This is a genomic window from Telluria mixta (genome assembly GCF_029223865.1).
Taxonomy (GTDB): Bacteria; Pseudomonadota; Gammaproteobacteria; order Burkholderiales; family Burkholderiaceae_D; genus Telluria; species Telluria mixta.
In genome coordinates this window covers 6,458,426-6,515,627 of sequence record NZ_CP119520.1, presented here as the reverse complement: position 1 = coordinate 6,515,627, position 57,202 = coordinate 6,458,426, and the positions used below count along the sequence as shown (strand labels likewise).

Sequence of the window (57,202 nt, the reverse complement as noted above, 5' to 3'; positions counted from 1 at the left end):
AGGCGCTGCGGTCCGAGGTCCGGATTGCCCCGGCTGAGGTTCTGCGCGTCGACATATGTGGTGAACGGATTCAGGTCGCGCGGGTCGGGCAGCTGCAGGCTGCGGCGGTAGCCGAGCGTCAGGTCGGTGTCGTCGCGCAGCGCGTATTTCACGTGCAGGCTGGGATTGAACGCGCGCCGGCCCGCCGTGTGCTCGGCCCGTCCGCCCAGCAGCGCTTCCCATTTGCCGGAGACGATCCGGTCGGTCACGTACGCCGCGGCCGACGTCGTCGTCACGACGTACGCATTGGTCGTGCCGCGGTCCGGAGTCTCGGCGCCTGTCGCGGGATCGACGGCCGCCTGGACGTTGCCGATATCGTCGGACTTGCGCTGGATGTCGAGGCCCAGGCCCCACTGGCCCGGCGTCCAGTCGACCGTGGCCTGGTCGAGGCGGCGCGCCGACCTGCTTGCGCCGCGGCTGTATGCGGTGGCGCGCGCAGGTGTGACGAACACGTCGCGGTAGGATTTGTCGACCAGCGCATCCGTCGTGCTGTGCTGGAGCGAGGCCTTCAGCGCGGCGCCGTCCTGCTGGCGGCCGTAGGTCAGGCTCGCGCTGGCGTCGGACTGCTCGTTGGGGCCGTAAGAGATGCGGTGATGGATGGTCTCCATGCCGCCTTCGCGCTCCTCGCCCAGCACATCGAACAGGGGATGCGAACGGCGCCGGCTGTGCCGCGCCGAGACGCTGATGCTGTCCGTGTCGGTCAGCGCATAGTCGGCGCCCAGCGCGGCGCTGTCGACCACGCGGCGGACGAACACCTCGGACGATTGCACCGTCTGTCCAGCCTGGCCGGTGAATGGATTGCGCCAGTCGACGGCCGACCGGCGAACCTTGCGCGTGCCGTCATGGCGAACCGCCAGGTTGCCGTGCACGCTCAACCGTCCGCGCGTCGCGTCGCCCGACGCACCGGCATTCCACAAGTCCTGGTCCGAGGCGCTGCCCTGGACCTGCGCGTGCGCGCCGGGCTTGCGGTTGCGCTTCAGGACAATATTCACGATCGCGCCGCCGTTGGCGTTCTGCGCGGCGGACGGATTCGTGATGACTTCCACGCTCGCGATGTCGGCACCGCTCATGGTCTGCAGCGCCACCGCGCGGTCTTCGCCGGCGCCGGACAGCAGTGCCGTCGGCTTGCCGTCGACGAGGACCGTGACCTGCGTATTGCCCTTGACCGCGATCCGGCCGTCGGCCGTCACCGTCAGCTCGGGCGTCGACTGCAGCACGTCCTGCGCGGAGCCGTTGGCGGCGCGCGGGTCGTTCGACACGTCGTAGACGGTCTTGTCGATCTTTTTTACCACCGCCTCCTTTTTTGCAGAGACGGTCACGGTCGGGGCGGGCGGATCCCCGGCGCGGGCCGACGGCGCGGCGAGCACGAGCAGGAGCGCGGCATAATGGGGCTTGGTCACGGTGTCCTTTCAATCTGGCGAACCGGATTGTCGGAGACGACCGGCGTCAGCGGGCGGCCTGTGTGACCAACGCCCCGATGGGCGTGACGGGACGGTCAGTGGCCCTCGTGCCCACCCCGCCTGGCGGTCCCGATGACCTCCCCGGACGCCGGCGCCCCCGGTGCGCTGACCGCGTCGGGCACAGGCCCCGTCCACTCGTGCGCCACCGTGCCGGCCGGGTGCTTGTACCAGCCCGGATCGCGGTAGTCGCCCCGCGCGAGTCCCTCGCGTATCTTGATGACGGTGAACATGCCGCCCATCTCGATGTCGCCGAACGGGCCGCGGCCCGCCATCATGGGCAGCGTGTTTTCCGGCAGCGCCATGTGCATGCCGCCCATCGAGCCGCCCTTGTCGCCCATGACCATATAGCCCGGCACGAGGTCGTTGATCTTCTTCGCCACGCCGGCCTGGTCGACGCCGATCAGGTTCGGCATGGCGTGGCTCATCGCGTTCATCGTGTGGTGCGATTTATGGCAGTGGAACGCCCAGTCGCCCGGGTTGTCGGCGACGAATTCGATGGCGCGCATCTGGCCCACGCCGATGTCGACCGTCACCTCGGGCCAGCGCGCGGACGGCGGGATCCAGCCGCCGTCCGTGCCCGTCACCTCGAAGCGGTGGCCGTGGATGTGGAACGGGTGGTTCGTCATCGTCAGGTTGCCCATGCGGATGCGCACCTTGTCGTCCTTGCGCACGACCATCGGGTCCGTGCCGGGGAAGGCGCGGCTGTTGATCGTCCACAGGTTGAAGTCCAACATCGTGTTCACGTTCGGCGTGTAGTTGCCGGGCTCGATGTCGTACGCGTTCAGCAGGAACACGAAGTCGCGGTCGACGGCGTGCCGGCGCGGGTCCTTCGGGTGCGTGACCCAGAAGCCCATCATGCCCATCGCCATCTGCGTCATCTCGTCGCTGTGCGGGTGGTACATGAAGGTGCCGGCGTAACGGGCGACGAATTCGTAGACGAACGTCTTGCCGGGCGCGATGGCGGGCTGCACGAGCCCCGCCACGCCGTCCATCCCGCTGGGCAGGATCTGGCCGTGCCAGTGGATCGTCGTCGCCTCCGGCAGTTTATTGGTCACGAAGATGCGCACCTTGTCGCCTTCGACGACCTCGATCGTCGGTCCCGGACTCTGGCCGTTGTAGCCCCACAGGTTCGCCTTCATGCCGGGCGCGATCTCACGCACGACGGGTTCGGCCACGAGGTGGAATTCCTTGACGCCGTCCTTCATGCGCCACGGCAGGCTCCAGCCGTTCAGGGTGACGACGGGGTTGTACGGCCGGCCGCTCGTCGGATGCAGCGGCGGCTGGGTGGCGGGCGACGACTGGACCGGGGCTTCCGGAATGGCGGCCGCGCCGGCCTTCGACACGAGCGAGGCGCCGACCATGGCGCCGGCCGCGCCGGTGATGAAATTTCGACGGGTGGTCATTCTGCTTTTTCCTTGTTCAGTCGGGTGCCGAGTGTCGCTTCCAGCTCGGCGTGCGCGGTCCAGAAGGCTTCCAGCGCCTCGATGTAGGCGCCGACCGCCTCGGCCTGTGCGCGCGCATCGGCCAGCAGGTCGTGCGGGCTGGCGAGCATGCCGTTGTAGCGCAGCAGGACTTCTTTCCCGATCTTCTTGCGCAGGGGGAGGATCGTGTCGCGGTAATGCTGCGCCACGTCGTACGCGTTGCGGTACGCGAGATAGCCTTCGCGTGCCTCGCTGCGCGCCGTGACGGCCACGAGCGCGACCTGGTTCACCGCCTGCATGTACGTGGCCTCGGCGCGCGCCACGCGGGCACCGCCCCAGTCGAACAGCGGCAGTTCCAGCGACAGCGAATAGCCTCGTTCCGTCGGCTCGCCGGTCTGCGTCTTGTTGGCGACCCCGAGATCGAGCACGTTGATGAAGCGCGTCGTGCGCGTGAGCCCGAGATCCGCCGCGGTGGCGGCCGCCTCGGCCTGTGCCGCGCGCACGTCCAGGCGCTGCGCCAGCGCGATGCGTTCGACGTCCGGCAGTTCCGCCGGCGCGGGCGGCAGGTCGGGCAGGTGGTCGGGCAGGGCATAGTTCGCGTCCTGGCCCCACAGCCCGAGCGCGCGCGTGAGGCGCTCGCGCGCGGCTGTCGCACGCTTGTCCGCGCGCGCGACGTCGCGCGCCGCTTCGGCCAGGAACACCTGTTCGCGCGCCAGTTCGAGCTGGTTCGTGTTGCCGGCCTTCGCCATGCGGCCCGTCAGTTCCGCACCGGCTTCGGCGGACGCCCGCACGCGGCGCGCGTACTCGAGCGCCTGCCGGCTCGCCACCGCCTCCACCCACGCCGTGCGCGTCTCGAGGGCGTGGCGTTCGATGGCGGCGCCCACGTCGCGTTTCACCTGCTCGAAGCGGCGCGTCTCCATGCGGGCCGCCAGCGGCGTCGTCAGGAGGCCGACGAGATCGAACGTGATGCCGCGCTCGATCTCGAGGACGCCGCCGGCGGCGAGCCGCGTGAAGTCGAACGACGGATTGCGGGGCCGGGATGCCTGCGCGAGGTCGGCCTGCGCGATGCCGACGTTCCAATACGTGGCCTGCAGGCCCGGATGGTTGACGAGGGCGATGCGCACGGCTGTGTCCATGTCCAGCGGACGGCCTTCCCTGAACACGGGCAGGTCGCGCAGCGATGCGGCCAGCGCCCCTTGCCCGGCGCCGTTGCGCACCAGTTCCGGCGTGGTGCCGATGCGGGACCGGGTCGTTGCGGCGACGTCGCCGAAGCCGCCATCCGGCGTGACCGTCGCGCAGCCGGCCAGCAGGACCAGTGCGGCGGCGGGTACGCAAAAGCGTGCCTGCGGCATCACTTTGCCTCCTTGTGGTCGCAACAGCAGCCGCCATCCTTCATCTTCATATCGGCGCAGCAGCCGCATTTGCTGTCGCCTTTCATGCACTGCATGCCTTTCTTGTCTCCGCCGCCCATGTCCATCCCGGCGTGATGGTCGTGGCCCGCCATGGGCGCAGACATGGACGCGGCGGGCGCGGGTTCGGTGCGGTAATCGATGATTGGCCGGGCCTGCGTCCGGGGCACTGGCGCCTGCGGATCGGCGACGCCGGCGGAAGCGGTTTGTGCGGCGGCGTGCGCGCCGGCGGCGCCCAGCAGGATGGCCAGGGCGTAGTGATGGATGGATCGTTTCATGTCGTCCTCGTTGCGAATGCGTGAATGGCACCGCCGCGCACGGCGCAGGCGGTGTGATACGGGCGTTCAGGCGACGAGGTGACGGGGAGGGCGCTCGGGCAAGGTCGGATCGGCGCTGGCCAGGTGGCCGGCGTCGAACGGGATGGCGATGGAGGGTGGCGCGAACGCCGGCGGGACCAGCGGCACGGGCACGAGCGCAACGACGACGCAGCAGTCGCCGCAGACGCTGCGGTGTTTGTGCTGATGATCGCCGTGGTCCGCCGCGGGTGCGGCCATCATCTCGTGGCAGCTCTTCGCCATCGGCGCGGCGTGCGTGACCGTCATCGCGGCCGGCGCACTCGTGGACGGCAGCATGCGTGCCGCGGCCAGCCCCTGGAAGGGCAGGGCCAGCAACAGCAGCCAGACGATCAGCGCGCGCATTACGGTGTTCATCGACCGCATTCTAGCACGATGGACTGTTGCATTTCGATGCATCCAGGGTGCAATAAGTGATGCAAGACTGGCTACACGTGCTAGCATATTGATATTACAAGTAGAACAAACGGGAACGGGATGTTGAGGCGGATGTTCGCGACACGGACTATGCGCAGCCAGCGCCAAGTGGGCGAGCGGGCCGCGCAAGTCATCGACCGGGTGATTTTCGACATGGGTGTGGATCGCCTCGTACAAGGCTCGTTCGGCCTCGATCGGCATTGTCGCCCGCACTTCTCCAGCGCGCGCGTCATGCCGGGCCGCGACGGCGTCGCGGTGGCGCTGGCGCAGCTGGCCGAATGCACCGCGCTGTTCGCCGTGGCAAAGCGCAATCCCGATCCGGCGGTGCTGCGGCTGCACACAGCGGCCGTCGTCGACGGCCTGCTGCGCGAGTTCCGCGCCCGTTCGCCGCGGTTCCGGGCACTGCCCGTCGTGAAGGCCGATTAACGCATCGCCGAGCGCAGCGCACCCGATTCGAAATAGATGTGGCGGATGGCCGGATACACGGCCGCCACGGCCTTTTCCAGGCGCTCGATCGCCGCCTCCACTTCGTCGATGCGCATGCCGCGGTTGAACCGCACGGCCGCCGTCAGCAGGACTTCGTCCGGCCCCAGTTGCATGCTGAGCAGCTTGCCGACGTCCTCGATGGACGGATCGTCGCGCAGGATCTCGCACACGTGCCGCGTGGCGTCGGTGCCGATGCCTTCGCCCACCAGCAGCGCACCCGTCTCGCGCGCAAGGGCGAACGCGGCGCCCACGAGCAGGAGGCCGATCAGGACCGACGCGGCCGGGTCGAAATAGGGGCTGTCGAACACCTGGCCCAGCGCGATGCCGACGGCCGCGATGGCGAGGCCCAGCAGGGCGGCCGTGTCTTCGATGAACACGGTGAACACGGAGGCGTCCTTGCTCGCGTGGACCGTCTGCCACAGCGACGCACCCGTCTTGCGCCGCTTGTTCAACGCCTTGCGCGACACGTTCCAGCTATAGCCTTCGAAGCAGGCCGATACGCCCAGCACGACGTAGTTCCACATCGGATCCTCGAGCGGTTCCGGATGGCGCAGCGCGGTGATGCCGTGGTAGATCGAGAGCCCGCCGCCCAGCGAGAAGACGGACAGCGCGACCAGCAGGGCCCAGAAATACAAGGCCTTGCCGTAGCCGAACGGGTGCCGCTTGTCGGGCGGCTTTGCGCTGTTGCGCTCCCCGACGAGCAGCAGGAATTCGTTGCCCGTGTCGACGGCGGAGTGGATGCCCTCGGCCAGCATCGCGGCGCTGCCCGTGATGGCGGCGACGATGAACTTGGCGACGGCGATGCCCAGGTTGGCGAGGATCGCCGCGTAGATCACCTTGCGCGAGCCGCTGACTTCTCCAGTTTCTTTCTCGTGTGTTTCCGTCATGGTGTGTGAGCGCTGATATCATCTTGTCTATGTCGAACCAAGTGTAGCCAATCCATGCGGAGCGGCTTGCACGGCTGGGAGCGGGTGGATGAGCGTACGTAATCTCAAGCAACTGTTTGCCCCGAAGTCGGTGGCGCTCGTCGGCGCGTCCGAGCGTCCGGGGAGTGTCGGCGCGACCATGCTGCGCAATTTGCGCGAAGGGGGCTTCCGGGGCCAGTTGTATCCGGTGAACCCGAAGTACGAGGCGCTGGACGGGCTGCAGGTCTGGCCGGACGTGACGCGCCTGCCGCAAGCGCCGGACCTGGCCATCATCTGCACGCCGCCGTCCACCATTCCCGGCATCGTGCGCAGCCTCGGCGAACTGGGGACGCGCGCGGCCATCGTGATGAGCGCCGGCGTGTCGACGGCGCGCGACCTGCGCGGCCGCAGCATCAAGCAGGCGATGCTCGATGCGGCCAACCCGTATTTGCTGCGCATCCTCGGTCCGAACAGCTCCGGCCTGCTGGCGCCCGGCATCGGCCTGAACGCGAGCATCGCCGTGGGCGGCGCGGCGGCGGGGCGGATCGCGTTCGTGTCCGAATCGGGCGCGCTGATGGCGGGCGTGCTCGATTGGGCGCGCACGCGCAACGTCGGCTTTTCCACGATCCTCGCGCTGGGCGAATCGTCCGACGTCGACTTCGGCGACGTGCTCGATTACCTGGCCAGCGATCCCGGCACGTCCGCCATCCTGGTGCACGCGGAAAGCGTGCGCTATGCCCGCAAGTTCATGTCTGCCGCGCGCGCGGCGGCCCGCAGCAAGCCGACGCTGATGCTCAAGGCCGGGCGTTCGCTGGAAGCGGCGACGGCCGGCGCCTGTTTGTCCGGCGTGCTCGCGCGGCCCGACGACGTCTACGACGCCGCGATCCGCCGCGCCGGCATGCTGCGCGTGTACACGACGGACCAGCTGTTCGCGGCCGTGGAGACGCTGGCGCGCGCGAAGCCGCTGTTCGGCGAGCGGCTGGCGCTCCTCGGCAACGGCGCCGGCCCCGTCGTGTTGGCGAGCGACGCGCTGCAATACGGCGGTGGTCAACAGGCCGAACTGGCGCCGGAGACGGTGGCGAAATTGCGCGACCTCGTGCCCGAATGGAGCGGCACCGGTGAGCTGAACCTGCGCGGCGACGCGCCGCCCGAGCGCTACCGCGACGTCGTCGATGTGCTGCTGCACGACCCGCAGGCGAACGCCGTCGTGCTGATCCACGCGCCGAACGCCGTCGTCGACCCGGCCGACGTGGCGCGCGCCGTGGCGCCGCTGGTAAAGGCGTCGTCGCGCAACGTGCTCGCATGCTGGCTCGGGCTGCAATCGGTGGGCGAGGCGCGCACGATCGCGTACGAGGCGGGCATGCCGGCCTACCGCACGCCCGAAGCGGCGGTGAACGGCTTCCTGCAGATCGTCCACTTCCGGCGCAACCAGCAATTGCTGATGGAAGTGCCTGACTCCGTCGGCGACGGCGAGCCGGACCGCGAGCGCGCGCGCAACCTCGTGCGGGCGGCGCTGGAACGGGGCCGCAGGACGGGCCGCTACCTGCTGGACGATCCGGACACGAAGGCGATCCTGGACGCCTACGGCATCCCCACCGTCCCTACGCGCGCGGCAGCGACGCCGGACGAGGCGGTGGCGATGGCCGGGGAGATCGGCTATCCGGTCGCGGTGAAAATCCTGTCGCCGGACGTGGTGCAGAAGTCGGACGTGGGCGGCGTCTCGCTCGACCTGGATACGCCCGAAGCCGTGCGCGCCGCGACGGAACGCATGGCGAAGCGCCTCGCGGAGCTGCGGCCGGACGCGCGCCTGGACGGCTTCATCGTGCAGGCGATGGCGCGCAATCCGGAAGCGCACGAACTGATCGCGGGTGCCGCCACCGACCCCGTGTTCGGGCCCGTGATCCTGTTCGGCCAGGGCGGCCTCGCGGTGGAAGCGGTGAACGACCACGCCGTCGCGCTGCCGCCGCTGAACACGGTACTGGCGCGCGACCTCATCTCGCGCACGCGCGTGGCGCGCCAGCTGGCCGGCTACCGCAACCACCCGGCCGCGGACCTGGACGCGATCGCCGCCGTGCTGGTGCAGGTGGCGCGGCTCATCGCCGAGGTGCCGGAGATCGTCGAGCTGGACATCAACCCGCTGCTGGCCGACGCCAACGGCGCCGTCGTGCTGGACGCGCGCATGCGCATCGCGATGGCCGACCGCGCCGGCAACGCCCTCGACCGGCTCGCGATCCGCCCGTATCCGGTCGAACTGGAAGAAGTCGTGCCGTGGCAGGGCGGGACGATCCTGCTGCGGCCGATCCGCCCGGAAGACGGCGCCGCGCACGTGGCGTTCTTCAACGCGCTCACGCCGGACGACGTCCGCTACCGCATGTTCGTGCGCGTGCGCGAGCTGCAGCCGGCGCAGCTGGCGCGCTTCACGCAGATCGACTACGACCGCGAGATGGCCTTCATCGCCACGCGCACCGGCCCGGACGGCCAGCCCGAGACGCTGGCCGTTGCCCGCGTCGTGGCCGACCCGGACAACATGAGCGCGGAATTCGCGGTGACGGTGCGGTCCGACCTGAAGGGCAAGGGGCTGGGCGTCATGCTGATGAACAAGCTGATCGCGTACTGCCGCGCGCGCGGCACGCGCGAGATCGTGGGCGAGGCGCTGCCGCAGAACGCGCCCGTCATCGGCCTGGTGCGCAAGCTCGGGTTCACCGTCGGGCCGGTCGATGAGGACGAGGGCGTGAGGAAGTTCTGGCTGGAGCTGCGGTGAGATCGAAAGACAATATGGAAATGCGACCGGCAACACGTGACGATGCAAGTGCCATGCTTGGACTCTTGCAATCGGTGTGCGAAGAGGGCAGCGCACTGCCGTTCATCGACGGCATCGATGAACACATGATCGATCACATATGGCTGGCGGCCAGGGGCTGCGTCCTCGCCTGCGGCAACGGGGAGGTGCTTGGCATGTACCGCTATGGGCCAGCCATGCCCGGGCGCGGCTCGCACATCGCCACGGCTACCTTCCTGGTCGGCGAACACGCACGTGGCCGGGGCGTTGGCCGGGCACTGGTCGAACACTGCATGGCGTCGGCGAAGGCTGCAGGCTTTCGGGCCATGCAGTTCAACCAGGTCCTCGGCAGCAATCAGCCCGCACTCGCACTCTACCGAAGCCTCGGCTTTGCCGTTATCGGGACCGTGCCCAAGGCGTTCGATCACATCGTGCATGGCTGCGTCGACGCTCACATCATGTACCGGGAGCTTTGACTGGAGGTATGAGGCCGGCCTCCGGCCTCGTGCCGAACCGCGATTATTTTCCCGCTTGCGTCACGTAAAATCCGGTCAGCGCCGGAAGCGCACGTCTTCCTGCACGACCGGCGCGTCGCGGTCGGCGCCTTTCGGTTTCTTCGGTTTCTTCGGCTTCTTGACGATCTGCCCGGCCGCATTCGTCTGCGGCACGCGATGCTCCGGCTCGAAGCCCGCTTCCTCCGTGCGTTGCAAGGCCTGCTTCGTCAGCGCCTCGATGGCGGCCAATTGCTGGACTTCGTCCGCGCACACGAGCGACACCGCTTCGCCGGACGCCCCCGCGCGGCCCGTGCGGCCCGTGCGGTGCACATAGTCTTCCGCCACGATGGGCAGGTCGACGTTGACGACGACGGGCAGTTCCTCGATGTCGAGGCCGCGCGCGGCGACGTCGGTCGCGACCAGTATGCGGACCTCGCCCGCCTTGAAGCGCTCGAGCGCGCGCAGGCGCGCGGGCTGGGGCTTGTCGCCGTGGATCGAATCTGCCGCGATGCCTTTCGCGTCGAGCAGGTCGACGAGCTGGTCGACGCCCTTGCGGGTCTTGACGAACGCCAGCACCTGCGGCCAGCCGTGGCGTTTCAGCAGGTGCAGGAACAGGTCGGGCTTGCGCTTCTTGTCGACGGGGACGATCCACTGGCGGATCGCCTTCACCGTCGTGTTGCGCGGCGAGGCCTCGATGCTGACCGGATCGACCAGCAGCTTGGTCGCCAGCGCCCGGATCGGGTCGGAGAACGTGGCCGAGAACAGCAGGGTCTGGCGGCGCTTGGGCAGCAGCGCGAGCAGGTTGTCGATGTCGCGCGAAAAGCCGAGATCGAGCATGCGGTCCGCCTCGTCCAGCACGAGCGTCTGCACCTGGTTGAAGCGCACGGCGTTCTGGCGCTGCAGGTCGAGCAGGCGGCCCGGCGTGGCGACGAGGACGTCGACGCCCTTACGCAGCCGCATCATCTGCGGGTTGATGCTGACGCCGCCATACGCGACCATCGTGCGCAGCGGCAGCCCGGCCCCGTAGGCGCGCACGCTTTCGTGCACCTGCTCGGCCAGTTCGCGCGTCGGCACGAGGATCAGCGCGCGCGTCGAATTGCTCGCGACCTGGACGCCGTCCATCACGAGCCGCTGCAGCAGGGGCAGGGCGAAGCCGGCCGTCTTGCCGGTGCCCGTCTGGGCGGCCGCCATGACGTCGCGGCCGGCCAGCACGGCGGGAATCGCCTGCGACTGGACGGCGGTGGGCGTGTTGTAGGACAGCGAGGCGAGGGTGCGCGTGATCTGGTCGATCAGGCCGAGCGATGCGAACGACATGGTGGCAGTGGCGGTTTCCTGAAAGGCGACAGTGTAACCGCTACGCCCGCAAACCGTCGGTAAATGCGAAGTCCACCTCCGGCCTCCTCCCCGACACGATGTCCGCAATGGCCCGCCCGGACCCGCACCCCATCGTCCAGCCGAGCGTACCGTGCCCCGTGTTCAGGTACAGGTTGGAAAAGCGCGTGCGGCCGATGTACGGGACGTTCGACGGCGTCAGCGGTCGCAGGCCGGCCCAGTACGTCGCATTGTCGTAGTCGCAGGCATCCGGGAACAGTGCGCGCACCCTGCGCGTGATTGCGTCGCAGCGCACGGGGTTCAGGTCGCGCGTATAGCCGTTCAGTTCGCACGTGCCGGCCACGCGCAGGCGGTCGCCGAGGCGGGAAAAGACGAGCTTGTGGCCGTCGTCCGTCAGCGAGACCGTCGGCGCCGCATCCCGGTCGAGGATGGGGTAGGTGGCCGAATAGCCCTTGCCAGGGTAGATCAGCAACCGGATGCCCAGCGGTGCGAGCAGCCCGACCGAGAAACTGCCCAGCGCGACGACGACGGCGTCCGCATGCAGCACGCGATGGCGGCCGTCCGCATCGATGATTTCGACGCCGCGGATGCGGTCGCCCTCGGCCAGCAGGCGCGTGACCGTCGTGTTGTAGATGAAGCGGATGCCGGCCGCCGCGCCGCGTGCCGCGAGCTGCGTCGTGAAGCGGTGGACGTCGCCGGATTCGTCGGTGGCCGTGAAGTCGCCGCCGACCAGCTTGCGGCGCACGGGCGCCAGCGCCGGCTCGATCCGCACGGCCTCATCGGCGTCGACCGTCATGCGCGGGCAGCCCAGGTCGCGCATCGCGGCGGCCGCGTGGCAGGCCCGCTCGAACTCGCGTTCGTCCGTGTAGAAGTGCAGGATGCCGCGCGTGAGGCCGTCGTACTCGATGCCAAGGCGCGCACGCAGCGCCTGCAGGCTGCGGCGGCTGTATTCGGCCAGCGCGACGATGCGGCGCAGGTTGGCGGCCACGCGGCCGGGCGCGCACTCGCGCACGAATTGCAGGCACCAGCGCCATTGCAGCGGGTCGGCCTGCAGGCGGAACAGCAGCGGCGCATCCGCGCGGCCGAGCGACTGCACGACCTTCAGCAGGCCTGCCGGCGTGGCCCACGGTTCGGCGTGCGAGACGGAGATCTGGCAACCGTTCGCGAAGCTCGTCTCCTGCGCGGGGCCGCTCCGGCGCTCGATCACGGTGACGTCGTGGCCGGCTTCGCGCAAGTACCAGGCGGATGCCGTGCCGACGACGCCGGCGCCCAGGACGATCACGTTCATGGGGGCGAGACTCGATTGAAAACGGGATGATGCATGCGGCTCCTCGTGGGTACGACGGGTGGAGCCGGCAAAGAGAACCGGAGCCGGTGCGCGACCGGATTCCGCATGCTTCCCTTCGCTGGCATTACCCAGATCAGGTTCGGAGGGTGTTTCTCACCCGCGGCCGCGGTGGCGGCTGCAGGACCCCTAGCGTTGCCTTATGGCAGCGAGGATTCTACCACGAGGTTGCAGAGGAGCGCCGGCCCGCGGACGGGGCCGGAAAGCGGGGCAGGCCGCGCGGCGGGCGCGCGGTCAGGCCGTGACGGCGAGGGTGGCCGTGGCCAGCGTGACGGTGGGTTTCACCGGTTCACGCCGGTCCTGGCAGGCCACCAGCATGAGGCAGGCGAGGAGCAGTAGGCTCAAGCGTGCGTGATGGCGGTTCATGATGGGCCTCCTATGGCCGCATCGTAGCGCACCGCCGCGGGACGCGGCGCGCCGCTCGAACCGTCAGAACCGGTAGCCGATGCTCGCGCGCACGACGGGATAGAGCTTGAGCGAGTCCACGTCGTCGCGCAGGTGCAGGCGCTCGGCGGCAAGGTCGCTGGCGAGGGCTTTGCAGACGGTGTCCGACGTCTTGCAGCCGACGCTGGTCAGCGTCACGTTCGGATTGCCCTGGTAGAACACGCCGAGATCGACGTTGGTGGTCCAGCGCGACGCGCGCGCCAGTGCGTTGCCCCAGCCGATGCCGAGGTAGGGCGCGGCCTTGCGGTAGTCGATGCGGCCGGTCAGCAGGCCCACGTCGGCCGCCGTGTAGGCGTGGCCGTTCAGCGTGTAGCCGCCCAGGCCGTTCGGCTTCGCTTTCGCATTGAACTTGTTGCCGTTGTAGACGAGGCCGCCGGTCAGGTGGAAGCTGCTGCCTTCGGTCAGGTACCAGTCGAACAGCACGTCGATCGTCTGCAGCTTGCCCTTGATATCGTAATCGACGCCGTCGGAGGTCTTGTCGAAATTGTGGCGGAAGTAGTTGGCGCCGAAGCGGCCGTTCAAATAGGTTTCCATCGGCACGACGACGTGGAAGCCCACGCCGGTGGTGCCGAGATCGGCCGTTACGCCGACTTGCGCGTTGGCGGTGCCCGCCGCCAGCAGGGCGGCCGCGGCCAGCACGGTGTATTTCGCGAACATCGATGACCTTTCAGTGGTTGAGGCCGCGATTGTAGCGGGGCGGTTGCTGCAGTGGAAATGTTGCGCTCCGGTCTGTTGTAATCCCGCCCGGAACGACAATGTAAGCAGGTGTTGCAGCCAATTGTGCATATGATTTCATTTGATAAACTTCGGTAAAACATTACAACGAGGTCATCCTATGAAAGCCCTGATCTTCGGCGTGGCGCTGTGCGCCGCTTCCCTCCCGGCCCTGGCCCAGACCAATGTCTCCGTCAGCATTGGCCAGCCCGGCTTCTATGGTCGCATCGACATCGGCGACTACGTGCCGCGTCCCGTCGTGTACGCGCCGCAGCCGGTGATCATCACGCCGGCGCCGCATTACGTGGCGGAACCGGTCTACCTGCGCGTGCCGCCGGGCCACCGCAAGCACTGGGGCAAGTTCTGCGGCCGCTACGGCGCCTGCGGCCGTCCGGTCCTGTTCGTGCGCGACGAGTGGTACACGAACACGTATGTGCCGCGCTACCGCGAGCATGTCGGCTACCGCGACGGCCCGCGCGAAGTGCGCGTCGTCGAGCGCGTCGAGTACCGCGACGACCGCGGCCACGGCGGCGACTGGGACCGCGGTCACGGCCACGGCAATGGTCATGGCAACGGCCACGGTAACGGTCACGGCAAGGGTCACGGACGCGGCCACGACTGATCCGTGCCGGGTGGTTTCGCCACCCCGTAGTAAACTGCCTGCGTTTGCCCGGCAACGGGCGCGACCGACGGAGGCAGGCTTGCAGAGCGATATCGTGATCGTGGGCGGCGGGGCTGGCGGGCTGGAGCTGGCCTGCAAACTGGGCCGCAAACTGGGACCGGACAAGGTGACGCTGGTCGACAGCCGGCTGTACCACGTGTGGAAACCGTCGCTGCACGAGGTGGCGGCCGGCACGCTGGATATCCACCAGGAAGGCCTGTCGTACCAGATGCTGGCGCACGACCGCGGCTTTTCCTTCGTGTACGGCGCCATGACGGCGCTGGACGCCGCCGCGCGCCGCATCACGATCGCCCCCGTCACCGCGTCCAGCGACGGCGAAGAAGTGCTGCCCGAACGCACGCTCGGCTACCGCTCGCTGGTGATCGCCGTCGGCAGCACGTCGAATTATTTCGGCGTGCCCGGCGCGCGCGAACACACGATTTCCCTGAATGCCACCGAGGACGCGGAACGGTTCCGCCTGCGCCTGCTGCGCCTGCTCGCCCAGGCCGAGCAGCAGAAGGAGGAGGGTACGGCCGGCTCCGGCCTCGACATCGTCATCATCGGCGGCGGCGCCACGGGCGTCGAACTGGCGGCGGAATTGCGCGAAGCGTCCGGCGTCTATGCCGCCTATGGCTTCCGCCGCCTGCAGGTCAGGCGCGACGTCCGCATCACCCTGCTCGAAGGCGCGCCGCGCATCCTGGCGCCGTTGCCGGAGCGCGTGTCCGACGCGGCCGCGCGCCTGCTCGACCAGCGCGCCATCCGCGTCGTGACGGATTGCCGCGTGAACCGCATCGACCAGAAACAGGTCAGCGACAACAAGGGCAACGTCTATCCGGCCGACCTGTGCGTGTGGGCCGCGGGCATCCGCGCGCCGGAATTCCTCGGTGCGCTCGGGTTGCCCGTCACGAAGGGCGGCCAGATCGACGTGGATGCGCACCTGGCGGTGAAGGGCGTGCCTGGCGTGTACGCGCTGGGCGATTGCGCCGCCTGCATGGACGGCAATGGAAAAGCCGTGCCGCCACGCGCCCAGGCCGCGCACCAGCAGGCCGATTACCTGCTCAAGACATTCCTGCGCCTCGACAAGGGCGAACCGCCGCAGCAGGCACCATACGTCTACCGCGACTACGGCTCGCTCGTGTCGATCGGCCGCGAGACGACGGTCGGCAACCTGATGGGTTCGCTACGGGGCGCCAGCCTGTTCGTGGAAGGGTTCATGGCGCGCATCATGTACATGAGCCTGCACCTGATGCACCACCAGGCCGTGCTGGGGTCGCTGCGCACGGGCCTGATGGCGTTCGCGCGCTTCCTGATCCGGCGGACGACGCCGCTCGTCAAGCTGCACTGAAGATCAGGTCGGCTGCTTCGGAAATACCAGCGTGAGCGCCGTGCCCTTGCCGTCCGGACCGGTGCCGAGCGTCAAGGTGCCGCCCAGCGTGCGGGCCCGTTCGCGCAGCATGCGCAGACCGTAGCAGCTCGAGGGCGGCGAGGCGCCCGCGGCCGGCCCGACGCCGTTGTCGCGCACGGTCAGCATCGCCTGGTCGCCGTCGTCGTCGAGGATCAGGTCGACCTTCGTCGCCTGCGCGTGCTTCAAGACGTTGCGCAGGCCTTCCTCGGCGCAGCGCAGCAGCGCCACGCCCTGGGCGCGCGTGTAGTCGGGATCTTCGTCGGGCATGCTGGCCTTTGCCTTGATGCCGTGCTCGCGGCCCCATTCCTGCACCAGTTCCGCGATCGCGGCCTTGGGGCCGAGGAATTCCAGCTTGTCGTTCCAGAGCGCCAACTGCATCTTGCGGTTGGTCTCGATGATGTTGTTCAGCAGTTGCTTCATCTGCGCCGCGCGGTCGCGCTGCGGCTGTTCCTGCAGGTGCTGCGACAGCAGGCCGAGATGCATCGTCAGCGCCGTCATCGACGAACCGAGGCTGTCGTGCAGCCGGCGGGCCAGCTGGCGGCGGTCTTCGTCCCAGCAGGTCGTCATATGGGCCAGGAGGTCGGCCAGCTCGGCGGCACGGGCCGCATGCTGGCTGTCTTCCCCGGAATCCGGCGGATGTGGTTCCGAAACTTTCATGAAGGCAACCAAATTATGTTTCTCGGGATGATACAACAGCTTGGCCCGGGACGGCGCAGGAATCGTCTTTGTGAGTTCCCGTACAGTCCGATGTTGCATATCGGTCCATTCTAGGGGCTCTGGCCCAGTGCCGATAACCCCCACTGAAGGAGTCAACATGAGCACGAGAACCCAATCCGGCGCACAGGCCGGCAAGCAGTCGAACGCCATGGCCGCTGGCCAGGACGCCATCGCCCTCCTGACCGCCGATCACCGCGAGGTCGCCGAGATGTTCGAACAGTTCGAGCAACTGGGCGACCGCGCCACGACCAGCAAGGAAAAACTGAAGGACAAGATCTGCAAGGCGCTGATCGCCCACACGACGATCGAAGAAGAATTCTTCTATCCGGCCGTGCGCGCGGCCAAGGTCGAGGAGGGCGAGGACATGGTCGACGAGGCGATCGTCGAGCACGCCTCGGCGAAAGACCTGATCAAGCAGCTGCAGGAAATGCAGCCGGACGACGACCTGTATGACGCGAAAGTGAAAGTGCTGAGCGAACAGATCGAGCACCACGTCCAGGAAGAAGAGAAGGAAATGTTCCCGAAGGCGAAGAAGGCCGGCCTCGACCTGCTCGCGCTGGGCCAGGAAATGGCGCTGCGCAAGCAGGAGCTGATGTCGACGCTGTAACCTTGTCGGTCAGCCGGCGGCTGCCGGCTGGACCTGCGGCTGGCCCGCGTCGTCCGAAGCAGGCGCCGCGGCGGCCAACTGTTCGAGCAGGGCATTCAGATCCACGGGCTTCACGAGGTGCAGGTCGAAGCCCGCCTCCATGACGCGGCGCTGGTCTTCTTCGAGACCGTAACCCGTCACCGCGATCAGCCGGATTGCACGCGCCGCCGGGTCCTGGCGCAGGCGACGCGCCACCTCGTACCCGTCGATGCCGGGCAGCCCGATATCGACGAGGGCCACGTCCGGCGTTTCCGCGCATGCCACACGCACGCCTTCCAGGCCGTCGCCCGCCTGCAGCACGGGATAACCGAACGAGGCCAGCATCGTCGCCATCATCTCGCGGCCATCGTCATTGTCTTCGATCAGCAGAACTTTCGGCTTGCCTGCTTCCTGCGGCAGCGCGCTTGCGGGCGCGTCGCCCGCAAGCGCCGCGTCGGTGCGCGGCAGGCGGATCTCGAACGTGCTGCCGCTGCTGTTGCCGGGACTGGTGGCGCTGACGGTCCCGCCATGTAGCTCCACGAGACGGCGCACGAGCGACAGTCCGATGCCGAGTCCGCCCTGCGAGCGGTCGATCGAGATCGCGCCCTGCACGAACACGTCGAACACGTGCGGCAGCAGGTCCGGCGCGATGCCGACACCGGAATCGCTCACGCGCAGCACGATCTCTTCGCCGATCGGCACCACCGTGATCTCGATGCGGCCGCCGGCCGGCGTGTATTTCAGCGCGTTGTCGATGAGGTTCGTCGCGATCTGTTCCAGCCGTGTGGCGTCGCCGTCGACCCAGGCCGGCGCGAGCTGCGCGTCGATGTCGTAGCCGGCCGTACGGCCCGTCGCGCGGAACGTGTCGAGGCAGCTCGAGACGAGCGTGGCGATGTCCAGGCGTTTGCGCGACAGCAGGATCTTGCCCGACATGGCGCGCGACAGATCCAGCAGATCGTCGACGATGCGCGACAAATGCTGGCTCTGGCGCTGGATGATCAGGCGGGCCCGGGCAATCGATTCGCCGCTGACGCCCGGCATGCCCAGCAGCGAACCGGCGCTGCTGATGGCGGACAGCGGATTGCGCAGCTCATGGCCCAGCATGGCGAGGAATTCGTCCTTGGCGCTGCTCTTGCGTTCGGCCGCGCGCCGTTCTTCCATCTCGCGCACGAGACGTTTATTGGTCGCGGTCAGCTCGGTCGTGCGCTGGGACAGTTTTTCGGCCTGGCGCTTGAGCTGTTCGTTCTTCGTCGCGAGCGCCACGAACACCTGCACCTTGGCGCGCAGCACCTGCGGGATCACGGGGGTGAACAGGAAGTCGGCGGCGCCGCGCTGGTAGGCCTTCAGGCGGTCGATCTCGTCGGCGAGGAAGGCCGTGACGAAGATGATCGGGATGTCGGCGGAGCGCGGGCGCTGGTGGATCGCTTCGGCCGTCTCGAACCCGTCCATGCCGGGCATGTTTACGTCGAGCAGGATGACGGCGAAATCGTGACGGAGCACCTGGCGCAGCGCATCCTGGCCGGAGCGCGCGGACAGGACCTCGTAATTGCTTTCGTCGGCCCATTGCTCCAGCAGGCTCGTCAGTGCAAGCAGGCTGGCAGCGTCGTCATTAACGACGAGAATCTTCGGTTTTTCGGTGAGGGACACGGCGTTTGAACAGGCTCGGAAACTGTATTCACAAGCTCGGCAGGATAGCAGAGCATGCCGCTTTGTAAAATTAGTGATAAAAACTGTTGCAATACGTCATGATAGCACGGCCCCGTCCATACCGAAAATCAATCGTGCGCGGCCATCGTTCGGTGCCGCACATACCGGGTCAAGACCGTATGCGATAGTGGCAACGTGTCAGGGGCCCACTTGAAAGGACAGACATGAATATTCAAATCATCGTAGCCGATAACCATCACGACAAATGTTTCCGCGAACTGGTGAACCAGCCGGTGACGGCGCTGCGCGACGTCACCCAGCAGCAGGCGGATGCGCTGCGTGATGCGTTCGGTATCAATACCATCGCCGACCTGGCAGACCTGAAGGTCGTGAAATGGGCGCGCGCGATCCGCACGATGGCGAGCGCCGAGGCCGAGCCGCGCGAAGCCGTGGCCAAGGAAACGCTGCTCGACGATGCCGTGGAAATGACGTTCCCGGCCAGCGACCCGGTGTCGGTCGCGTCCAGCATCACCCGCATCGAGGTGCCGCCGGAGAAGGTGGACGCAAGTTCGGACCACCAGAACGCGGCCGCCATCGAGGCCAACAACGAGCAGGTGGTCGGCTGCCGGGCGCTGGGCCCGGGCGGCGAAAAGACGGCCGGAGCGGCGTGAAGATTTGCGGGGGTGCGCCGGTGGCGCACCCCCGTGCCATCAGAAGTTTACGCGGAACTGCGCGCCGTAGTTGCGCGGTTCGTTGACGATGCCGGTGAGGTTGTCGAAGTCGATCGCCGCCACCACCTGGATCCGGTTGGTGATGTTGCGGGCGAACGCGGCCACCTCGTACTTGCCGTTGTCCCACTTGTAGCCGACCCGCAGGCCGCCTTCCAGCAGGGCCTTCGCCTTGTACTCCTTCGCTTCGTACAGGAACATGTTGTACTCGGTGCGGTACGACCAGTCCGTCAGCGCGTACAGTTCGCCGTCGGCCAGCGGATGCGAATAGCGCAGCGTGAAGTTCGTCTGCCATTTCGGCGAACGGGGCAGCGGCAGGCCGTTCAGCTTTTGCGTGTACGGGAACGGGCCTGGCGTGCCGGTCGGGGTGCAGCCGTTCACGCCGTTCGTGTTGGGCTGGTTGCCGCAGGTCTGCACGAACAGGTTCGGATCCTTGATCTCGGTGTCGTTGTAGCTCGCGCCGATGCTCGCACGCCAGTCGTCCGACAGGATGGCCTGGAAGTCGAGTTCCACGCCCTGGCCCGTGACCTTTTCCGCGTTGATCAGCTGGTTCATGTTGATCGTGCCGCTGCCGGCCGTCAGCTGCTTGTCGTTCACGCGGTACTGGAACGCCGTCGCGGACAGGCGTGCGCGGCGGTCGAGCAGGTCGGCCTTGATGCCCGCTTCATACGACAACGCCTTTTCCGCACCCGCGATCGACGGCTTGTCGCCCAGGCCGTTCAGGCGGCCCTGCATCGACGGTGCGCGGTAGCCGGTCGCCACGCGCGCGAACAAATTCGTGTCCGCGTCCAGCGCATACGACGCCGATGCGTCCCAGCTCACGTTGTGCGAATCGCGGTGCAGCGGCAGCGGGCCGCTCGTCTGCGGCGGTTCGAAGCGCTGTGCGACGAAGTCCTTGTTGTCGCTCGTGTAGCGCAGGCCGCCGCGCAGTTTCAGTTGCTCCGAGACCTTGTAGTTCAGCGTGCCGAACACGGCCCACGAACGGGCGTCCTGCGTCTGCGTCGCGTAGGCGGCGTTCTGCGGATTGCCCGGTGCCAGCGTGTTGAAGCTGATCGAATCGATGCGGATGTGCTCGTTGAAATAGAACACGCCGGCCATCCACTGCAGCGGATCCTTCGTGTTCGATTCGATGCGGATTTCCTGCGTCGTCTGGTCGTGCTCGGGCAGCAGGTCGGCCGTTTCGACGGTGAATGGGATGAACGCGTTCTGGCTCGGATAATTCGGGCCCATCGGGGGCGCGTACACGGCGCCGAAGCCGCCGTCGACGTCGCCGCGGCTGTAGAACGAAGCGTGCTCGTAACCCGTGATCGAGTGCAGGGTCATGCCGTCCAGGTCCCAGCGCAGGCGCAGGTTGGCGCCGTTGGTGCGCAAGGTCTGGTTATTGCCGCCGTCGGTGGGGTAGCTGTCGTAGTTGAAGCCGTCGACGAGGTCGTTCGTGCCCTTCTTGATGATATTCGCGCGGAACAGGGTCGCATTGCCCCGCATGTCGCGGCCGTGGACGCCCACCAGGGCCGAAAAGTCGCGGGTCGGCTTGAACAGCAGCTGGATGCGCGCGGCGTTGTCGTCGTAGCCCTCGAAGTCGCGCGTGTAGGCGTTCGGCTGCGGGTTGTGGACGCGGTTGTTGCGGTGCTGGGACTGCAGCGAGACGCGCAGGGCGGTCGTGTCCGACAACGGCATGTTGTAGGCGCCTTCCGCGTTGATCGTGCCGTAGTTGCCGGCGCCGAGCACGGCATAGCCTTCCGTCTTTTTCAGGACCGGTTTCGCCGAATCGAACTTGATCACGCCGGCGGGCGAGTTACGGCCGAACAGCGTGCCCTGCGGGCCGCGCAGCACTTCGACCTGGTCGACGTCGAACACGGGGAAGCCCTTCAGCATCGGGCTTTCCTGCACGATGTCGTCGACGACGAGGCCAACCGGCTGCGACGCGTTCAGGTCGAAGTCGGTGTTGCCCTGGCCGCGGATGTAAAAGCGCGGGAACGAGCGGCCGTAGTCGGACTCGACGTTCAGCGAGGGCGAGCGGCCCGCCAGGAAGCGGATGTCGGCGCCGCCGGACGTCAGCACGTCCAGCTTTTCGCCCTTGATGGCGGTGACCGACATCGGGACTTCCTTGAGATTCTCGGCGCGCCGCTGGGCGGTCACGATCACGGTTTCCAGGCGCTGGCCCGTGGGCCTGGTGGCGGTGTCCTGTGCGGTGGCGGCCTGGTCGGGTTCATCGGCCAGCGCGACCAGGGGAAATGCGCTCGTCACGGCGGCGGCAAGCAGCGTGCGGGCGAACATTCGGGTGGGGCGTACGCTCATGTATATCTCTTCCTTATCTTGGTGCTTGTTTTTATTGTCTTTGTCGAATGGCAAAGATTGCTCATCCTAGCAGTAAAGACAGGCGGAAAAGATGGTGTTCAATTTATATCGAAACCCTCTGAATCGCTTAGCTAAACGGTATTTGCCGATGCCGGTCAACTGTTGCATAGTGTCGGGTTGGCGTTCACGATCGTATGTGCGAACGCCAGAGAGAAGGGGGTTGCCGCGGTGGCCGCCGGGCGGTGGCGGCGGACACCCGGCGTATGATTTAAGCAACGTTCGTCCTGTTGTTAATGGCCAACATGCTTACTGTTCCTTGAGGTCGTCGGGAATGGTGTAGGTGAAGCTCTTCCGGTCGAACATCAGCTTCCACGAGCGGGCTTCGACCGGCTTGCCGTCCAGCGTGCCGCCCGCCGTCACGGTGATCGGCACGGGGATGTTGCCGTTGACGGTGGCCGTGCGGTAGGTCCAGCGGCGCTTGTCGCAGCGCAGCGGGATCTCGAAGTCGCCTTCTTCTCCAGCCTTGTCCCAGGCGTCCCACTTGGCCTTCGCTTCCTCGCAGGATTTGGCGGGCATGGCGTCGCGCGCCGCGACGAACTCGGCAAGCACGGCGATCTGTCCGTCGTGCGGGGCCAGTACCGTGTTCGTGGTCGTGACGGCATAGCCCGGGTCGGCATCGTCCCGGGTCTTGATCACCCAGCCCCACAGGTTGTCGCTGAGCGCTTCGAAATGCACCTGTTCCGGACGGACCGGGGCGGTCGACGGGTAGCGGATCTGGGTATTTTCCTGGGACAGGCCGTCCTTGCCGTCGGGGTGGACGTAGAAAACCCCGTACACGGCATTCGTGCCGCCATTGACGTCGTTGCCGCTCGCGACGAAATACAACTCGTCGCCGTCGGCGCCGTCGGGAATCTTTGCCTGTTGCACGACGCGCATCAAATACGTCACGTCGTCGTCGCCAACGTACAGCCAGCCCTTTTTCGTCGCGGAATATTTGCCGTAAGTCTCGCCCATCACGCTGTCGATGACGGCCGCCTCGTCGATCGCGACGCGCTTGCGCGCTTCTTTCGCATTCAGGTAGTAGGCGAGGGCGACGAGTGCCAGTGCCAGCACGCCGACGGTGGCCAGCACATACAGCACGATGCGGCCCCAGCGGCGGCGTGGCCGGGCAGGGCGGACGGGCGTGGCCGCGGCCTGCGCGGCGGCGGTCGGTTCCTTCAAGTCTTCCATAACGCTCCCAAAAGTAAAAATTCGAAAATGCTAAATTGCAATTGTAAAATTTTACATTAGGGAACGGGAATGTTGTAAAGAGAAAAACAAAACGCCCGCGCGAGGCGGGCGTCTGCATGCGGCGGGAACGATGTCAGCGGTGCTGCGCCAGCTCCGCCGACGGCGCGACGGCCGGGGTGGCGGGCGGAGGCGGCATGGTCGGCTTGACGGCCAGCGCGGCCTGGCGCGCGGCGCTGCCGTTGGCGCAGTAGCGGTTCTTGCCCGCGCGCTTCGCTTCGTACAGCGCATAGTCGGCGATGCTGATCAGGTCGACGACGTTTTCCGCGTCGTCCGGATACAGGCTGATGCCGATACTCGTCGACAGTTGCAGGGTCAGGTCGTTGATGAAGAACGGTTCCGACAGCGCCTCGACGAGCTTGGCGGCCGGTCCCTGGGCATCGCCCAGGCTGTGCACGTCGGCCAGCAGGACGATGAATTCGTCGCCGCCCAGGCGCGCCACCGTGTCTTCCTTGCGCGAGTTCGACAGCAGCCGCTGCGACACCATTTTGAGGATTTCGTCGCCGTAGGCATGGCCATAGGTGTCGTTGATCGCCTTGAAGCCGTCCAGGTCGAGGTACATCACCGCGGCCTTGTGGTGGTTGCGGTTGGCGTGCTGCAGGGCCGTTTCGATGCGGTCTTCCAGCAGGCGGCGGTTCGGCAGGCCGGTGAGGGCGTCGTGCAGCGCCAGTTCCTGCTGGGCGCGGCTGTACTGGGCCAGTTCCTTGTACAGCAGGCGCACCTCCAGCATGTTATGGATGCGCTTGTGCACTTCGAGCAGGTCGAACGGCTTGCTGATGAAATCGCGCGCGCCCGCTTCCAGGGCGGCGATCTTGAAGCTGGGTTGTGCCGTCAGGGCGAGCACGGGCAGGTAACCGCCCTGTTCAATTTCCTTCAGGCCTTTCATAACCTGGAAACCATTGAGACCCGGCATTTGCAGGTCGAGCAGGATCAGGTCGTAGTTGTGTTCGCGATGCAGCGGGCATACCTGTTCCGGCAGCATCGTCGAACTGACGTCGGTGTAGCCTTCCTCGCGCAATATCTCTTCCATCAATTCGATATTGTCGGGGGAATCGTCTACGACCAGGATCTTCGCGTTCAGGATGTCTTGTCGGCTGGGCATGCTTATTCTCGTCAAATCAAGGCCGGTATTGTCTGTTCCTTATCTAATACCAGCTCTAGCACAACATTCCATAGTCTAGCAAAACACCGAGAATTTCTTGTAGGACAGCGCCGCGTCCTTGGGTAGGAACATCTTTCGTATTATCCGAGTCCTTGCTAGCGTACGCCATTTCTGCCCGTAATGGATGCAGCAGCACGATTTACGAGGGGGCTGGAAGGGCCGACAACCGACGCAACTGTTGCAATTAGTTCACTCGGCTCGACCGGTTTGGAAATATGCGCGGAGAAACCGGCCTCCAGCGCGCTCAGCCGGTCTTCCGAGCGGGCGAACGCCGTCAGGGCGATGGCCGGGACCTGGCTGCCTTCCTCGCGCGCCAGGTGGCGCACCCAGTCGAGCAGTTCGAAGCCGTCCACCTCCGGCATGCCCAGGTCGCTGATCAGGAGGTTCGGTACCTGCTCCTTGAACAGGGCGAAGGCGTCGCGTGCGCTGGCGGCGATGCGGACGGATGCGCCGCAATCGCTCAGGATGCGCTTGATCAGTTCGCGTGCGTCGCGGTCGTCGTCGACGACGAGCACGTTCACGCCGGACAAATCGAGCACCGTCATTTCGGGCGTGGCCGGCGTCGGCAGGATCATCGCCGCGCGCGCGCTGCGGGTCGCGGGCGGCTGCTGCTTGGCGAGCGGCAGTTCGATGGTGAAGCTGGCGCCCTTGCCCTCGCCGGCGCTCTCGGCGCGGACGGTCCCGCCGTGCTGCTCGATCAGGTGCTTGACGATCGCCAGGCCCAGGCCGAGGCCGCCGTGGCGCCGCGTCATCGATGCGTCCGCCTGGCGGAAGCGTTCGAATACGTGCGTGATGAATTCCGGCCGGATGCCGACGCCGTTGTCGCGCACGGTGATGGCGACGTTGGCGTCGTTGCGGGTCAGTTCGATGCCGACGCGGCCGTCGCGCGGCGTGAACTTGATCGCGTTCGACAGCAGGTTCCACACGATCTGCTGCAGGCGCGCCGGATCGCCCGCGACGAGGCCCGGATCGGCCGCGTACTGCTTGTCGATGCGGATGTTTTTCGCATCGGCGGCGGGGCGCACCGTTTCGATGGCCGCGTCGATGAAGCTGGCGGGCGCCACGGCCTGCATGTCGAGCAAGACCTTGCCGGACGTGATGCGGCTCATGTCGAGCAGGTCTTCGATCAGCTGGGCCTGGGCACGGGCGTTGCGCTCGATCGTCTGCAAGCCTTTCTGCAGGTCGTTCTGGTCGCGGCTGCCGCGCCGCAGCACCTGGGCCCAGCCGAGGATCGCCGACAGCGGCGTGCGCAGTTCGTGCGACAGGGTGGCCAGGAACTCGTCCTTCATCTGGCTCGTGCGTTCGGCCTCGGCGCGTGCCTGGCGTTCGCTTTCCAGCAGCACCTTGCGCTCCTCGGCGGCCCGCTGGGCGGCTTCGTACAGGCGCACGTTGTCGATGGCGACGGCGGCCTGGGCGGCAATGCCGCGCACGATGCGTTCGGTGCGTTCGCTGAACACGTCCGGTTCCGGATGCCCGAAGAACATGGTGCCGAGCAATTCGCCGGAGTGGCCGACGACGGGCACCGCGAGATAGCTGCGCACGGCCGGGTGGCCCGCAGGCAGACTGAACGTCGGCGCGTCGCGCAGGCGCGTGTCGAGCGTGACGTCGGCGGACCGGATCACGCCGGCCGGATGGTCCAGCAGGCCCGGGCCGAACAGCCCGGTGGGACCGGCCGCGCCGAACGCCTCGAATCCGACCGGACTGCCGCCGGACACCGTGTACAAGGTGAACAGGTTATTCGCGTCGGGCTCGATGCCGTCGTTGCGGCCGTGGTACAGGAACGCGCCCTGGCGCGCGCCGGCGATGCCGGTGGCGGCATCCGTCGCGGCCTGCAGCAGCGAGCGCAGGTCGCGCGTGGAGGACAGCGCGCTGCCGGTGCTGTTGAGCAGTTCGAGGACGTGCGACTCGTCGCGCAGCGCCTGCTCGGCGCGCTTGACCTCGTCGACGTCGGTGTTCGTGCCGAACCAGCGCAACACTTTACCGTGGCGGTCGCGGACCGGATTCACGCGCGTGAGGAACCAGCGGTACTTGCCGTCCGCGCCGCGGATCGGGTACTCCATTTCGAACGGATTGCCGCTCTTGAGGCTGGCATTCCAGCGCTCCAGCATGGCCGGCAGGACCGTCGGCTCGACCGTCGTCTGCCAGCCCCAGCCCACGACCTGGTCCGGCGTCGTGCCCGTGTATTCGAACCAGCGTTCGTTGAACCAGACGATGGCGCCGTCGGCCTGCGCCATCCAGGCCAGCTGCGGGATCGTGTTGGCCAGCGCGCGCAGCACTTCCTCGCTCTGGCGCAGGGCGTCGGCGGCGCTGCGCCGGGCCGTGACGTCCTGCACGACGCCGGTCATGCCGAGCACGCCTTCGCGGCGCGCCTGGTCGGCGTAATCGGCGCGGCCGACGAGTGCCACCCAGCGCGGCTCGCCGTTCGGGCCCGGCAGGCGGCATTCCAGTTCGAGATCGCTGTGGCCGGCAAACGCCTGCAGTACGGCGCGGCGCACGCTCTCGCGGTCGCCCGGGTCGAGGCGGGCACGCAACTCGCTCCATGCGAGCGGCTGCTCGGCCGGGAGGCCGAAGATCGCGGCCGCGCGTTCGCCCAGCATCACGCGGTCGCTGGCGGCATCCCAGCGCCAGTCGCCCAGGCGGCCCGCGGCCAGCGCGACCTGCAGGCGGCTGTTGCCCTGCTGCAGGGCCTGCTGGTCGGCCTTGCGCCGGTTGATGTCCTGGAAGTACAGGGTGAGGCCGTCCGGCGACGGGTGGGCCCGCACCTCGAACCAGCGCTTCAGCGCCGGCCAGAAGAATTCCTGGATCGCCGTCTCGCGGCTGACCATCGCGCGCCGGTAGACGGTTTCCAGCACGCTGCCGCGCAGTTCGGGGAACGACGCCCACAGGTCGTGGCCGATCAGGCTGGGACGGGTCTTTTGCAGGGGCGCGAGCATGTCCAGCGCGCGCCCGTTGATGTACATGATGCGCCAGTGATGGTCGACGGCGCAGAAGCCGTCGACGAGGCTTTCGAGCATGTTTTCCATGCGCGCGTTGGCCAGGCGCAGGGCTTCGCGCGCTTCCTGCAGTTCGCGGGCGGCCGCGGCAGCAGCGGGCTGCGCGGAGGGGTGCCGCAGCTCGTCGCGCTCGTTGTTCACCGTACGCCTCCCCACGAGATCACCGCGGACGGCGCCATGGCGAGCATCTCCGTCAGCTCGGAGGGGCGGGGTGCACTGCCGGTGGGCTCGAAATCGATCATCGTGTTGGGCTCTGCGCGCGCGACTGCGGTGCCGCGCCTGATGCACGCGAACGTCCGGGACGGGCACGTCCGTCCACGGCGCGTAATGAGCCGTACGTCGATTCTAGCCCAGCCCGGGCGCTTTGTTGCACACCTTTGGGCCATCGTTCAGGTACGCACCGGCAGCGGCTGGGCCACCTTGTCGAGTGCCTGCTGGAGCTGGTCGAGCTCGTAGGGCTTCTGTAGCGACAGATAAGGGAACTCCACGTGACGCAGCAGGGTGTCGCCATAACCCGACGCGAAGATCACCCGCATCGTGGGCGCCTGCGTCACGGCTTGGCGGGCCAGATCGACGCCGGACATGCCGGGCAGGCTGACGTCCGTGAACAACACGTCGTATGGTCCGGCCGCCAGCCGCGCCAGCGCGTCGTTCGGATGGCCGACGCCGTCCGCCTCGTGGCCGAAGGCGCGCAGCATCTCGCACACCAGGTATTGCGAGTCGACGTTGTCTTCGACGACGAGGATGCGCAAGGGGCCGGCCGACTCGGCAGGTGCTTCCGTCACGGGCGCGGCGGGCGCCAGCGCGCACAGAACGCCCGCGACGGATTCGCCGTCCGCCCGCACGGGCGTGAAATACAGGTCGTAGTGGCCGCTGCCACCTTCGCTGCCCGCGAACATGAGGTTACGGTTTGGGGCGTACGCGGCTTCGCCGCGCCAGGCGCGCTGCAACTCGTCGGCCGCCACCGCCAGCGGGGGCGGCATCACGGGCGGCACGCTGCCGCCGGGAACGCGTCCGTAGGCCGGTCCGGCCAGCGCGCCGTAGGCGTCGTTGAACAGTACGGTCATGTCCCGCCCCCATACCAGCAGCAGGGGCAGCGGGGTATTGAACATGACGTCGGCGGCCAGCCTCAGTGCCTGCGGCCACTGCTGCGGATCGCCGAGCCGGGAAGCTGACCAGTCGTAGGAACTGGAAGAGTGTGCGGACCTGCCGGGTTGGAGCATAGCGCGGGAAATATTGTTATCTAAACGAAAAGAGGATGCATAGTACCCCAAATTGTAAGCAGGGGGCGACACGACTGCGCGCCCTGCGCCGAGTCGGAAAAGACGGCAACCGGTCGTAAAAGAACAACATTGTGCGCTATTGATATTGCACCACAGCATAGATGGCCCTGTGCGGGCGCCGGGGCAAAAAAAAGCCCGCTACAGGAGCGGGCTGAATCTATCCTTGGAGGAGAATAGAGGAGACAGGTTCATAATGCTGCATCGCAAAAAATAAATCCAATTTAGATTGTTAATGTCAGCCATTGCTTTTATATATGACACAGCCGTGCACGCTTGAATCGGGTCACTCTTGGTGCACCAGAGAAAATGTTCTACGATAGCAAAATGTTTAAAGACGCCTTGCTGTCGGTTACGTTCATTCCGGTTCATCCATCCCCGTGGACGTGGCCCGCGCGCGCCGCGTTGCCATGGTCGACCATACCCGGCTATCATGGATTGTCCATTTCCGGCCGTTCCGCAGGGCGCCGAAAGCCCACGCGCTTCCTGCCACCGTTTCCAGTCCAGGGTTTGCCATCCGGCCGATGCATCGTCAATTGAAGCCATCCACGAATCCGGGCCTGCGCCGGTCGTTCTCCGGCTGGGCGCTGGCCTCGCTGGCCGTGCTGTGCGCCGGCATCGGCCTGCTGCCGCCGGTGCGCGCGCAGAGCGCCATCGCCGGCGTGCCGCTGGAGCGGCGGGTGAAGGCGGCCTTCCTGTACAAATTCCTCGGCTATACCGATTTTCCCGCGAGCGCGTTTGCCGACGTGACGGCGCCGCTGACGATCGGCGTGATCGGCGCCGACGACCTCGCCGTCGAGCTGGCGCGCGTGGTGGCCGGGCGCACCGTCAACAACCGCGCGATCGAAGTGCGCGAGCTGCGCGAGAGCGACGCGGGCGCCCGCGTGCACCTGCTGTTCGTGGGCGGGACCGACCCGCAGCGCGTCGCGCGCATCGTGCACCAGGCAACGGGGGCGATGCTCGTCGTGACCGAAAGCGACAACGGCTTGCAGGTCGGTAGTGTGATCAATTTCCGCATCGTCGACGAACGCGTCCGCTTCGATGTCGCGCTCGACGCGGCGGAACGCAATGGCATCAAACTGAGTTCGCGCTTGCTGACAGTGGCGAACCGGGTGCAGAAAGGAGCGCAGTGATGGTGGTGCGCGACGGCGGCACGGTCCGCGGCAAACTGATCCTGATGGCGGTATCGACGACGTTCGTCGCGCTACTCGCGGCTTCCGTTGCCATGTTGCTGTTCGACCTGCGCGCGTTCCAGCGTTACTGGACGGACGACCTGATGACCCAGGCCGACATCATGGCGCGCGTGACGGCGCCGGCCCTCACGTTCAACGACGAAGAGACGGCGCGCCAGAACCTGGCCGTGCTGCGCGTTCGTCCGCAGATCCTCGCGGCCGCGATCTACACGAGCGACGGCACGCGCTTCGCCACCTACGCGGCGGCGCCGAACCAGGCGATTCCCGCGCGCCCGGCCCCGTCCGGGTACCGTATCGAGGGCGGCGAAGTGGCCGTGTTCCGCAACATCGTGGAAAACGGCGAGATGGTCGGCACGGTGTACCTGCGCTCGCGCTACGGCCTCGTCGACCGCCTGTTCAGCTATGGCGCCATCCTCGGCGCCGTGATGCTGGGGGCGCTGCTGATCGCGGGCCTCGTTGCCTCGCGCCTGCAGGCCGCCATCACGCGACCGCTCGCAGCCGTGACGAACGTCGCGCGCCAGGTCATGCAGCGGCGCGATTTCACGTTGCGCGTGCCGGGGAACGACAGCGGCGAGATCGGCGTGCTCGTCGCTGCTTTCAACGACATGCTGGCCGAGATCGGCCGCCGCTCGCACGCGCTGCAGGAAGCGAACGCGACCCTCGAGCACGAGATGCAGGTGCGCGAGCGGGCGGAGGAGGCGCTGCGCCTGGCCGACCGCCGCAAGGACGAATTCCTCGCCACCCTGGCGCACGAGCTGAGGAATCCCTTGGCGCCGATCCGCACGGGCCTGGACATCCTGCGCCTGCGCAGCGGCGACGCCCAGGCCACCCAGCGCGCCACCGACATCATGGAGCGCCAGCTGCGCCAGATGGTGCGCCTCGTCGACGACCTGCTGGACGTCTCGCGCATCAACACCGGTAAATTCACCATCAAGAGCGGCCGCGTGGAGCTGAAGGCCGTCGTCAACGACGCCCTGGAAGTCGTGCGGCCATACATCGAACTGCATGGCCACGAGCTGACGATCGACCTGCCGGACCGCCCCGTGTTCCTGAACGGCGACGCGACGCGCCTCGCGCAAATCCTCTCGAACCTGTTGAATAATGCCGCCAAATACACCAATCGCGGCGGCCGCGTGGGCCTGAGGGCGACGGTGGACGACCGCACGTTGACCCTCGTCGTGTCCGACACCGGCATCGGCATCGCGCCGGACATGCTGGATAGCGTCTTCGAGATGTTCGTGCAGGTGGATTCCACGCTGGAGCGTTCGGTTGCCGGCCTGGGCGTGGGGCTGTCGCTGGCGCGCAAGCTGGTCGAGCTGCACGGCGGCTCCATCGAGGCGCACAGCGCGGGCCTCGGCCACGGCAGCCAGTTCGTCGTGCGGCTGCCGATCGTCGTCGAGCCGGAGCTGCCGGCGAAGCCGACGCCCATGTCGTTCATCAGCGCCGAAACCTACCGCATCCTGCTGGCCGACGACAACGTCGACTTCGTCAACAGCATCGGCGCACTGCTCACGGCGATGGGGCACAGCGTCGTCATCACGCATAACGGCGCGGATGCGCTGGCCGCGGCCAAGCGCTTCTGTCCGGATTACGCGTTCCTCGACATCGGCTTGCCGCAGATGTCCGGCTACGACCTGGCGCGGGGCATCCGCGACCTGTCGTGCTGCACGATGACCGTCATGGTGGCCGTCACCGGCTGGGGCCAGGAAAAGGACCGGCAGCTGGCGTTCGAGGCCGGCTTCGACCACCACATGGTCAAGCCCGTGCGCTTCGAACAGATCGAGGAAATCCTGGGGAATCGCAGCATTATCAAGAAGCTGCGTACCTGATAGTCGAAAAAAAAGCGGAAGCGCGTACGCTTCCGCCCGACTCATGCGAAGGTGGTCGTTATGCCGGCTTGGCTGCCTTGCGACGGCGAGCCAGGAAGCCCACGACGCCAAGGCCGGCCAGCATCATGCCGTAGGTTTCCGGTTCCGGCACCGGGGCAGCCAGCGACACTGCACCACCGAAGCTGGCGGCCTGGTCGGACACCAGGTTGCCGCTCACTTGCAGGTAGTAGTTGCCGGCGGCCAGGTTGTCGCTCGAGATCGTCCAGACGTCGATGTTGCCCGACTGGAGCGATGTGCCCGACGAGACCAGCGTGTCGCCGGTGGCGCTGTACAGGGACACGCCGGTAATGTCGAGACCGGTGTCGGCACTGCGGCTCACCGACGAGATGATCGCGTCGAGGTTCCAGCCGGTGGTGCCTTCGACGGAGAAGGTGAAGCGGTCGGCAAACGTGTTGCCGTTGTTACCCGTTGCGAACGTATCGCCGAAGAAGCCGGCGCCGTCGGTCAGGTCGAGGACCTGCGGGGTGTTGCCGACGGTGGCCGCCATGGCAGCGGTGGAAACGAACGACGCAGAGGCTAACGCAACAGCAGCAATCAGTGATTTTTTCATTTCTTACCTCGCAAAGAAACAGCCGCGTCCTGCAGCTTGGTTTTCAAGAATCGGGGAACTTCATCGTATCAAATCATCGATAAAACGCACGAAAAATCACCGAAGTGTGCGCTTCTTCGGGGAAAGATGCTGAACGTAAATATTTGCTGATCGGAGGCGTTTTTAACCCGCTCTTCATAGAGGAGATGGTGTGTCTGGTATCTGCGAAGGGTGGAAATGAGCCATATTGCATAGTATTTGTAGGCTCACTCCTACGTAAAGACGCGAGAAAATCCGCCGCTGAGTTTTTTCTGTTTGCAAACAGCCATTGGGCGAGCGGGAACACCGCGGGGCGATACGGCTGAGGGAAGAGGGAGGCGGAACGCGGCAATAAAAAAGGCCAGATCTTGCGATCTGGCCTTTCGTATGAGTTGGTGCGGCTGGCAGGAATCGAACCCACGACCCCTTGGTTCGTAGCCAAGTACTCTATCCAGCTGAGCTACAGCCGCCCGAGGCACGCATTATAGCGGCGAAATGTGGTTTCGCAAAGGGTAATGGTGCATGTTCGACTGAAATCCGCGAAGCCAAAGAAAAAGGCCAGATCTTGCGATCTGGCCTTTCGTATAAGTTGGTGCGGCTGGCAGGAATCGAACCCACGACCCCTTGGTTCGTAGCCAAGTACTCTATCCAGCTGAGCTACAGCCGCCCGAGGCCGGCATTATAGCCGACTTTTTCCTTTTGGCAAATGCGAGATCACTTCGTCGTCACGGTGACCGACGTGCTGCTCGTATTGCCCGCGGCATCACGCGCCGTGGCGGTGATGGTGTGCTGGCCGGCCGCCACCTTGCGGGTGTTCCAGTTATAGCCGAGCGTACCGCCCGTGCCCTGGGCCTTCGTCTGCCCGTCGATGGCGATCACGGTCGTGATGCCCGCGGCACCCGCGTTGTCCGACGCGTTCACCGAGACCGAGACGTTGCCGCTGACGGTGCCCGCCACCGGGTTGCCGATGGCGACGGCAGGCGGCGTCGTGTCCTTGCTGACCGTCGTCACACTGTTGGCGACGTTGACGGCGACGGCGGCGGACTGGCCGGCGTTACCCGCAGCGTCATAGGCGACGGCGACCACGCTGGCCATGCCGTTGGCGACGCCGGTCGAGTCCCAGCTGAAGCTGTACGGCGCGGCGGTATCGGTGGCGACCACGGTACCGTTGACGACCAGGTCGACACGCGCCACGCCCACGTTGTCGCTGGCATTGACGGAGACGCCGACGAGGCCCGACACCGAGCTGTTCGCCAGCGGCGCGGCGATCGATGCGAGCGGCGCCGTCGTGTCGACCGGCGGCTGGTAGGCCACGGTGGCGCGCAGGGCGGCGGCGGCGTCCACGCGGCCGTAGCCGAACACCGGGTCGCGGCCGGCCGCGCCGAGGTCGATGGCCGTCGAGTACAGCAGCGACTGGATCGTGTCGCCGCCCAGGTCCGGACGGGCCGCCATCATCAGCGCGGCGACGCCGGCCGTGACCGGGGCCGAGAACGACGTGCCGTTCCACGCCGAATAGCCGAGGGAATTGTTCGTCGTCCAGATGTTCGTGCCGGGCGCCGCGATGGTGACGAAGCTGCCCCAGCTCGAGAAGCTGGCCTTGGCGTCGTTGCTGTCGGTGGCGGAGACGACGACGAGCGCCGGATCGGGCACCACGTTCTCGTCCACGTTGTTATTGCCGGCGGAAACGAACACGAGACCGCCCTTGCTCTTCATGTAGCGTGCCGCGCTCAGGATCGACGAGCTGCCCGCGACGCCGCTGTAGCTGATGTTCGCGATCCGGGCACCGTGGTCGGCCGCGTACGTGAGGCCGCTTGCGATCGTGCTGAAGTAGGCGTGGCAACCGGTGCTGTCGGTGTAGGCGATGCGCAGCGGCATGATGGCAGCCGCACCCGCGATGCCGGCCACGCCGGCCGCGTTGTTGCTGGTGGCGGCAGCCGAGCCGGCGACGGCGGTACCGTGCCCGCAGACGTCCGTCACGTCCGTGTTGCCGCTGTAGATGTTGTACCCGGCGACGATGCGGTCCTTGAGGTCGGGGTGGTTGACGTTGACGCCCGAGTCCAGCACGGCGATCGTCACGCCGCGGCCGAGGGAGCTGTCCCAGGCGCTCGTCGCGCCGATCTTGTTCAGGTGCCACTCGCTGCCCGCATACGGGTCGGTGACGGCCAGCGTGGCGGGCACGATGCGGTCGAGTTCCGCGAATTTCAGCTCCGGACGGCGCGCCAGTTTCGCGACGACGGCCACTTCCGACGCATTGGCCGGCAGGTCGACGATCTGCATGCGGCTCTGGCCGATCTTGCGGCGCTTGCCGCCGTGTTCCTTGAGGATGCGGTCCAGTGCGGCATCCGACAGGCCTGGACGCGCCTCGATCAGGATGCGGCCGCGCGCATAACCCGCGTCTTGCGCGGCGACGGCGGATTGGGCGGCAACAGCGGAGAGCGTGGCTGCAACGAGCAGCGGGAGCAGGCGGAGGGAGGAAGAAACGGATTTCATCGCGTACGAATCCTTGAGTTAAAAATGTGCAGGATCGTGCGCAGTGGCGCTCTGTCGCGACAGGCGGGGGCCTGGTTCGAAAGCTGGCATCTGGCAGTCCTGCCGTCATGGAGCCGAAGCTCGTTAGACCGTTGACTTTGCGTCACCCGCTTTCGCGGGCTTTGCCCTTTTCAATAAGCAGCGTTCAGCTGTTTCGGGAAATCATAACGCTTTCCCGAGGTAAATGTACTGCCGACTGGAAATAAAATATTGAGGAGGTCGGAATTAATTGCGTGGCCGCAACAGTTCATTATCGATGTGGAAACGGTTGTGATAATGATGTCAAGCGATTGGTGCGGATAAAAACAAAGTCGGAAAATACGAAACGATTAATAATCGGTAAAGTGACTTGCAGTTAAATCAAGAAGGGTTTTATGAATTGCGAATAAAAAAAGCCCACCGCAAAGTGGGCTTTTAAAATGAGCGTGAAATGCAGCAGTCAGCGATCAGCTTTTGCGGCGCATTTTGCCGATTCCCAGCAATCCCAGGCCCACGAGGGCGAGCGTGGCAGGTTCCGGAACGTTGCCGGTCGGGTCGCCCGAACCGTCGTCTTCGCCCGGCCGGTAATAGACCGAAATGTGGGAGATATCCTTGACGCTGGGTTGGCCCAACGGGAAAGGCGGATTCGTGAATGGCGACGCGTACGTGCCGCTGAGCGTCGAATTCAACAGATATGCGACCAGGTTGGTATTGGCACCGTCCTTGAAGACAAGCATCACGTCCGACGGCAGGGGCGTGCCGCCGACATAGGCATATGTCCCCGACATGGAGTCGCCCGTGAAGTCGAACAGGGCCGACAGGTCGTCGCCGCCCGACGGATCCAGGTTGTCGTACTTGCCGCCGAACTGCCAGTCCGAAATGCCGAAGAAGGCAGTGGTATTGATAAGACCGAGGTTGTCGTTGTCGTTGGCGTTGATCGGCGAGAGAATTGCGCAGTTCGTAGAATTACTGACTTTGCCGGAAATATCGTAGGTAGCACCGCCGGGCGTCGTGCCCGAGCACGATTCGACAGCGGCATAAGCACCTTGTGTGGCGAACAGGATCGCGCAGACCGCGGACGCTTTAACGAGTTTTTTATGAAACATGATTTCTCCCTGGTTTCAGATGAAAGGGTATTGCACCTTTTATCGGCGCAATAAGCGTGCCAAAGAGATTCCATTTTTCGATTTCATAGCGGAGTGGAGGCAGAAACTTTTGGTTAAAAACGGGCAATGTAAAGATCTTCGACAGAAAACATTGACAGCAATCAACTGACGTACGGAAAGTCGAAATGATTTAGCGAATCAATCGTTTTCAGGAGAAGATTTATTTCTCGCACGTGCAGCCGCAACGAGGCTGCAGGTATGCAAATGGGATGCCTGAGCGAACTGAGCAGAGCGATCGACCGGAAGGGAAGGAAAACGGAAAAGCCAGTAACGCCGCGCAACGGCGCCCATGATCGCAAAGCGCTTCATGAGCTATTCATCGCGAGCAAAGAAAAAGGCCAGATCTTGCGATCTGGCCTTTCGTATGAGTTGGTGCGGCTGGCAGGAATCGAACCCACGACCCCTTGGTTCGTAGCCAAGTACTCTATCCAGCTGAGCTACAGCCGCCCCGAGGCACGCATTATAGCAGGCCTGCCGCGAATGACAAAATCGTATGCTTGACAAACCGGAAAGGTGATCCTAAAGTGATATCACTTTCATATAACCTCATGGAACCCGGCATGTCTGCACACACTCGTCAGGAAATACCGCTCTCTTCGATGAATGGCTACTTGGCCGTGGCCGGCGGCCTCCTCGCCGTCCTGGCCGGCGCCTGGCTGGTCCACCTGTCCATCGTGGGCAGCATGGCGGGCGGGGCGGCGCTGGCCGGCATCGCGCTCGTCATTGCCGGCGTGTTCATGGGCGCGGGGCTGTATATGCTGCAGCCCAACGAAACGGCGGTGCTGACCTTGTTCGGCCGCTACGTGGGCACGGACCGCGGCGAGGGCCTGCGCTGGGCGTTCCCGCTGTACCGCAAGCGCAAGCTGACGGTGCGGGCGCGCAACCTCAACATGTCCACGTTGAAGGTCAACGACAAGCGGGGCAATCCGGTGGAGCTGGCGGCCGCCGTCGTGTGGCGCGTGCGCGATACGGCGCAGGCGCTGTTCGAGGTCGACGATTTCGAGCGCTACGTAAGCGTGCAGGCCGAGGCAGCGCTGCGCCACCTGGCCGCGCAATATGCCTACGACGAGGGTGAGGACCTCGCGCCGGGCGAAACGACCCTGCGCGGCGGCGCGGCGGAAGTGGCGCATGCGCTCAGCGCGGAACTGACGGCGCGCTTCGAGGCGGCAGGCGTGGAAACGCTGGACGCGAAGCTGACCCACTTGGCCTACGCTCCCGAGATCGCCCAGGTGATGCTGCGCCGCCAGCAGGCGCAGGCGATCATCAGTGCCCGTGCCCGCATCGTCCATGGCGCGGTCACGATGGTGGAAGACGCTTTGAAGGGCCTGGCCGAGCGCGAGATCGTCGAGCTGGACGCGGAACGCAAGGCGTCGATGGTCAGCAATCTGCTGGTCGTGCTGTGCTCCGACCGCGACGCGCAGCCCATCATCAACGCCGGCACCCTGTACAACTGAGGCGGCGCGTCGATGGCAAGTCCCGGAAAGAAGTCCTATCCGCTGCGGATCGACCCCGCGTTATGGGAACAGCTGCAGCGGTTGGCCGCCAACGATCTGCGCAGCGTGAACGCGGAGATCGAATTCCTGCTGCGCGAAGCGCTCGCGCGGCGGGGCATCCGGGTCGGGGCCGTGCAGCCGGACGAGCGCGAGGACGAGGGAAGCGGGAAATGAAAAAGGCCAGATCTTGCGATCTGGCCTTTCGTATAAGCTGGTGCGGCTGGCAGGAATCGAACCCACGACCCCTTGGTTCGTAGCCAAGTACTCTATCCAGCTGAGCTACAGCCGCCCGAGGCACGCATTATAGCAGCGGTTTATTGTTTGGCAAAGCGTGTTTGGCAAAGCGTCACAGCTCGTGCGCATAGACGATGAAGCCCAGGTGCCGGGCGACCTTGTCGTACAGCGCGCGCCCGGCCGCATTGTCCGTTTGCGTCTGCCAGTACACGCGCGAACTGCCGGCCGCGCGCGCCTTGTCGTATACGCCTTCGATCAATTGCCTGCCGACGCCGAGTCCACGCATGTCGGGGGCGGTGAACAGGTCTTGCAGATAACAGACGTCGTGCAGCCGCGTCGTGCTGCGGTGAAAGATGTAGTGGGCGAGTCCGGCGATGCGGCCGGATGCCTCGGCGACCAGCGCGTGGACGGGCTCGGCCGGATCGAAGAACCGGTGCCACGTGACTTGCGTAATGGATTCGGGCAGGGCGGTGGGGCCGCTGCGTCCGTAGAACGCGTTATAGCCGTCCCACAGCGGGCGCCAGCCGGCGAGGTCCTGGGGATCGAGGGAGCGGATGATGAGCTGGCCGGACATGATGTTGAACAGAAAATGGAAGCGAGCAATGGAAAAAGGCCAGATCTCGCGATCTGGCCTTCCATATATCTTGGTGCGGCTGGCAGGAATCGAACCCACGACCCCTTGGTTCGTAGCCAAGTACTCTATCCAGCTGAGCTACAGCCGCCCGATGCACGCATTATAGCAGTGGCATGACGAATGAGGAAGTCTTAATTTCTTTCAACATTTTCGGGCGTTCTGGTAGATTAGGCCCGTGTCCTGGAAACCCGAACCTCTCCCGTCCGTGAAACCCACGCTGCTGCGCATGTTGTGCGGCCTGCTGCTGGCCTGCATGTGTTCGCTGGTGCTGGCCGCCGGACCGCGCAGCCTCCGTTTCGAGCGCATCGGCCTGGAAGAAGGGCTGTCGCAGGAATCCGTCCTCGCGATCCTGCAGGACCACGATGGCTTCATGTGGTTCGGCACGCAGGCGGGCCTCAACCGTTTCGACGGCTACCGCAACCAGGTCTTCCGCAACGATCCCAACGACCCCGACAGCCTGGCCGACAATTATGTCCAGGCCGCGTACGAGGATGGCCAGAACCGGCTGTGGTTCGGCACGCGCGGCGGGCTCGTACGGTTCGATCCCGCGACCCGGAAATTCATCCGCCTGCCGCTGCTGGCCGGCACCGACCGCAATGCGCGCAACAGCGCCGTCACCGCGATCGTCGGCGATGGCGCCGGCGGCCTGTGGGTCGGCACCAGCGACGGCATCGTGCACGTCGATCCGGCGACGGGCGCGCTGCGCACGCTGCGCCACGACAGCCAGGAACCCGCCAGCCTGCGCGACGATCGCGTCACGGCGCTCGCCCTCGATCCGCGCGGCGGCCTGTGGATCGGCACCGGCGTCGGTCTCGACCACCTGCCGGCGGGCACCGCCCGGTTCGACCATTACGACATCGACGCCGCCGGCACCGGCAAACGCATCGCCGTCACCGCGTTGTCGATGGGGCCGCGCGACACGCTGTGGATCGGCACCGACGCCGCCCTGGAAGCATGGCGCATCGGCCAGGGCACGCCGCAGCGCCACCATCTCGGCGCCGACGAGGGCATGAACGACGGCCGCGTGCAGTCGCTGTACCACGACCAGGGGAACAACCTGTGGGTGGGCACGGAACTCGACGGCCTCAAATGGCGCGACCCGACGACCGGGCGCTTCGTCGGCTACACCAACCAGCCGCTGGACCGCCACACGCTGTCCGACAACCGCGTCATCTCGATCTGGGTCGACCGCACGGGCACGCTGTGGGCGGGCACGATGTACGGTGGCGTCAGCCGGGCGGACCTCGCCAGCGGCGGTTTTTCCCGCTTCGCGCTATTGCCGGGCCAGGCGGCCGACCCGCGCAGTACGCGCAAGATCCGCAGCATCGCCGTCGGCGCCGACGGCCGCCTGTGGCTGGGCACCAGCGGCGGCGGCATCCTGCATGTCGATCCGGACAGCGGCCGCGTGGACATGCTGCGCCACGATCCGCGCGACCCTGCCGGCCTGCCGGACGACACGATCAGCAGCGTGCTGCCTGGACGCGGGCGATTGTGGGTGGGCTCGCCCAGCGGCCTGTCGTGGCGCGATCCGGCGACGGGCCGTTTTACGCCCGTCGCGCTGGGCGGCGAGGCGGGGGCCAGCTGGGTCCAGGCGCTGACGCTCGACCGCACCGGAGCGCTGTGGATCGTCACGCGCGGCGGGCTGTTCATGCTGGCGCCGGACGGCACGCTGCGCGGCTGGCGCCACGATCCGGCCAACCCCGCCAGCCTGGGTGAGAACTACGGCTTCGCCGTGTTCGAGGACCGGGCGGGCGCGATCTGGATCGGCACCGAGAATGGCCTCGACCGCTACGACCGCGCGACGAACACGTTCACGCACTTCCGCCACGATGCGCGCGACCCCACGAGCCTGGGCCACAATCGCGTCTATTACCTGTACGAGTCCGCGCGCGGCGACCTGTGGGTGGGCACGGCGGGCGGCCTGTACCGCATGGAGCGGGACGCCGGCGGCAAGACGGTGTTCCGCAGGTTCGCCGTCGCGCCCACGCGCGAGCAGGTACCGATCGGCGGCATCCTCGAAGACGGCAACGGCCAGATCTGGGTCAGCACGACGGTCGGCCTGACCCGCGTCGATCCGGAGACGGGGCGCTACAAGAACTACACCGCCAAGGATGGCCTGACGGACGGCTCGTTCTTCGTCGGCTCGGCGGCGCGCGGCGCGGACGGCGAGCTGCATTTCGGCGGCATCAACGGCATGACGTCGTTCCACCCGGAAGACATCCACGACAACCCGTTCCCGCCCACCGTCGTGATCACCGACTTCCTCGTGTTCAACCGGCCGCGCGCGCTGCCCGTCGCCGTCGACCGCCTGCGCGACATCCGCCTGAGCCACCGCGATTCGGTGTTCACGCTGGAATTCGCGGCGCTGCACTACGCCGATCCGCAGGCGAACCGCTACGCCTACCGGCTGCTCGGCTTCGACCGCGACTGGACCGAGACGGATGCCCGCAAGCGCTTCGCCACCTATACGAATCTCGATCCGGGCGAGTACGTGTTCGAGGTGAAGGCCGCCAACAAGGACGGCGTGTGGAGCGAGCACCCGGCGACGTTGACGATCTCGATCCCGCCGCCGTTCTGGATGACGTGGTGGTTCCGCCTTGCCGCGGCGAGCGTGCTGCTTGCTGCCGCCATCGCGTTGTACCGGCTGCGCGTACGCGTGCTCGTGCAGCAGAAGGCGCGCCTGGAACGCCAGGTCGGCGCGCGCACCGCGGAACTGGTGCTGCAGAAGGAGCAGGCGGAAAAGCGCAAGCAGGAGGCCGAGGCGCAGAAGGAAGCGGTGGAGCAGGCGCGCCGCAACATCGCGCTCCTGTCCGACATCGGACGCGAGCTGACCGCGAACCTGGACGGCGAGGCGATCATGGCCAATGTGTTCGGCCAGGTGCGCCAGCTGATGGATGCGCCGCTGTTCGCGATCGGCACGGCGCGCGCGGGCGGGCCGATCGACTACCCGTACGTCGTCGCGGACGGCCGCCGGGTACCCGAGGCGGGGCGCTTCCCCGCGCGCGTGCGCGGTCTCGGCGAATACTGCCTGGTGACGGGCGAGGAGATTCTCATCGGCGACCTGGCGCGCGATTACGTCCGGTTCTCGGGCCTCGTGCGCGACGTGCTTGGCACCGACCCGGCCGGCGGCGACCCTGCGGGCGGCGATCCCGACACGCCCCTGTCGCCGCGCTCCCTGATGTTCGTGCCGATCCTCGTGGGCAGCCGTGTGCTGGGCGTGATCACGGTGCAGAGCGGCCGGCCGGGCGCGTACCAGAACGTGCAGCTCGACATGCTGAGCACCCTCGCATCCTACGTGGGCGTCGCGCTCGACAATGCGGACGCCTACCGCCAGTTGAAGGAAACCCAGGCGCAACTGGCGTCGCGCGAAAAGCTCGCGTCGCTCGGCTCCCTCGTCGCGGGCGTCGCGCACGAACTGAACACCCCGATCGGCAACAGCCTCCTGATGGCCAGCACGCTGGAAGAAAAGACGAATGCGCTGGCCGACCGCTTCACGCACAACGCGCTGAAGAAATCGGACCTGGAGACGTGGATCGCGGCGGCGCGCGAGGCGGCGAGCCTTATCGTGCGCAGCCTGAACGGCGCGGCGGACCTCGTGAACAGCTTCAAACAGGTGTCGGTGGACCAGGCCAGCACGCAGCGCCGCCGCTTCGACCTGGGCCAGGCCTGCCACGAGATCGCGGCCACGATGATGAACCAGGTGCGCCGTGCGGGCCACACGCTCGACCTGGAGGTGCCGGCGGGGATCGCGATGGACAGTTATCCCGGCCCATTCGGCCAGGTCGTCATCAACTTCATCAACAACGCGCTGCTGCACGCGTTCGACGCGCCGGGCGGCCACATGCGCATCCATGCCCGGCCGCTGGACGGCGACCGCGTGCGCATCGAATTTTCCGACGATGGCGTCGGCATCGCGCCGGAGAACGTGTCGCGCATCTTCGATCCGTTCTTCACGACGCGGATGGGGCAGGGCGGCACGGGCCTCGGCCTCAACATCGCCTGGAACCTCGTGACCACGCTGCTGCAGGGGACGATCCGGGTCGAGAGCCGGCCTGGACACGGCACCGCGTTCATCATCGAGTTGCCGCTCAAGGCGGAGAGTTAAACTACATTGGCGGGCTTCCCGGCCACCCACGCTTCGAGATTATCGACCAGCATGTCGGCCAGCGTCTGCATCGCCCCGCCGCTGGCCCACGCCACGTGCGGGGTCAGCACGAAGTTCGGCAGGCGTAGCTGCAGCAGCGGATTGTCGGGCACGGGCGGTTCCTTGCTCAGCACATCGAACCCGGCGCCGGCGATCGTCCCGTCGGTGAGCGCCTGCGCCAGCGCCGCCTCGTCGACGAGGCCGCCGCGCGCCGTGTTGATCAGGATGGCGCTCTTCTTCATCGATGCCAGTTCGCGCGCCCCGATCATGTGGCGGGTCTGGTCCGTCAGCGGCAGGTGCAGGCTCACGACGTCGGATGTGGCCAGCAACTCGTCCAGCGGCAGCTGCACCACGTCCGTGTCCGCCACGGGCGAGCGCGACGTGATGGCGACTTCCATGCCGAACGCACGCGCGATCTGGGCGACGCGGCGCCCCAGCGCGCCATAGCCCACGATGCCGAGGCGGCTGCCGGCGAGGTCGCCGATCGGGTGGTCGAGCAGGCAGAAACGCGTCGACCGTTCCCAGCGCCCGTCCTCGACGTCGGCGACGTACGCGCGCAGGTTGCGGCGCACGGCGAGCAGCAGCGCAAAGCAGTGTTCCGGCACCGAGACGAGCGAGTAATTGCGGATGTTCGCGACGACGATGCCCCGTTCGCGGCAGGCGGCGAGGTCCACATTGTCCGTGCCCGTGGCGGCCACGGCGATCATCCTCAAGTCCGGCAGTTGCGCGATCGCGTCCGCGCGCAGCGGCACCTTGTTCGTGATGGCGATCGTGGCGCCGCGCAGGCGTTCGACGACTTCGTCCGCGTTCGTGGCGGGGTAGTCGCGCCAGCGGTGCTCGAAGGATGGCTTGCGGATGTTGGCGATCAGGCTGTCGCGATCGAGGAAGACGATGTCGTGCATGGTAGTCCCGGGCAAAGAAGGACGACCATTGTAGAACGCGAATAAAAAAAAGACAGGGACTGGCCCTGTCTTTCGAGGATGGAGGGGCTTGAGCCGGTGCGCGCAGCCGGTATTACTTGGCGGCGTCGGCTTTCTGGTCTGCGTGTGCCTCGGCCTTGTCGGCTGCGGCTTCCGCCTTGGCTTTGGCGGCTTTCTTGTGTGCTTTGGCTTTGGTCTTGGCGGCGTCGGCCTTGGCGACGGCAACGTCCGCATTCGCTTCGGCGGCTTTCTTCTCAAGCTTCGCGTCGGCTTTCACGTTGGCCTTTTCTTCCTTGGCTTCGGCCTTGGCGGCTTTCTTGTCGGCCTTGACCTCGGCTTTCGTGGCGGCCGGCGTCGTCGTCGTGGCCGGGGTGGCGGTCGTCTGGGCGTACACCGAGGTGGCGAACAGGCCTGCGATCAGGGTAGCGACGATTTTGTTCATGGCGGTGTTTCCTTCAGGTGTCGTTAAGGGGTGCTACTGGGCCAGAAACGCGGCCATGCGACGCGTGGTTGACGATGCTTTACATCCCGTTACAAGTGTACGTACGGAAATTCCTTTGCCCCTTCGACGTTTGACACTGGAAATTATTCCAACGATACTTTGGCGGCACTATCCGTGCCCCCCAATAACTCGACGCCCAAGAGACCGCTCGTGAGACTACAAACTTCCCTCCGTACCACCCTGACCGCCATCGCGCTCGCCACCGCGGCGCTGGCCGCCCAGGCCGCAGACGCTGTCCACATCGATCCAAAAAACCTGTCGCAGGACGTGAAAGTCCTGTCGTCGGACGAGTTCGAAGGCCGCGGCCCGAACACGGCCGGCGAGACGAAGACCGTCAACTACATCATCGAACAGTTCAAGCAGGCCGGCCTGCAGCCGGGCGGCGACCTCGTCGACGGCAAGCGCGGCTGGACGCAGGACGTCCCGCTGGGCCGCTTCGAGATCAGCGGCCCGGTCGACGTGTCCGTGACGGCCGGCGGCACGACGAAGGCCTTTACGCAGGGTAACGAAGTCGCCATGCGCGCCGCGATGACGGGCGCGAAGAGCGTCGAGTTCAAGAATGCGCCGCTCGTCTTCGTCGGCTATGGCGTGACGGCCCCGGAACGCAAGTGGGACGACTTCAAGGGCCAGGACCTGAAGGGCAAGCTGGCCGTCGTGCTGATCAACGACCCGGACTTCGAGACGGGCAAGGGCGACTTCGGCGGCAAGGCCATGACGTATTACGGCCGCTGGACCTATAAATTCGAGGAACTGGCACGCCGCGGCGCGCTGGGCACGCTGATCGTGCACGAGACCGCGCCGGCGTCGTACGGCTGGGCCACGGTGAAGAATTCGAACACGAACGTCCAGTACGACATCGTGCGCAAGAACCCGCTGGAAGCGCACGCGCCGGTGGAAGCGTGGATCCAGCGCGACGTCGCCGCCGACCTGTTCAAGCGCGCCGGCCTGGACTTCGACAAGCTGAAAAAGCAGGCGCAGGCCCGCACCTTCAAGCCGGTCGAGCTGAAGGGCGTGACGATGTCCGCCCACTACGCCGTCGACGCCAAGGTCATCACGTCGAAGAACGTGCTGGCCGTGCGTCCGGGCAGCGAGCATCCGGACCAGGTCGTGATCTACAGCGGCCACTGGGACCACCTGGGCGTCGGCCTGCCGGACGCGAAGGGCGACAAGATCTACAACGGCGCCGTCGACAACGCCACCGGCATCGCCGCGCTGCTGGAACTGGGCCGCGCCTACGCCAAGGCGCCGGCGCCGAAACGCAGCGTCGTCTTCCTGGCCGTGACGGCGGAAGAGAAGGGCCTGCTGGGTTCGGAATACTATGCGAACAATCCGGTCTACCCGCTGGGCAAGACGGCCGGCGTGATCAATATGGACGCGCTGAGCCCGTATGGCCCGTCGCGCGACTTCACGATCTCCGGCAGCGCCAGGCTCGACCTGCTCGACCAGCTGGTTGCGAAGGCCAAGGCGAGCGGCATCCGCTACTCGGCCGATCCGAAACCGGAAGCGGGTCACTTCTTCCGCTCCGACCACTTCCCGTTTGCCAAGCACGGCGTCCCGGCGATCTCGTTCGGTTCGGGCGAGGACTGGGAGCAGGGCGGCGTCGCCGCGGGCAAGGCGGCCGAGGAGAAATACGTGTCCGTCGCGTACCACCAGCCGGCCGACGAGTGGAGCGCAGCGTGGCCGTTCACGGGCATGGCGCGCGACCTCGGCGTGCTGTACTCGGTGGGCCGCGACCTGGCAGATTCGGCGGCATGGCCGAACTGGTCCAAGGACTCGGAATTCCGCGCGGCACGCGATCAGAGCGCGGCAGAGCGCAAATAACGCGGTAGGGTGGACGGCTCGCCGTCCACGCGTTCAACGGCCGCCGGAACGTGAGTTAGCCAGCGAACAGTCGCGTCTGCAACTATTGCCTACACTAAGGCACACACTGCAGAGGTGATGCCATGCCCGACCCGTTAAAGCTGTACAAGGCCAAGCGCGACTTCAATATCACGGCCGAGCCCAAGGAGGGTGGGGAGGCCAGCACAGGTCTTCTCACCTTCGTGATCCAGAAGCACTGGGCCTCGCGCCTGCATTACGATTTCCGTCTGGAACTGGACGGCGTCATGAAGAGCTGGGCCGTACCGAAAGGCCCCAGCTACGACACCCACGACCGCCGCATGGCCGTGCACGTGGAAGACCACCCCATCTCGTATTCCGACTTCGAAGGCACCATCGCGCCGCACCAGTACGGCGCGGGCAAGGTCATCATCTGGGACAAGGGGACGTGGGAACCCGTCGGCGATCCGCGCCAGGGTTTTAAAAAGGGCGAGATCAAGTTCGAGATGCACGGCCACAAGATGCACGGCCGCTGGGTCCTCGTGCGCCTGCGCGGCCACGAGGACGACAAGCAGGAACCCTGGCTGCTCATCAAGGAAAACGACGAGTACGCGAAGCCGGCCGCCGAATTTTCCGTCGTCGACGAATTCCCCGACAGCGTCAAGGACTTGCCGATGCCCGGGCACGGCGCCGAGGTGAAGGTGGAAAAACTGGAGGCTGCGAAACCGGCGCGCAAGGCCGCGGCAAAACCGAAGCGCGGCGGAATGCCCGACGGCGCCGTCAAGGCCGACCTGCCGGAGACGCTGACGCCGGAACTGGCGACCCTCGTCGACGGTCCGCCGGCCGATCCGGAAAACTACATCTACGAGATCAAGTTCGACGGCTACCGCATGGTCACGCGCGTGCAGGGCAAGGACATCCGCCTCATCACGCGCAACGGCAACGACTGGACCGACAAGCTGAAACCGCTGCAGCAGGAAATCCGCCGCATGAAGTTGCCGGACGGCTGGTACGACGGCGAGATCGTCGTCCACGACGAGAACGGCAAGCCGAACTTCAACCTGCTGCAGCTGGCGTTCGACGGTTCCAACAGCGCGCAGATCGTCTACTTCGTGTTCGACGCCCCGTACTTCAAGGGCTACGACCTGCGCGACGTGCGCCTCGACGAGCGCCGTCCGATATTGCAGGAGGCGCTGGCGGCGCGGCCGTCGGACACGGTGCGCTTTTCCGCCGAATTCGGGACGGACCCGGCGCAGCTCGTCGTGGCCGCGTGCCAGATCGGGCTGGAAGGCGTGATCGGCAAGCGCAAGGATTCGCGCTACGTCACGCGCCGCTCGCCCGAATGGATCAAGCTGAAATGCGGCCAGCGCCAGGAATTCGTCATCGGCGGCTACACCGATCCGCACGGTGCCCGTACGGGCATCGGCTCGCTGCTGCTCGGCTACTACGACAAGGACGGCGTGCTGCGCTATGCGGGCAACTGCGGCAGCGGGTTCAACGGCGCGTCGCTGCGCCACATGCGCGAGGTGCTGGAGGCGATCGAGACGGATAAAAACCCGTTCCCGCCGCGCGCCGTGCCGGGACGGACGAACCACTGGGTGAAGCCGGAGCTCGTCGCCGAAGTCAGCTTCTCGGAATGGACGGCCACCGACTCCATCCGCCACCCCGTATTCCAGGGCCTGCGCAAGGACAAGCCGGCGAAGAGCGTCGTGCGCGAGCTGCCCAAGCACATGCAGGAGGCCCCCGTGGAGAATGCGAAACCCGCCCGTAAACGGACAGCGAAGAAGGCGGAGCCGGAGAGCGGCTTGCCGGGCAACCTGCCCGCGACGTTCAAGGTCACGCACGGCGACCGCGTGATGGATGCGGAGAGCGGCGTCACGAAGGTCGAGATGGTGCGCTACTACGCCCTCGTCGGCGAACTGATGATGGAACACCTGAAGGGCCGCCCCGTCTCGCTCGTGCGTGCGCCCGATGGCGTGGGCAAGGAGCTGTTCTTCCAGAAGCACGTCGTCGACACCGCGAAGATGCCCGGCGTCGCGCAGATGGACCAGGCGCTCGACCCGGACCACCCGCGCATGACGGAGATCGCGACGATCGAAGGCCTGCTGTCCAGCGCGCAGTGGAACGTCGTCGAGATCCATAGCCAGAACGCGACGGCCAGGCATTACGACACGCCCGACCGCATGGTGTTCGACCTCGACCCGGGCGAGGGCGTCGAGTGGTCCGACATACAGGAAGCGGCCCAGCTGATGCGCGCCTTCCTGCAGGAGCTGGGCCTGAACCCGTTCCTCAAGACGAGCGGCGGCAAGGGGCTGCACGTGGTCGTGCCGCTGAAGCCCAAGCTCGACTGGGACACGGTGAAGGATTTCTCGCGCGCGATCGTGACCCACCTCGCGAAGACGATCCCCGAGCGCTTCTCCGCCAAGAGCGGCGCGAAGAACCGCGTCGGGCTGATCTTCATCGACTACCTGCGCAACGGCCGCGGCGCGACGACGGTGGCCGCGTGGTCGGCGCGTGCGCGTCCCGGCCTGGGCATCTCCGTGCCCGTGCGCTGGGAAGAGCTGCCGAAGCTGAAGTCGGGCAGCCACTGGAGCGTCAAAACCGTGCACACGCGGCTGGACGAGGGCAATGCGCCGTGGGCGGACTACGACAAGAGCGCGGTCACGCTCACCAAGGCGATGAAGGCGCTGGGGTTCAAGGCGGAGAAGAAGGCGTAGCGTTCAGGTCGCGCGCCGTTCGGCGCCGGCCTGCTCGTCCTTGGGATCGCCGCGCTCGTTGCGGAAGATCGCGCGGATGTTCATCAGGGCGAGGCCGACCTGCAGCGCGATCAGCGCCCAGGCCTCGTCGTGCACGCCCCACACGATCCACAGCACGTTACTCAGGATGAAGGTCCAGAACCCGATCACGCGCTTCTTCGCATGACGGGCGCCAACGAGGAAGGCGGCCACCAGCGTGACCGCCATCGCGGGCCATTGCAGCAGGTCCAGCAGCGTATCGACATCCACTCAGGCTGCCTTCCTGCGCCGGGCGGGCGCCGCTTTTGCTGCAGGTTTCGCCGCGGCCTTGGCGGCGGTCTTCTTTGCTGCCGTCTTTGTCGCAGTTTTCGTCGCGGTCGACTTGGCCGCCGTCGTGCGCTTTGCGCTCGCATGCGTGGCCGCATGCGCGGGCGCCTTGCGCGCGCGTGGCGGCGGCGTGTCGTCGGTATCCTCGTCGTCCTTGGCCGGTTTCCTCGACTTGCGCGGCGGCGGTTCGTCATCGTCGTCATCGTCCGCCGCGGCCGCTTTGGCCGGCTTCTTGCCCAGGCTGGCCTGCAGCAGCGAGACGAGGTCGATGACGTTCGACTTGGCCGGTTTCTCTTCCTCCGGCTCCGGTTCGGTGAGCGTCTTGGTCTGGTTGGCGGCGATCTTCTTCTTGATCAGCGCCATCACGTCCTCGCGGTACGTGTCGTGGTACTGCTGCGGCTTCCACTTCTCGCTCATGCCTTCCACGAGCGCCTTCGCCATCTGCAGTTCCTTTTCCGTCACCTGCGCGGCCTTCGAGTCGGCCGCCGGGATCTTGAGTTCGTCGGTGGGGCGGATCTCGTCCGGGTAGCGCAAGGTGTTCAGCACGATGGTGTCGCCCACGCAGACGAGGGCGGCCAGGTGCTGCTTGACGCGGATGACGACGTTCGCGATACCGATCTTGCCGACGTCGCGCAGCGTCTCGCGCAGCAGCGCATAGACCTTGTCGCCGCCCTTGCCGGGCGCGAGGTAATAGGGCTGTTCGTAGTAGATCAGCGGGACCTGCTCGGCGTTGACGAACGCGATGATGTCGATCGTCTGCGTCGCTTCCGGGTTGGCGCGGCGCAGGTCTTCGTCGGACAGCACGACGTATTCGCCGTCGCTGTATTCATAGCCCTTGACGATGTCGTCCCAGGAGACTTCCTTGCCGGTCGCCTTGTTATAGCGCTTGAAGCCGATCGGCGCGAAGTCGCGCCGGTCGAGCATCGACAGGTCGAGCCCCTGGTCGCTCGCCGCCGGATACATCTCGACCGGGATGTGCACCAGCCCGAAGCTGATGGCCCCCTTCCACATGCTGCGCGCCATAAGAGCTCTCCTTGAAGGTTATTCGCCGACCGATCCCGTGATCGGCAGCACGACGCCGGTGACGTAGCCGGAACACACGTTCGACGCGAGATAGACGTACGCCGGGGACAGCTCTTCCGGCTGCGCGGGGCGGCCGAACGTCGTGCTCTGGCCGAACTTGGTGATGTCTTCCGGCGACTGGTCGGCCGGGTTCAGCGGCGTCCACACGGGGCCCGGCGCGACGGCATTCACGCGGATGCCCTGGTCCAGCAGGTTCGCGGCGAGGGACATCGTGAATGCATGGATGGCGCCCTTGGTCGTCGAATAGTCGAGCAGTTTCTTCGACCCCTTCAGGCCCGTCACGGAACCCGTGTTGATGATGGCCGCGCCGCGCTTCATGTAGGGCAGGCACGCCTTCGCCATGTGGAAGTAGCCGTAGATGTTCGTGCGCATCGTCTCGTCGAAGCGGTCCTCCGTCAGGTCGAGCAGCGACTCGGCATGTTCCTGGAACGCGGCGTTGTTCACCAGGACGTCGAGGCGGCCCCACTTGGCAACGATCTGGTCGACGGCCTGCTGGCAGAATTCCATGTCCTTGACGTCGCCCGCGACCGTCACGCACTTCGTGCCCTCGGCCTCGATCAGGCGCTGCGTCTCGGCGGCGTCCTCGTGTTCGTTCAGGTACAGGATCGCCACGTCGGCACCTTCGCGCGCGAACAGGATCGCGACGGCGCGGCCGATGCCGGAATCGCCGCCGGTGACGATGGCGACCTGGCCCGCCAGCTTGCCGCTGCCCTTGTAGTGCTCGGCCATGAACTTCGGCTTCAGCTCCATCTGGGCTTCGATGCCCGGCTTGGCCAGGTGCTGGGCGGGGAAGTCGCCGCTGGGCTGCTGGATGCCGGTCTGCGCGGCGCCACCGCTGCCGCTGCCCTGGTCACCCTTCTGCATGCTGGCGTCAGCCTGGTCCTGGCGGTTCTGGATGGCTTTCTGCTTGTTCGCTGCGTCGTCCTGTGTTGCCATGGTGCTCTCCTTGTGCATGATTCCGCCAGTATTCCCGTCCAGAGACGGCGCTGACGGTGCGCTTCCACACATTGCGAGCATTTGCTAGGCGTTACAGGTGCTTTGTGGCAAACTTGTTAGCGTAACAAAGTATTCCAGAGGTGATTCATGCTAGAGCAGACCGCGATTTACCTGAGTCCGATGGCGCAACGGCGCGCCGAATTCGGGGACGCCTGCGCCTCCCTGTTCGCGCGCCTGCACCCGGCCGACAGCGCCGACGTCGCGGCGAGCCTGCTGGCGCGGGAGCAGCCGGACCTGCTCGTGATCGACCTCGACCGCTTCGAACCGAGCATCGACCTCGAGGCGCTGGCCGACCTCGTCGCCCGCCGCGCGGGCGCGCCGGTGCTGCTGCTGTGTCCCTTCGCCAATGCCGCCTGGCTGCCCGCGCTGATGGCGCACGGCCCCGTGCACTATGCCGTCACGCCGCTCGACGCGGCCGCGTTGCGCGCCGCGGTGCAGGCTTGCCTCGCGCAGCCGGAGGCGCCGTCGAGCGACACGGCGGGCCTGCGCGCGTTGCTGGACCTGCGTGCCCGAGTCCAGGCCGCACTGGACGAGGCCGAGGATGCGCATACCCTGTCGGAAGCCTTGTGCGCCGCCCTGTGCGCCTGGCCCGGCGTACGGCATGCAGCGGTGCTCCTGCTCAAGTACGGCAACGACCTGCAGCTGGAAGCGCAACAAGGGCCGGAAGGCCTGCTGCTCGGCGCACTGCTGCAGCGCACGGACCGGCTGCTGCAGGCCCCGCTGCGCCACGCATTCCCCGGCCTGCTGGCCGCGGCAGGCGGCACGGCCGCGCTGATCGAGGTCCCGGAACAATCGGGCGAACCGGCGCTGGCCGAGGGCTTGCGCGCGCACGGCGTCGCGATGGCGCTGGGCCTGCCGATTCCCGCCGACGGTCCCGGCACGCCGCGCGGCGCGCTGTCGCTGCTGTTCGGCGCCGCGCGCGCACTCACGCCGGACGAGTGGGCGACGTTGCAGGACGTGACGCGCCTCGCCGCCTTCGGCCTGCGCCTCGTCGCCATCGGCCAGGAAAACGAACACCTGATGGCGCGCCTGACGTACATCGCGACGACCGACGCGCTGACCGGCGTGGCGAACCGCCGCCACGGCGAGGAATTGCTGGAAAAAGAGATCAAGCGCGCCCGCCGCTACCGCGTCCCGCTCGCGCTGCTGTCGTTCGACATCGACCGTTTCAAGGCGGTCAACGACACGTACGGCTATCCGGTCGGCGACGTGGCGCTCCGTACCGTGGCCGACACGGCGCGCGCCGTGCTGCGCGCCAGCGACATCCTCGTGCGCTCGGGCGGCGAGGAATTCCACATCATCGCGCCGCACACAAGTGCCGTCGACGGCCTCAGGATGGCGGAAAAGGTGCGCGTGGCGATCGAGCAGGCCGAGATCCCCGGCTGCGACCACGTGACGGTGAGCCTCGGCGTGGCCCAGCTGGGCGAGCAGGAAAGCGGCGATTCGCTGACGCAGCGCACCGACGCCGCCCTCGCGCGCGCCAAGCGGGCGGGCCGCAACTGCGTCGAACTGGCGATGCAGTGAGCGGCAAAGTGTCGACGAACCCGCGCCTGCTCGGCTGGCTGCGGGCGTACCGCCGCGACGATCTCGCGGGCGACGTGGGCGCCGGCATCGTCGTCGCCATGATGATGATCCCGCAGGGCATGGCGTACGCGCTCGTCGCCGGCCTGCCGCCCGTCGCGGGCCTGTACGCCAGCATCGTCCCGCCGCTGCTGTACGCCGTGTTCGGCACGAGTTCCTCCCAATCCGTCGGGCCGATGGCGATCATCTCGCTGATGACCGCGTCGGCGCTGGCGCCCCTCGCATCGCCCGGCAGCGCGCTGTACGGCATGCTCGCGGCGCAGCTGGCGCTGGTGTCGGGCGTCGTGCTGCTCGCGTGCGGCCTGCTGCGCGTGGGCTACCTCGCCAACTTCTTCTCGCGCCCCGTGATGAGCGGTTTCACGCTGGGCTCCGCCGTGGTCATCGCGCTTGGCCAGATGCGGACCCTGCTGGGCGGATCGCTGCCGCATGTGCACGTCCCCAGCGCCGCGCTGGGCGTCGGGAGCGTCGCGCTGCTGCTGTTCGCGCGGCGCTGGCTGTCGCCGCTGCTGCAGCGGTTCGGCATGCCGTGCGGCGCGGCCGACGTCGCGGCGCGTCTCGCGCCGATGGTGCTCGTCCTGGGCGGCATCGCGCTCGTCGCCGGGCTGCACCTCGACCGCATGGGTGTGCAGGTGATCGGCACGGTGCCGGCCGGCTTGCCGGGCCTGACCCTCGCGACGTCCGGCGAGCACTGGCAGGCGCTGCTCAAGCCATCGCTGCTGATCGGCTTCATGAGCTTCCTGATCGCGATGTCGGGCGCGCAGACGCTGGCGCTGAAGCGCGCGGAAAAGCTGCACACGAACCGCGAACTCGTGGGGCTCGGCCTGGCCAACGTCGGCAGCGCGCTGACCGGCGGCTTTCCGGTGACGGGCAGCCTGTCGCGCTCCGCCGTGAATTTCGCGGCCGGCGCGCGCACCCAGCTGGCCGGCGTGATCTCGGCGGGGCTGCTCGCAGGCGCGCTCGTGCTGCCCACGGGCTGGCTCGCGCTGTTGCCGCTGCCGGTGCTGGCCGCCACGATCATCGTCGCCGTGCTCGGCCTGCTGGACTGGTCGACCCTGCGCACCGCGTGGGACTACGACCGCGCGGACGCGCTCGCGCTGCTGGCCACAAGCGGCGGCGTGCTGCTGCTCGGGGTGGAGGCGGGCGTCGTGCTGGGGCTGCTGCTGTCGCTGGGGACGATGATCTGGCGCGAGAGCCGGCCCCACATCGCGGTGCTGGGCCGGATTCCGCACACGGAGCACTTCCGCAATATCGACCGTTATTCGGCCGAGACGGACCCGAACGTCCTGCTGCTGCGCGTGGATGCCGGCCTGTTCTTCGGGAATATCGAAGCGGTCAGCGAGCGCATCGAGGAAGAACTGGCCGCGCACCGCGAGGCGCGCCATCTCGTGCTGGTGCTGTCGGCCGTGAACGCCATCGACAGTTCGGCGCTGTTCGGGTTGCTCGAATTGAATCGCGGCCTGGCGCGGCGCGACATCCGCCTGCACCTGGCCGAGGTCAAGGGACCGGTGCTGGACCGCCTGCGTGCGTCGACTTTGTTGAGTGAGCTCAGCGGCCGTCTCTTTTTAAGTACAGCAAATGCCTGGGATGCCCTCGCACGGCACGGTACGTGATTGCAAGCAAATCCCAGCTGTGGCAGGATGGAACCACGGTTTTAAAGTAAAGGTGGATATCATGCCGCGCCCAAGTACTATCGTTATTCTGTTGTCAACCGTCGCCTTGCTCGCCCTCGGCTTCGCCGCCGCCGTCCCGGCCGGCATTGCCCTGGCACTGACGTTCGAACTGGCCGCCTACAAGCGCGCCGCCGACCGCGAACGCGCCCTGCGTCCGGTCCGCATCGCCCGCCCGCTGCGCCGCCGCCGCTGATTCTTCGCGGTCCTGGTTCCCCCGCTTGACCGGCGTTCGTCGCCGGTCGGGCTCGCGGACACGCTACGTTTTCCTCTCTCTTTGGTCGCCACGCGCGGCCGTCTGCCGGCTGCGCCTCCGTCGTTGCCGAAATCATATTAATCACCTGATTTCCCTGTGCACTTCCATCGTGCCGGCCGTGTCTTGACGCCTGCACCATTCCGGTGCGCGGGTCCCGCGCTGGTGCGCCGCGGTCCCCGTTCCGGCTTCCCGGGACTGGCACGCATCGTGCTAACTCATCGGGTATGCCCGATTGCACCTTCACCGACCCGATTCCCGCCTCCTGGCTCGCGACCCTGCGCCTCGGCTTTGCGCGCGACGGCGGCTGCACGCGGCTCGTACGGCGCGAGCACCGCGGGCCGCTGCGCGTGCAAAAGGCGCTGTACCCGGAAGGCCCCGCGACCTGCCACGTGATCGTCGTGCATCCGCCCGGCGGCATCGTCGGCGGCGACCGGCTCGACATCGCACTCGACGTGCCGGCCGGCTGCCACGTGCTGGCCACGTCGCCCGGCGCCGCGAAGTGGTACCGCGCCAACGGCCGCACGTCGCGCCAGGACGTGCACCTGACTGCCGGCCCGGGCGCCGCGATCGAATGGCTGCCGCAGGAAACCATCATCTACGACGACGCCGACGTGATGCTCGCGCACGAGGTCGACCTGGCCCCGGGCGCCGTCTACATCGGCAGCGAAGTGCTGTGCTTCGGCCGCCATGCGTCCGGCGAACGTTTTACGCGCGGGCGCGTGGGACAGCGCACGCGCATCCGCATCGACGGGCGGCCCGTGTGGTGGGAGCAGGGCGCTGCGACGCCGGCGCTGCTCGCGAGCCCGCTGGGCATGCATGGCCACAGCGTGTGCGCGACGCTCGTCGCGGTCGGCAAGCCCATCCCGGCGGGCCTGCAACGGGCGGTGCGGGACGTCGATCCCGGCCTCGCCGTCAGCCAGGTGAAGCACGTGTTCGTGGCGCGCTTCCTCGGCGACGACAGCGAACGGGCGCGCGCGGCATTGACGGGCGCATGGGCCGTGCTGCGGCCGCATCTGCTGGACCGGCCGGCCGCGCCGCCGCGCATCTGGAATACATAGAGAACACAAACGGGAAGCCATGGACCTGACCCCTCGCGAAAAAGACAAGCTGCTGATCTTCACGGCCGCACTGCTGGCCGAACGCCGCCGCGCACGCGGCCTGAAGCTGAACTATCCGGAGGCCGTCGCGCTGATCACCGCCGCCATCATGGAAGGCGCGCGCGACGGCCGCAGCGTGGCCGAGCTGATGAGCGAGGGCACGACGGTGCTGGCGCGCGCCGACGTGATGGACGGGGTGCCGGAAATGATCCCGGAAATCCAGGTCGAAGCCACTTTCCCCGACGGCAGCAAGCTCGTCACTGTCCACCACCCGATTCCGTGAGCCCACAATGAAGATTCTCCTGCTCGATGCCCAGGCGTGCGACGTGATGCGCGTCCAGCTGGCCGACCTGTTGCTCGACACCGTCGGCCTGGGCGGACGCCAGGCCCAGGACTACTGGCAGGACGTGCGCGCGGCCGTCGCCGCCGGCACGCGCAGGCTGCTGGCCGCGTCGCACGACGGCACCGTGATCGGCACCGTGCAGCTGGACCTGTGCCAGCGTCTCGACGGCCGCCGCCGCGCCGACGTGCAGGCGCTGATGGTGCACAGCCGCGCGCGCCGGCGCGGGATCGGCGGCGTACTGCTGCGCGCCGCCGAAGCGGAAGCGCGCGCGCTCGGACGCGACGCGCTGCGCCTCGCCGCGGAGCCCGGATCCGGCGCGGAAGCGCTGATCCACGATCTCGGCTACGAGCGCGTGGACGCCCCGGCGGGCTCGCACGTGGCCTACGCGAAAACCCTGCTGATGCCGGAGGCCGCATGATCCCGGGCGAATACTTCCTCGAGGATGGCGACATCCCGATCAACACCGGCCGCCGCACGGTGACGCTCGTCGTCGCGAACGCGGGCGACCGTCCCGTGCAGGTGGGCTCGCACTACCACTTCTACGAAGCGAACGATGCGCTGCAGTTCGACCGTGCGCTTGCCCGCGGCATGCGCCTGAACATCGCGGCCGGCACCGCCGTGCGCTTCGAACCGGGCCAGCGGCGCACCGTCGAACTGGTCGATCTCGCCGGCGCGCGTATCGTGCACGGCTTCCAGGGCCGCGTGGACGGCCCGCTCGAAGGAGACGACTGAATGGCCACGATCAGCCGGCAGGCCTATGCCGACATGTACGGACCGACGACGGGCGACCGCATCCGCCTCGCGGACACGGAACTCGTCATCGAGATCGAGAAGGACTACGCCATCTACGGCGAGGAAGTGAAGTTCGGCGGCGGCAAGGTGATCCGCGACGGCATGGGCCAGTCGCAGCGCGTGCGGGCGGACGTGATGGACACCGTGATCACGAACGCCGTCATCGTCGACCACTGGGGCATCGTCAAGGCCGACATCGGCATCAAGGATGGCCTGATCGCCGCCATCGGCAAGGCCGGCAACCCCGACATCCAGCCCGGCGTGACGATGGCCATCGGCGGCGCGACGGAGATCATCGCGGGCGAAGGCATGATCGTGACGGCGGGCGGCATCGACACGCACATCCATTTCATTTGCCCGCAGCAGATCGACGAGGCCCTGATGTCCGGCATCACGACGATGCTGGGCGGCGGCACCGGCCCCGCCGTCGGCACCGCGGCGACGACGTGCACGCCCGGCGCGTGGCACATCCACTCGATGCTGATGGCGGCCGACGCGTTCCCGATGAACCTCGGCTTCTTCGGCAAGGGCAACGTGAGCCAGCCGCGGCCCCTGGAAGAACAGATCGAGGCGGGCGCCGTCGGCCTCAAGCTGCACGAGGACTGGGGCAGCACGCCGGCCGCGATCGACAGCTGCCTGTCCGTCGCCGAGCGCATGGACATCCAGGTCGCGCTCCACTCCGACACGCTGAACGAAGCGGGCTTCCTCGAATCCACGCTGGCCGCGTTCAAAGGCCGCACGATCCACACCTTCCACACGGAGGGCGCGGGCGGCGGGCACGCACCGGACATCATCGCGGCCGTCGGCCAGGACAACGTGCTGCCGTCGTCGACGAACCCCACGCGCCCGTACACG

At 66.8% G+C, this 57,202-nt stretch carries 48 protein-coding genes, 5 tRNA genes and 2 riboswitches (2 of these 55 cut by a window edge); of the genes, 22 read left to right on the top strand and 31 right to left on the bottom strand.

The genetic code is table 11. From position 1 onward, the window contains the following. The 5 genes from P0M04_RS28710 to P0M04_RS28690 all read right to left on the bottom strand — a co-directional run. Positions 1–1,439, bottom strand: partial view of a TonB-dependent receptor gene (locus P0M04_RS28710; RefSeq protein ID WP_259450945.1) — the 5' portion only. It extends 544 nt beyond the left edge of the window; only the first 1,439 of its 1,983 coding nucleotides appear in the window; its start codon is at positions 1,437–1,439; the stop codon falls past the left edge of the window. Between the two features lie 95 nt (positions 1,440–1,534). Beyond that, positions 1,535–2,902: a multicopper oxidase family protein gene (locus P0M04_RS28705; protein WP_259450946.1), complete on the bottom strand. Its 1,368-nt coding sequence runs from the start codon at positions 2,900–2,902 to the stop codon at positions 1,535–1,537. Next, positions 2,899–4,272, bottom strand: a complete 1,374-nt coding sequence (locus P0M04_RS28700; protein ID WP_259450947.1) for a TolC family protein — start codon at positions 4,270–4,272, stop codon at positions 2,899–2,901. The genes P0M04_RS28705 and P0M04_RS28700 overlap by 4 nt, the downstream gene beginning before the upstream one ends. After that, entirely contained in the window at positions 4,272–4,607 is a 336-nt protein-coding gene (locus tag P0M04_RS28695) for a hypothetical protein (RefSeq protein WP_259450948.1), read from the bottom strand. The genes P0M04_RS28700 and P0M04_RS28695 overlap by 1 nt, the downstream gene beginning before the upstream one ends. 66 nt (positions 4,608–4,673) lie before the next feature. After that, positions 4,674–5,039 carry a hypothetical protein gene (locus P0M04_RS28690; RefSeq protein WP_259450949.1) on the bottom strand — a complete coding sequence of 122 codons (366 nt, stop codon included), beginning with the start codon at positions 5,037–5,039 and terminating at the stop codon, positions 4,674–4,676. Positions 5,040–5,189: 150 nt separating this feature from the next. Here P0M04_RS28690 and P0M04_RS28685 point away from each other — a divergent pair, with 150 nt between their 5' ends. Next, positions 5,190–5,525 (top strand): hypothetical protein, encoded by a 336-nt coding sequence (locus tag P0M04_RS28685; RefSeq protein ID WP_259450950.1) that lies wholly within the window; start codon positions 5,190–5,192, stop codon positions 5,523–5,525. Here P0M04_RS28685 and P0M04_RS28680 read toward each other — a convergent pair. After that, on the bottom strand, positions 5,522–6,472 hold the full coding sequence (locus P0M04_RS28680; protein ID WP_259450951.1) for a cation diffusion facilitator family transporter: 951 nt from the start codon (positions 6,470–6,472) through the stop codon (positions 5,522–5,524). The genes P0M04_RS28685 and P0M04_RS28680 overlap by 4 nt on opposite strands. An 88-nt stretch (positions 6,473–6,560) precedes the next feature. Between P0M04_RS28680 and P0M04_RS28675 the strand changes: the two genes are divergently transcribed. Continuing rightward, a complete protein-coding gene (locus P0M04_RS28675) occupies positions 6,561–9,251 on the top strand; it encodes a bifunctional acetate--CoA ligase family protein/GNAT family N-acetyltransferase (protein WP_259450952.1) in 2,691 nt (896 codons plus the stop codon). Next, positions 9,248–9,745, top strand: coding sequence for a GNAT family N-acetyltransferase (locus P0M04_RS28670; RefSeq protein WP_259450953.1), 498 nt, complete (start codon positions 9,248–9,250; stop codon positions 9,743–9,745). The genes P0M04_RS28675 and P0M04_RS28670 overlap by 4 nt, the downstream gene beginning before the upstream one ends. 75 nt (positions 9,746–9,820) lie before the next feature. On the opposite strand, the gene rhlE1 is transcribed toward P0M04_RS28670, so the two are convergent. The 3 genes from rhlE1 to P0M04_RS28655 all read right to left on the bottom strand — a co-directional run bounded on the left by rhlE1 (position 9,821) and on the right by P0M04_RS28655 (position 13,541). Then, entirely contained in the window at positions 9,821–11,077 is a 1,257-nt protein-coding gene (gene rhlE1, locus P0M04_RS28665) for an RNA helicase RhlE1 (protein ID WP_259450954.1), read from the bottom strand. Positions 11,078–11,117: 40 nt separating this feature from the next. Next, a complete protein-coding gene (locus tag P0M04_RS28660; protein ID WP_371877359.1) occupies positions 11,118–12,515 on the bottom strand; it encodes a D-amino acid dehydrogenase in 1,398 nt (465 codons plus the stop codon). Then, positions 12,477–12,581, bottom strand: a riboswitch (TPP riboswitch). Its footprint overlaps the gene before it by 39 nt. Before the next feature lie 288 nt (positions 12,582–12,869). Continuing rightward, positions 12,870–13,541, bottom strand: coding sequence for a hypothetical protein (locus P0M04_RS28655; RefSeq protein WP_259450956.1), 672 nt, complete (start codon positions 13,539–13,541; stop codon positions 12,870–12,872). A 178-nt stretch (positions 13,542–13,719) separates the two neighbouring features. Between P0M04_RS28655 and P0M04_RS28650 the strand changes: the two genes are divergently transcribed. Together P0M04_RS28650 and P0M04_RS28645 are read left to right on the top strand one after the other, a co-directional pair. Next, positions 13,720–14,220 carry a hypothetical protein gene (locus tag P0M04_RS28650; protein WP_259450957.1) on the top strand — a complete coding sequence of 167 codons (501 nt, stop codon included), beginning with the start codon at positions 13,720–13,722 and terminating at the stop codon, positions 14,218–14,220. Between the two features lie 79 nt (positions 14,221–14,299). Beyond that, the gene (locus tag P0M04_RS28645) at positions 14,300–15,604 is read left to right on the top strand and encodes an NAD(P)/FAD-dependent oxidoreductase (RefSeq protein WP_259450958.1); all 1,305 of its coding nucleotides are present in this window, start codon (positions 14,300–14,302) and stop codon (positions 15,602–15,604) included. 3 nt (positions 15,605–15,607) lie between these two features. Here P0M04_RS28645 and P0M04_RS28640 read toward each other — a convergent pair whose 3' ends face one another. Further along, positions 15,608–16,321 (bottom strand): sensor histidine kinase, encoded by a 714-nt coding sequence (locus tag P0M04_RS28640; RefSeq protein WP_259450959.1) that lies wholly within the window; start codon positions 16,319–16,321, stop codon positions 15,608–15,610. A gap of 157 nt (positions 16,322–16,478) precedes the next feature. Between P0M04_RS28640 and P0M04_RS28635 the strand changes: the two genes are divergently transcribed. After that, positions 16,479–16,988, top strand: a complete 510-nt coding sequence (locus P0M04_RS28635) for a hemerythrin domain-containing protein (RefSeq protein WP_371877353.1) — start codon at positions 16,479–16,481, stop codon at positions 16,986–16,988. 9 nt (positions 16,989–16,997) lie between these two features. On the opposite strand, the gene P0M04_RS28630 is transcribed toward P0M04_RS28635, so the two are convergent. Further along, positions 16,998–18,653, bottom strand: a complete 1,656-nt coding sequence (locus tag P0M04_RS28630; RefSeq protein WP_259450960.1) for a response regulator — start codon at positions 18,651–18,653, stop codon at positions 16,998–17,000. A 224-nt stretch (positions 18,654–18,877) separates the two neighbouring features. Between P0M04_RS28630 and P0M04_RS28625 the strand changes: the two genes are divergently transcribed. Beyond that, positions 18,878–19,324, top strand: coding sequence for a hypothetical protein (locus tag P0M04_RS28625; protein WP_259450961.1), 447 nt, complete (start codon positions 18,878–18,880; stop codon positions 19,322–19,324). 39 nt (positions 19,325–19,363) lie between these two features. Here the strand turns inward: P0M04_RS28625 and P0M04_RS28620 are convergent, their stop codons facing one another. The 5 genes from P0M04_RS28620 to P0M04_RS28600 form a co-directional block, all read right to left on the bottom strand. Beyond that, on the bottom strand, positions 19,364–21,679 hold the full coding sequence (locus P0M04_RS28620; RefSeq protein WP_259450962.1) for a TonB-dependent receptor: 2,316 nt from the start codon (positions 21,677–21,679) through the stop codon (positions 19,364–19,366). A gap of 306 nt (positions 21,680–21,985) precedes the next feature. Beyond that, positions 21,986–22,909, bottom strand: a complete 924-nt coding sequence (locus tag P0M04_RS28615; RefSeq protein WP_259450963.1) for a hypothetical protein — start codon at positions 22,907–22,909, stop codon at positions 21,986–21,988. A gap of 133 nt (positions 22,910–23,042) precedes the next feature. Next, a complete protein-coding gene (locus P0M04_RS28610) occupies positions 23,043–24,068 on the bottom strand; it encodes a GGDEF domain-containing response regulator (RefSeq protein WP_259450964.1) in 1,026 nt (341 codons plus the stop codon). 155 nt (positions 24,069–24,223) lie between these two features. Then, positions 24,224–27,262 carry a hybrid sensor histidine kinase/response regulator gene (locus P0M04_RS28605; protein WP_259450965.1) on the bottom strand — a complete coding sequence of 1,013 codons (3,039 nt, stop codon included), beginning with the start codon at positions 27,260–27,262 and terminating at the stop codon, positions 24,224–24,226. A gap of 248 nt (positions 27,263–27,510) precedes the next feature. After that, a complete protein-coding gene (locus P0M04_RS28600; RefSeq protein WP_259450966.1) occupies positions 27,511–28,233 on the bottom strand; it encodes a response regulator in 723 nt (240 codons plus the stop codon). A gap of 704 nt (positions 28,234–28,937) precedes the next feature. Here P0M04_RS28600 and P0M04_RS28595 point away from each other — a divergent pair. Both P0M04_RS28595 and P0M04_RS28590 read left to right on the top strand, forming a co-directional pair. Continuing rightward, entirely contained in the window at positions 28,938–29,534 is a 597-nt protein-coding gene (locus P0M04_RS28595) for a TOL_0243 family YfiR-like periplasmic protein (RefSeq protein WP_259450967.1), read from the top strand. Further along, positions 29,534–31,423 carry a sensor histidine kinase, YfiR-like protein-associated gene (locus P0M04_RS28590; protein WP_259450968.1) on the top strand — a complete coding sequence of 630 codons (1,890 nt, stop codon included), beginning with the start codon at positions 29,534–29,536 and terminating at the stop codon, positions 31,421–31,423. The genes P0M04_RS28595 and P0M04_RS28590 overlap by 1 nt, the downstream gene beginning before the upstream one ends. 58 nt (positions 31,424–31,481) lie before the next feature. Here the strand turns inward: P0M04_RS28590 and P0M04_RS28585 are convergent, their stop codons facing one another. The 7 genes from P0M04_RS28585 to P0M04_RS28555 form a co-directional block, all read right to left on the bottom strand. Next, the gene (locus P0M04_RS28585) at positions 31,482–32,033 is read right to left on the bottom strand and encodes an FxDxF family PEP-CTERM protein (RefSeq protein WP_259450969.1); all 552 of its coding nucleotides are present in this window, start codon (positions 32,031–32,033) and stop codon (positions 31,482–31,484) included. A 411-nt stretch (positions 32,034–32,444) separates the two neighbouring features. Continuing rightward, a tRNA-Arg gene (locus tag P0M04_RS28580) sits at positions 32,445–32,521 on the bottom strand. 120 nt (positions 32,522–32,641) lie between these two features. Next, positions 32,642–32,718, bottom strand: a tRNA-Arg gene (locus P0M04_RS28575). Between the two features lie 47 nt (positions 32,719–32,765). Beyond that, complete coding sequence (locus tag P0M04_RS28570; protein ID WP_259450970.1) at positions 32,766–34,541, bottom strand: S8 family serine peptidase; 1,776 nt, start codon at positions 34,539–34,541, stop codon at positions 32,766–32,768. Positions 34,542–34,630: 89 nt separating this feature from the next. Beyond that, positions 34,631–34,717: riboswitch (cyclic di-GMP riboswitch) on the bottom strand. Between the two features lie 309 nt (positions 34,718–35,026). Beyond that, the gene (locus P0M04_RS28565; RefSeq protein ID WP_259450971.1) at positions 35,027–35,665 is read right to left on the bottom strand and encodes a PEP-CTERM sorting domain-containing protein; all 639 of its coding nucleotides are present in this window, start codon (positions 35,663–35,665) and stop codon (positions 35,027–35,029) included. A gap of 198 nt (positions 35,666–35,863) precedes the next feature. After that, complete coding sequence (locus P0M04_RS28560) at positions 35,864–36,034, bottom strand: hypothetical protein (protein ID WP_259450972.1); 171 nt, start codon at positions 36,032–36,034, stop codon at positions 35,864–35,866. A 61-nt stretch (positions 36,035–36,095) separates the two neighbouring features. Beyond that, positions 36,096–36,172: transfer RNA gene (locus P0M04_RS28555), tRNA-Arg, on the bottom strand. 152 nt (positions 36,173–36,324) lie between these two features. On the opposite strand from P0M04_RS28555, the gene P0M04_RS28550 reads away from it, so the two are divergent. Together P0M04_RS28550 and P0M04_RS28545 are read left to right on the top strand one after the other, a co-directional pair. Continuing rightward, positions 36,325–37,179 (top strand): SPFH domain-containing protein, encoded by an 855-nt coding sequence (locus P0M04_RS28550; RefSeq protein WP_259450973.1) that lies wholly within the window; start codon positions 36,325–36,327, stop codon positions 37,177–37,179. A gap of 12 nt (positions 37,180–37,191) precedes the next feature. After that, the gene (locus P0M04_RS28545) at positions 37,192–37,392 is read left to right on the top strand and encodes a type II toxin-antitoxin system antitoxin (RefSeq protein WP_259450974.1); all 201 of its coding nucleotides are present in this window, start codon (positions 37,192–37,194) and stop codon (positions 37,390–37,392) included. A gap of 38 nt (positions 37,393–37,430) precedes the next feature. Here P0M04_RS28545 and P0M04_RS28540 read toward each other — a convergent pair. The 3 genes from P0M04_RS28540 to P0M04_RS28530 form a co-directional block, all read right to left on the bottom strand. Beyond that, a tRNA-Arg gene (locus tag P0M04_RS28540) sits at positions 37,431–37,507 on the bottom strand. 57 nt (positions 37,508–37,564) lie between these two features. After that, positions 37,565–38,026 (bottom strand): GNAT family N-acetyltransferase, encoded by a 462-nt coding sequence (locus tag P0M04_RS28535; protein ID WP_259450975.1) that lies wholly within the window; start codon positions 38,024–38,026, stop codon positions 37,565–37,567. Between the two features lie 71 nt (positions 38,027–38,097). Next, positions 38,098–38,174, bottom strand: a tRNA-Arg gene (locus P0M04_RS28530). Positions 38,175–38,261: 87 nt separating this feature from the next. Here P0M04_RS28530 and P0M04_RS28525 point away from each other — a divergent pair. Beyond that, on the top strand, positions 38,262–42,191 hold the full coding sequence (locus tag P0M04_RS28525) for a two-component regulator propeller domain-containing protein (RefSeq protein ID WP_259450976.1): 3,930 nt from the start codon (positions 38,262–38,264) through the stop codon (positions 42,189–42,191). Here the strand turns inward: P0M04_RS28525 and P0M04_RS28520 are convergent. Both P0M04_RS28520 and P0M04_RS28515 read right to left on the bottom strand, forming a co-directional pair. Further along, positions 42,188–43,132: a D-2-hydroxyacid dehydrogenase gene (locus P0M04_RS28520; protein ID WP_259450977.1), complete on the bottom strand. Its 945-nt coding sequence runs from the start codon at positions 43,130–43,132 to the stop codon at positions 42,188–42,190. The two genes, P0M04_RS28525 and P0M04_RS28520, sit on opposite strands and share 4 nt — an antisense overlap. Before the next feature lie 112 nt (positions 43,133–43,244). Beyond that, positions 43,245–43,592 (bottom strand): hypothetical protein, encoded by a 348-nt coding sequence (locus P0M04_RS28515; RefSeq protein WP_259450978.1) that lies wholly within the window; start codon positions 43,590–43,592, stop codon positions 43,245–43,247. A gap of 210 nt (positions 43,593–43,802) precedes the next feature. Here P0M04_RS28515 and P0M04_RS28510 point away from each other — a divergent pair, with 210 nt between their 5' ends. Then, the gene (locus tag P0M04_RS28510) at positions 43,803–45,473 is read left to right on the top strand and encodes a M28 family metallopeptidase (protein ID WP_259450979.1); all 1,671 of its coding nucleotides are present in this window, start codon (positions 43,803–43,805) and stop codon (positions 45,471–45,473) included. 122 nt (positions 45,474–45,595) lie between these two features. Then, positions 45,596–48,187 carry a DNA ligase D gene (ligD, locus tag P0M04_RS28505; protein ID WP_259450980.1) on the top strand — a complete coding sequence of 864 codons (2,592 nt, stop codon included), beginning with the start codon at positions 45,596–45,598 and terminating at the stop codon, positions 48,185–48,187. A gap of 3 nt (positions 48,188–48,190) precedes the next feature. On the opposite strand, the gene P0M04_RS28500 is transcribed toward ligD, so the two are convergent. The 3 genes from P0M04_RS28500 to P0M04_RS28490 are packed head-to-tail and all read right to left on the bottom strand — an operon-like array spanning position 48,191 to position 50,551. After that, entirely contained in the window at positions 48,191–48,475 is a 285-nt protein-coding gene (locus P0M04_RS28500) for a hypothetical protein (protein WP_307734313.1), read from the bottom strand. Continuing rightward, positions 48,476–49,555, bottom strand: a complete 1,080-nt coding sequence (ku, locus tag P0M04_RS28495; protein WP_259450981.1) for a non-homologous end joining protein Ku — start codon at positions 49,553–49,555, stop codon at positions 48,476–48,478. 18 nt (positions 49,556–49,573) lie between these two features. Next, complete coding sequence (locus P0M04_RS28490) at positions 49,574–50,551, bottom strand: SDR family oxidoreductase (RefSeq protein WP_259450982.1); 978 nt, start codon at positions 50,549–50,551, stop codon at positions 49,574–49,576. 147 nt (positions 50,552–50,698) lie between these two features. On the opposite strand from P0M04_RS28490, the gene P0M04_RS28485 reads away from it, so the two are divergent. The 8 genes from P0M04_RS28485 to ureC all read left to right on the top strand — a co-directional run. Beyond that, on the top strand, positions 50,699–52,135 hold the full coding sequence (locus tag P0M04_RS28485; RefSeq protein ID WP_259450983.1) for a GGDEF domain-containing protein: 1,437 nt from the start codon (positions 50,699–50,701) through the stop codon (positions 52,133–52,135). A 26-nt stretch (positions 52,136–52,161) separates the two neighbouring features. After that, a complete protein-coding gene (locus tag P0M04_RS28480; RefSeq protein WP_259451220.1) occupies positions 52,162–53,802 on the top strand; it encodes a SulP family inorganic anion transporter in 1,641 nt (546 codons plus the stop codon). A gap of 91 nt (positions 53,803–53,893) precedes the next feature. Beyond that, a complete protein-coding gene (locus P0M04_RS28475; RefSeq protein ID WP_156133696.1) occupies positions 53,894–54,055 on the top strand; it encodes a hypothetical protein in 162 nt (53 codons plus the stop codon). A 284-nt stretch (positions 54,056–54,339) separates the two neighbouring features. Then, positions 54,340–55,173, top strand: a complete 834-nt coding sequence (locus P0M04_RS28470; protein ID WP_259450984.1) for an urease accessory protein UreD — start codon at positions 54,340–54,342, stop codon at positions 55,171–55,173. A gap of 19 nt (positions 55,174–55,192) precedes the next feature. After that, a complete protein-coding gene (locus P0M04_RS28465) occupies positions 55,193–55,495 on the top strand; it encodes an urease subunit gamma (RefSeq protein ID WP_259450985.1) in 303 nt (100 codons plus the stop codon). 7 nt (positions 55,496–55,502) lie between these two features. Then, positions 55,503–55,973: a GNAT family N-acetyltransferase gene (locus P0M04_RS28460; protein ID WP_259450986.1), complete on the top strand. Its 471-nt coding sequence runs from the start codon at positions 55,503–55,505 to the stop codon at positions 55,971–55,973. Next, positions 55,970–56,287 (top strand): urease subunit beta, encoded by a 318-nt coding sequence (locus P0M04_RS28455; protein ID WP_259450987.1) that lies wholly within the window; start codon positions 55,970–55,972, stop codon positions 56,285–56,287. The genes P0M04_RS28460 and P0M04_RS28455 overlap by 4 nt, the downstream gene beginning before the upstream one ends. Then, positions 56,288–57,202, top strand: partial view of an urease subunit alpha gene (gene ureC / locus P0M04_RS28450; protein ID WP_259450988.1) — the 5' portion only. It continues 786 nt past the right edge of the window; only the first 915 of its 1,701 coding nucleotides appear in the window; the start codon lies at positions 56,288–56,290; the stop codon falls past the right edge of the window. It begins immediately after the preceding gene.

What these genes read in the sequence shown, in the direction of transcription:
- P0M04_RS28675 (WP_259450952.1), top strand. Translation starts at nt 6,561, where the DNA reads ATGAGCGTACGTAATCTCAAGCAACTGTTTGCCCCGAAGTCGGTGGCG.
- P0M04_RS28590 (WP_259450968.1), top strand. Translation starts at nt 29,534, where the DNA reads ATGGTGGTGCGCGACGGCGGCACGGTCCGCGGCAAACTGATCCTGATG.
- P0M04_RS28640 (WP_259450959.1), bottom strand. Translation starts at nt 16,321, where the DNA reads ATGAAAGTTTCGGAACCACATCCGCCGGATTCCGGGGAAGACAGCCAG.
- ligD (WP_259450980.1), top strand. Translation starts at nt 45,596, where the DNA reads ATGCCCGACCCGTTAAAGCTGTACAAGGCCAAGCGCGACTTCAATATC.
- P0M04_RS28635 (WP_371877353.1), top strand. Translation starts at nt 16,479, where the DNA reads ATGAGCACGAGAACCCAATCCGGCGCACAGGCCGGCAAGCAGTCGAAC.
- P0M04_RS28565 (WP_259450971.1), bottom strand. Translation starts at nt 35,665, where the DNA reads ATGTTTCATAAAAAACTCGTTAAAGCGTCCGCGGTCTGCGCGATCCTG.
- P0M04_RS28490 (WP_259450982.1), bottom strand. Translation starts at nt 50,551, where the DNA reads ATGGCAACACAGGACGACGCAGCGAACAAGCAGAAAGCCATCCAGAAC.
- P0M04_RS28550 (WP_259450973.1), top strand. Translation starts at nt 36,325, where the DNA reads ATGAATGGCTACTTGGCCGTGGCCGGCGGCCTCCTCGCCGTCCTGGCC.
- P0M04_RS28615 (WP_259450963.1), bottom strand. Translation starts at nt 22,909, where the DNA reads ATGGAAGACTTGAAGGAACCGACCGCCGCCGCGCAGGCCGCGGCCACG.
- P0M04_RS28515 (WP_259450978.1), bottom strand. Translation starts at nt 43,592, where the DNA reads ATGAACAAAATCGTCGCTACCCTGATCGCAGGCCTGTTCGCCACCTCG.
- P0M04_RS28655 (WP_259450956.1), bottom strand. Translation starts at nt 13,541, where the DNA reads ATGTTCGCGAAATACACCGTGCTGGCCGCGGCCGCCCTGCTGGCGGCG.
- P0M04_RS28625 (WP_259450961.1), top strand. Translation starts at nt 18,878, where the DNA reads ATGAATATTCAAATCATCGTAGCCGATAACCATCACGACAAATGTTTC.
- P0M04_RS28545 (WP_259450974.1), top strand. Translation starts at nt 37,192, where the DNA reads ATGGCAAGTCCCGGAAAGAAGTCCTATCCGCTGCGGATCGACCCCGCG.
- P0M04_RS28535 (WP_259450975.1), bottom strand. Translation starts at nt 38,026, where the DNA reads ATGTCCGGCCAGCTCATCATCCGCTCCCTCGATCCCCAGGACCTCGCC.
- P0M04_RS28680 (WP_259450951.1), bottom strand. Translation starts at nt 6,472, where the DNA reads ATGACGGAAACACACGAGAAAGAAACTGGAGAAGTCAGCGGCTCGCGC.
- P0M04_RS28585 (WP_259450969.1), bottom strand. Translation starts at nt 32,033, where the DNA reads ATGAAAAAATCACTGATTGCTGCTGTTGCGTTAGCCTCTGCGTCGTTC.
- P0M04_RS28570 (WP_259450970.1), bottom strand. Translation starts at nt 34,541, where the DNA reads ATGAAATCCGTTTCTTCCTCCCTCCGCCTGCTCCCGCTGCTCGTTGCA.
- P0M04_RS28460 (WP_259450986.1), top strand. Translation starts at nt 55,503, where the DNA reads ATGAAGATTCTCCTGCTCGATGCCCAGGCGTGCGACGTGATGCGCGTC.
- P0M04_RS28700 (WP_259450947.1), bottom strand. Translation starts at nt 4,272, where the DNA reads ATGCCGCAGGCACGCTTTTGCGTACCCGCCGCCGCACTGGTCCTGCTG.
- P0M04_RS28485 (WP_259450983.1), top strand. Translation starts at nt 50,699, where the DNA reads ATGCTAGAGCAGACCGCGATTTACCTGAGTCCGATGGCGCAACGGCGC.
- P0M04_RS28695 (WP_259450948.1), bottom strand. Translation starts at nt 4,607, where the DNA reads ATGAAACGATCCATCCATCACTACGCCCTGGCCATCCTGCTGGGCGCC.
- P0M04_RS28620 (WP_259450962.1), bottom strand. Translation starts at nt 21,679, where the DNA reads ATGAGCGTACGCCCCACCCGAATGTTCGCCCGCACGCTGCTTGCCGCC.
- P0M04_RS28470 (WP_259450984.1), top strand. Translation starts at nt 54,340, where the DNA reads ATGCCCGATTGCACCTTCACCGACCCGATTCCCGCCTCCTGGCTCGCG.
- P0M04_RS28600 (WP_259450966.1), bottom strand. Translation starts at nt 28,233, where the DNA reads ATGTTCAATACCCCGCTGCCCCTGCTGCTGGTATGGGGGCGGGACATG.
- P0M04_RS28685 (WP_259450950.1), top strand. Translation starts at nt 5,190, where the DNA reads ATGCGCAGCCAGCGCCAAGTGGGCGAGCGGGCCGCGCAAGTCATCGAC.
- P0M04_RS28690 (WP_259450949.1), bottom strand. Translation starts at nt 5,039, where the DNA reads ATGAACACCGTAATGCGCGCGCTGATCGTCTGGCTGCTGTTGCTGGCC.
- P0M04_RS28560 (WP_259450972.1), bottom strand. Translation starts at nt 36,034, where the DNA reads ATGAAGCGCTTTGCGATCATGGGCGCCGTTGCGCGGCGTTACTGGCTT.
- ku (WP_259450981.1), bottom strand. Translation starts at nt 49,555, where the DNA reads ATGGCGCGCAGCATGTGGAAGGGGGCCATCAGCTTCGGGCTGGTGCAC.
- P0M04_RS28610 (WP_259450964.1), bottom strand. Translation starts at nt 24,068, where the DNA reads ATGCCCAGCCGACAAGACATCCTGAACGCGAAGATCCTGGTCGTAGAC.
- P0M04_RS28520 (WP_259450977.1), bottom strand. Translation starts at nt 43,132, where the DNA reads ATGCACGACATCGTCTTCCTCGATCGCGACAGCCTGATCGCCAACATC.
- P0M04_RS28455 (WP_259450987.1), top strand. Translation starts at nt 55,970, where the DNA reads ATGATCCCGGGCGAATACTTCCTCGAGGATGGCGACATCCCGATCAAC.
- P0M04_RS28465 (WP_259450985.1), top strand. Translation starts at nt 55,193, where the DNA reads ATGGACCTGACCCCTCGCGAAAAAGACAAGCTGCTGATCTTCACGGCC.
- rhlE1 (WP_259450954.1), bottom strand. Translation starts at nt 11,077, where the DNA reads ATGTCGTTCGCATCGCTCGGCCTGATCGACCAGATCACGCGCACCCTC.
- P0M04_RS28705 (WP_259450946.1), bottom strand. Translation starts at nt 2,902, where the DNA reads ATGACCACCCGTCGAAATTTCATCACCGGCGCGGCCGGCGCCATGGTC.
- P0M04_RS28650 (WP_259450957.1), top strand. Translation starts at nt 13,720, where the DNA reads ATGAAAGCCCTGATCTTCGGCGTGGCGCTGTGCGCCGCTTCCCTCCCG.